Below are 47,649 nucleotides of genomic sequence, written 5' to 3' on the forward strand. Positions count from 1 at the left end.
CTTTTATCCGTTGCATCGTTTCTAACCGGGTGATCTCTTCTTTACTCATCGCTAGTAGTTCGTCCATTCCCTTTCTCGTCCCTCCCATGGGGACATTTTAACTTTGCACAAAGGGGACTTTACTACTTTGCACTAACATTACCCGGGCCATTCCTTGACTTTTTTTCGCATTCCATGATACACTGCACTGGCAACCAATAATTTTCAGAGGTCGATTCGAAAATGACGTACTTCAGAGGAATTCAGATGCTGGTTCTCGCCGTAAGAGGCGGAGCGGTTTGCGATTCCTTCTCGGAGTGCGTCTGCTGACCTTACAGCTATACGAAGCTAAAGTCCTGGCCGCGGCGCACTTGCCCGCGGCCTTTTCTTTTTCTCTTTCACCCTTCCGCTGGCCGCGGACACGCCCGACATAGCCACCTGTTGGAACCTTTTTAACCGATTGGGAGCATAGTATGTCTATCCTTAATACCGAGAATCTGGGGCTTTCCTTTGGGGCGTTTGATCTCTTCCGCGGTATCAACGTCTCCATCGCCAACGACAGCAAAATTGGCCTCATTGGACCGAACGGCATTGGTAAAACCTCTTTATTACTCATCCTCGCGGGCATCAGCCAGCCTACGACCGGCAAAGTGCATATCGCCCGCGGAAAGCGTATTGGCTACCTGAGGCAAGAAGCCGTGGATGCTTTCGCCAATCGTTCCAATACGGTCTTTGCTGAAATGCTCACCGTTTTTACCGCTCTACAAAAGCTCCAGGCACAACTTCATACCTTCGAAGACCAGATGGCAGCCGGTGATCATTCCCCGGAGACACTTGAAAAATATGGTCACCTCCAGGCAGCCTTTGAGCAGGCAGGCGGTTATGAATATGAATTACACATCCAGCAGACCCTGGAGGGGCTGGGGCTGGGGAAAGATACCTGGAACCTGCCCCTCGATCACCTTTCGGGCGGGCAGAAAACCCGCGCCCTTCTGGCACGCCTGTTACTCGAAAAACCCGACCTGTTGATGCTCGACGAGCCCACCAATCACCTGGATATTGAAGCCATTGAATGGCTGGAACACACTCTCCACGATTGGGAGGGAGCCATCCTCATCGTCAGCCATGATCGCTTCTTCCTGGATAACACCGTGAATACAATCTGGGAAATGACCCGTTCAGGAATCGAGGTATACCGGGGAGATTACAGCGCCTATCTCCTGCAACGGCAGGAACGCTGGGAATATACCTGCCGCGTCTTTGAAGAAGAAAAGGCCCGATTGCTCAAAGAGATGGATTTCATTCAACGCAACTGGGTACGCGAAAGTACCCATGCCCGCGCCCTGGGGTTGCTCAGGCGTGTAACCCGTGACCTGGCCATTGTGGAAAATTTCGGCATCATGGCTCTGCGCAGTGGCCGGAAGTGGTCCGAACTGGATCTACACGCCGACCGCCCGCTGGACGTGATCGAGGCCATTCGGCGGGTCAATGCCCTCTCCCTCGAAAGCCAGCGCCCACCGGCCATTCGCCCTCGGTTGCCCAATGCCCAGGAAAGCGGGACCATCGTCCTGCGTGTCCATGGGGTGGTCATCGGCTACCCTCAAAAAACGTTGTTTTCTATCCACGGCTTAGAAATGCGCCGTGGACAATGTGCCGCGCTGATTGGCCCCAATGGGAGTGGGAAAACCACCTTCCTTAAAACCCTTCTGGGCCAGCTTCCCACCCTCCGTGGAGAAATTCACCTGGGGGGGAGCCTGAAAATTGGCTATTTCGCGCAGGCTCACGACGGACTGAACCCTGCCCATACTGTGCTGGAAGAATTATTAAAAGCCAGAGAGATGGATCAGGAACAGGCACGCACCCTTCTGGCCCGCTACCTCTTTCGCGGAGATGATGTCTTCAAGCAGGTAGGAAGCCTCAGCGGCGGAGAACGTGCCCGCCTTGCTCTGGCCATCCTGGCACTCGAAGGCGCCAACTTCCTCCTGCTCGATGAACCCACCAACCACCTTGACATCCCCGCCCGCGAGGCCCTCCAGGAAGTACTGGAAGCATTCAAAGGCTCGATCTTGCTCGTCTCTCACGACCGCTACCTGATCGACCGCCTGGCCACGCACATCTGGGAGATCAAAGAAGGCCAGTTGCAGACATTTGCCGGGTCTTATCGCGAATTTGTTCTGCGGCGCACCCCGGCTTCAGAATCCATGGCTGCCCCGGATCGGACTCTCCTGCTTAAACCCAGGCCACTCGTGCGTGATAACAGCAAAGAAACCCGCCTGCGGATGCAATCCCTGGCCATGCTTGAAGAGCGCATCCATGAAGCTGAGCGAAGTATTCAAAGCCTCTCCAGAGAAATGCAAAAAGCCGCTCAGGCCCAGCAGCACGAACGCGTCCATGCCCTCAGCTGGGAGATTGCCCGGGTGCAAAATACACTCGATGATCTGATGAGCGAATGGGAAAAACTCGCCGTTTCTTCGTAACCCCGGGGGCTGCCCTTCAAAAAATGACGGGCGGCCCCTGCTCAACCCGCTCGTACAATCGGCGCATCGATTTTTCTCTCGGCCAGGCTCCCAGATAAAAAACCATCCCACCCGGCCTGCTCAGCATGCCGGGCCAGATCTGCCCCCATGCGCGCATCTCCCCATGGCATAACGAATCCCCACATTATGGTTGAGCTCCTTTTCTCTCATTCCGCCAGATGATCAGATCCGGGATATGCTCCGCATAATGGTCATAGCTGTTCCAGGCGATGTAATGTGCAAAGGGCTGTCCGCCACACCAGGCAAACCGCAATGGGTCAAAAAGATCAACTTCAGGGGCCGTTTCAGCCTGCGTGCGCAGCGCTCTGAAAGCCTCCTCCTCCGCCAGGAGAACCTCGCGAAGAGGGCGATCATGGTTTTCAGCAAAGATCCTGGCATTGGTTTCATCCACATTCTCAATTTTTTCGGGTGTTTTCCCGTCAGCCAGGGTCGGGTAAAGCGCTTTTGCCCATACCTCCCAGCTTTCAAAGTGGGCAAGTAAATCCTTAACCGACCAGCCATTCGACAAAGCCGGTGCCAGGAATTCTTCTTCAGAGAGCCCCTCCAGAAGTTTTTTCAGGTCTGCCCGCCCGCCATCCATCTTTTCCAGCAATTGTGCGCGATTCATAGCTCATCCTTATTTTTGGCCAAAGATATAGTTTCACACTCATCTATTGTAACCAATCCTCCCATATCGGGTCTTTGATCATGGGTAAAAAACAGGAGACACGCATCTGCTCTTCAGGGGGCGCTTCCTCTCCACGCTCCTTATCAAATGGCACTCTTCTCCAGGATAAATGCAGGAACGGGTTTATGGGGGAGACAGCAAAAAGGACGGGTGCACTCCCCGCCCTGACATGAAAAGAGGAATACAACGTATAAAGCGAAAACGTTCAACCGAGTTCCACTTCCACATGGTGGATTCCATCGGTGAATACCGGCAACAGGTTACCCTCAAGCGGCATTCCGTCCACCGTAACCGAAGCCACTCCCCTGCAAACATGTCGTGGATTCCGCACCGTAATCCGATACTCCCCTCCGCGGAAGCGCCGCACTGCGGTGAAACCCTCCCAGTCCGCCGGGATACAGGGATCAATTCGCAGACCATCCAGCTCCGGGCGAATCCCCAGGATCCACTGGCTCACGGCCACATAGTTCCATGCCGCAGTGCCCGTCAGCCACGAATTTTTAGCCTCGCCATGGGTAGGGGCGTCGCGTCCGGCAATCATTTGAGCGTAGACATACGGCTCACAACGATGCACCTCGCTGATCTCCTCACGCCGGGAAGGATTGATGCGCTGATAATAATCAAAAGCCCGGTCTCCCTGCCCGAGCAGAGTCTCAGCAATCATAATCCAGGGATTGGTGTGGCAGAAAATGCCTGCGTTTTCCTTATAACCGGGCGGGTAGGAAGAAATTTCACCCAGGTGGAGGTAATAGCGAGAATACGCCGGTTGTTGCAGGATGATCCCGTGAGGGGTGGCCAGCCGCTCGGCTACCGAATCCAGCGCTTTCCTGGCGCGCCCATCCTGCAATCCCAGCCCGGCCATAACACAAATCCCCTGCGGCTCAATGAAAATCTGCCCTTCTTCGCATTCCTTCGAGCCAACCGGCCTGCCAAAGTCATCATAGGCACGCCGAAACCACTCTCCATCCCAACCATGCGCCCAAATCACCTCTTCCATCTTCTTCGCTTCGCGCCGGTAGAGCTGAGCTTCTACAGCCAGCCCACGCCGCTCGGCAATGGCCGCCAGCTCATTGGCCGAAAGGACGAACAAACCGGCAATGAAAACACTCTCGGCGACTTTACCATCCTTGTTGGTGGTGGTCTGAAAGGACTGCCCGGGGGTATCACTGAAACAGTTGAGGTTGAGGCAGTCATTCCAGTCTGCCCGACCAATCAACGGCAGGCCATGCGGCCCCAGGCGCTCGAGCGTATACCGGACACAGCGTTGCAGGTGCTCGTAAAGGGGTGTTTCACTCCCCGGCTGGTTATCATAAGGCACCGGTTCATCGAGGATGGACCAGTCGCCCGTCTCTTTAAGGTACGCCGCTACCCCCAGAATCAACCAGTGCGGGTCATCATTGAAATTGGATCCCACATCGTTGTTACCCCGTTTGGTCAATGGCTGATATTGGTGATACGCTCCACCGCTGGGTAACTGGGTAGACGCCAGGTCCAGGATGCGCTGGCGGGCGCGTTCCGGCACCATGTGTACGAACCCGAGTAAATCCTGGTTGGAATCGCGGAACCCCATGCCGCGTCCGATGCCGGATTCGTAGAATGAGGCCGAGCGTGACATATTAAAAGTGACCATACACTGGTAGGCATTCCAGGTATTCAGCATCCGGTTGGTGTGAACATCGGGTGTCTGGGCCTGATAATTGGATAACAGGCGCTCCCAGTATTTGCGGAGACTTTCAAAGGCCGCTCGCGATTGTTCGGGGTGCAGGTACTTCTCAAGAATGGGAAGCACCGTGCGTTTATTGATGCGTTGAGAGGTGGGGGGGTCAAACTTTTCATCCGGCGGGTTTTCGTGATAACCCAGCAAGAAAATGATCTCACGGGTCTCCCCTGGCTTTAAAGTACAGCGCACATGGTGCACCCCGCAGGGCGCCCAGCCGTAAGCGATGGAATTGGCGCAAATTCCCCGTTCCACCGCCAGAGGCCGATCCCAGCCGCGGTACGCCCCCAGGAAGACGTCACGCTGGGTTTCAAAGCCGGCGTGTTTTTCGGAGCAGGCAAAATAAGCAAAGTGGTTGCGCCGCTCACGATATTCCGTTTTATGGTAAATCACCCCGTCTTCCACCTCTACCTGGCCGGTAGAGAAATTGCGCTGAAAGTTCGTAGCATCATCCCAGGCATCCCACAGGCAAAATTCGATGCTCCCGAACACCGAAAGCTCAACCAGAGCGTCACGGCGATTCTCCAGCCGAAGATGCCAGATCTCCAGATTCTCATCCGGGGGTACAAAATAACACGTCTCAGCATGAACCCCGCGATACGTGGAGCCAATGATGGTATACCCCAGGCCATGGCGGCACTGATAATCCTCAATCTCCCGCTGGACCGGTTGCCAGGAAGGCGACCAGTACACACCATCGGCGTCATCACGCAGGTAAATATACCGCCCGCCCAGGTCAAACGGGGCGTTGTTATAGCGGTAACGTGTCAGGCGTCTCAGCCGGGCGTCCCGGTAAAACGAATAACCACCGGCCGTCTGGCTGATGATGCCAAAGTAATCCTGGCTACCCAGGTAGTTGATCCAGGGCAGCGGAGTATCGGGGCGCGTGATCACATACTCGCGCCGATCATCATCGAAAAATCCGTAGCGCATGGGGTTACCTCCTCCAGGGCATCAACAAACAAGGGGTTCTTTTTATCAATATATCACATTTAAAGCCAAATTGTGAACGGTATCATGCCGTTTTTACCCCATTTTTTCACCCGGATTTATGGTTTAATATAGAAAGAGCATCAGGGAAGTAAAACTTTCTTTCGAATCAGCAGGCTCAGTTTTTCCACAGGTGGAGGAAAATCCAATGGATAACAACCATCTCTGGTGGCGCGATGGAATCATCTACCAGATCTATCCGCGCTCCTTTGCCGACAGCAACGGCGATGGCATCGGCGACCTGGAAGGGATCATTTCTCGATTAGATTACCTGAAGGATCTGGGGATCGATGCCATCTGGCTTTCTCCAATTTACCCCTCGCCGGATGTTGATTTCGGCTACGACGTAAGCAACTATCTGGATATCGACCCCAAATTTGGAAACCTTGAAACCTTCGACCGCCTGGTAAAGCTGGCCCACGAACGCGGAATCCGCATCATCCTGGACCTGGTACTCAACCACACCTCCGACCAGCATCCCTGGTTCATCGAATCGCGGAAATCGCGTGACAATCCCTTCCGCGATTATTACCTCTGGCGCGACCCCAAACCCAACGGCGATCCACCTAACAACTGGCTTTCCTGCTTTGGCGGTAGCGGCTGGGAGCTCGACCCCACCACCGGTCAGATGTACTTCCACATGTTTTACAAAGAACAGCCCGACGTCAACTGGCGCAACCCTGCCGTGCGCCAGTACATGCTGGATGTATTCAAATTCTGGCTCGACCGGGGAGTAGATGGCTTTCGGCTGGACGTCTTCAATGCGTATTACAAAAGCCCCAACTTTGAAGACAACCCCATGGGGCCCATCCGCCCCAGCCTGATGGGACTGCGGGCTTTCGACCGCATGAAGCACATCTACGACATTGACCAGCCCGAGATGATCCCTCTGTTGCAGGACATTCGAAAAATCCTGAATTCCTATGGTGAAACCTACAGCGTAGGCGAAACCTTCATCGGAGGCGCCGATAAAGCCGCGCTCTATTGCGGTGATGACCGGCTCCACGCTACCTTCAATTTTGAGTTCCTGCATTGCCCGTGGTGGGCTCACGCCTTCTACCAGTCTATCACCCGCTGGGAGGGCATCCTATCGGATGAAGCCTGGCCAAATTACGTGCTGAACAACCATGATAATCCTCGCTCGGCTACCCGCTACGCCCGCGGGGAAGAGGATGACCGGCTCAAAGTGGCCGCAGCCCTGTTGCTTACCCTGCGGGGCACACCCTTCATGTACTACGGCGAAGAGATCGGCATGAGAGACATTCCCATCAGCCGCGACCAGATTAAAGATCCATGGGGTCGCCGCTACTGGCCTTTCTTTAAGGGGCGCGATGGCTGCCGTTCTCCCATGCAATGGAACGCCATGCCCAACGCTGGCTTTTCTCCAGAAGGAGTCGAAACCTGGCTGCCTGTTCATTCCAACTACCCCGTCCGCAACGTCATGACCCAGGAAGCCGACCCCGAATCGCTCCTTAACTGGTATAAACGCCTCATTGCGGCGCGTAAAGCCCATCCTTCTTTGCGAACGGGCGCCTTCATCCCGCTCACCGATGGGAAGCGCTTCATTCTGGCCTACCTGCGTCAGGGAAAAGACGAGACGACCATGGTGGTGCTGAACTTCAGTAGCCGACGCCAGCCCTTGACTCTCCCCGGCGATCAGACCGGTCGAAAATGGGAGTATCTCCTCTCCAATAAACGGAGCTCGATGATTCCCGTCGAAGGGCGCGTGATCCCCCTGGAGCCAAACGAAGCTTTGATCCTTCGCGAAGTGGTCTGAAAGTGCTCCGCGCTCACTCTTTGGACCCTTTACCAGGGGCTTCCTGAACTTTCCAGGAAGCCCCAGCACCTGATCAGGCAACAATTTCACCCCGGATTTTTAAACGGCAGATTCCATCATCGGCACTGGGGCCTCACAAACGCCTGCACCCTTTCATTGGCTGGGTTGTGAAAAACCTCTTCCACCGTTCCCACCTGTTGAAGCTCTCCAGATAAAATGACCGCCATCCGATCCGCCAGTATAGCAGCTTCATTCAGATCATGAGTTATAAAAAGAGTGGTGCGATGGTCCTGCTTCAGCAAATCTGCCACATCGTGGATCAGATGATAGCGCGTGGGCTGGTCGAGGGTTGAAAACGGCTCATCGAGTAGAAACAACCGGGGCTCCAACGCCAGTGCTCTGGCCAGGCTCACCCGTTGAGCTTCTCCTCCCGAAAGCTCCCCCGCCCGCCTTCCTGCCAGGGCCTCGATTCCCAGCGCCTTCAACCACCGCTCCACGCGTGCGTGAACCTCTCCGCCGGGCAATCGCCTGAATTTCAAACCCAGAGCTACATTTTCAGCCACCGACATATCCAGTAACAGGGCTTCCTGAAAAACAAAACCCAGCGAACGGCGATATTCCAGTTCATCCCATTCCCTGAACGGCTTCCCTTTGAAATAGATTTCGCCAGATGTTATTTTGAGCAAGCGAGCCAGTACAAGCAGGAGAGTACTCTTCCCCGCCCCATTCGGACCGACCACAGCCAGAGTTTCACCCTCATGAATTTCCAGTCTGCTCACCCACAGCGCCACTCCGTGCTGGCGCCGAACGAGCACATTCTCCATCTTGACTAGCGGCCCTGGTGCTGAATATTCTCCCATCCTCAACCCTTTACCGCCGGGTATTCCTTTGCTGGATCATGGTCAGAGCAAGGTTAATCAGGTACGTAATCATCAGAAGCAAAGCGCTGAGCGCGAAGGCCTTGCCGAATTCCCCTTTGGAGGTTTCAAGCACAATCGCCGTAGTGAGCACCCGAGTTTGTCCACGGATGTTCCCTCCCACCATCATAGAAGCACCTACCTCAGAAATCACCGATCCAAATCCTGCCATCAAAGCCGCCAGAAGCGGTAGACGCGCCTCGCGCCATAAAAGCCAGATCATTTGCCACCTGGAAGCTCCCAACCCTAGAATCTGCCATTGTAACCTGGAGTCCAAAGCACCCAGTGCAGCAGCCGTCAAACCTGTGACTACAGGAAAAGCAATGAGAAACTGCGCCAGAATAATTGCCACTGGCGTATAAATCAGTTGAAACTTTCCCAAGGGTCCATTTCGCCACAACAAAACCGCAATCAACAATCCCACCACCACCGGTGGAAGCGCCATTCCCGTGTTAATCAGACTTAGCAAAAAAGACCGTCCACGAAAACGGCCCAATCCCAACCAGGTGCCCAGAGGCAGGCCAGCCAGCAGGCTGAGAAGGGTTGCACAAACTGAAATCTGTAAGGAAAGCGCTGTAATCTGAAATATCTCTGACATCGTCACCCAGTTCTATTGCTAAGGTAACCCAAACTCTGCCTCATTCTTCCCGGCATCGGGTATAAACAGCGGCTCGCCGAATTGCTCTACCCCAAAAGAACCAATGATAGCCTGTGTGGATGGACGAGTAAGATAGTTAAGAAAAGCCAGCGCCCCAGTGTAATTAACCATCGGCCATCTCTGGGGATTCACAGTAATGACATGATACACATTAAGCAGCGTTGGGTCATTCTCGAACAAGATCTTCAGAGAAAGATTCCCACGATATGCCAGATAAGTCCCCCGGTCACAGAGGGTATAAGCCAGCTTTTGTTCCGCAATCATCAGGGTGGCACCCATGCCTTGCCCACTTTCTAAATACCAGGGCTGGTTCCTGGGGTCAATTCCAGCCTGCTTCCAAAGCTGAAGCTCCCTGGCATATGTGCCCGATCCATCCCCTCGAGAGAGAAAGACGGCCCCCGCATGGGCAATAGCCTGAAATGCCCCTGCGGCATCCTGAGCGTATTGTATCCCTGCGGGATCGTTCTCCGGCCCAAGCAGGACAAAGTCGTTATGCATCACAAACGCCCGATCCTTACCATAACCTTCTCGCATAAAATCCAGTTCCGAATCTGGCGCGTGAACGAGTAAAACATCGGCGTTCCCTTCCATTCCCATTCTTAAAGCCTGACCCGTGCCAACAGCCACTGTCTTTACCAGATAACCGGTTTCTTCTTGAAAAATGGGAAGGAGTACATCCAGCAAGCCAGAATCCTGAGTACTGGTGGTAGTCGCCAGAATCAAAACCGAACCACTGTGAACTGTCGAAGTCGGTACAGAAAGAGAAAAAGGCTTCAGATTTTTCTCTGCATGGGGCAAAGGGTCACAGGCAATAAGAAACAGACCGAATAAACCCAGCAACAGGCAACGCCTCATGGATTCTTTGATCATATAACCGGCCTTGGGACTCATCCAGAGTTAGTTTATAATCGCTCAACAGGGTTGTCAACCTGGAATCAACGGGAACTCACCCCATTTTTAGTTGACTTTTTCATATCCTTGGTGTAAGATAATTTCAGCGGGCTGGTGAACCTTAACAAGGTGGGTAAACAGGCTTCATCCAGGATTACTCTGGTCAGAATTTCGAGAAATCTAACCGGAGCGATGGACAAAGCGTATCCACCAGAGTCTTTCTTCGGTTAGTTCGCCAGCCAGACTTTTTTCAGGGTTTTCCATTTTCAGCATGAGCCATGGTGTATGATCCGCACCACTCATCAACCGCCTGGAGAGGATCAATACAGAAAGCCAACGAGCCCATCTGGAAAACAACAGGATGTACCAAAACCTCTGGCATGCCCAAAACAGAGTGAGAGCAAACCGGCTCCGCCTCATTTCGGCCCGGGGTGCTCTTATTTTTCTGTGGGGTCTGATATAAGTTGTGAAAGGAGGTGGTCAACCGGTTCTATTCCCCCTGTCGTTTTAACCTGTCTTTCTGTCGAAATTCGAAAAGGAGAAAGAAGAAATGAAACGTTTGAGTCTGATTTTTTCAGCCTTGCTCGTGTTAAGCATGGTGCTTTCAGCATGCGCTCCGGCAACGCCCACACCGGCGGCAGAAGTGCCCACGGAAGCACCCACCAAAGCGGCACCCACGGAAGCCCCCACCGAGGCTCCAACAGCCGCTCCCACCGAAGCTCCCGCTGAAGCGGCTCCGGCTACAGCCGCATCCCTACCGCGCAAAGAAACCCTGTACTTCAACGGGCAGCAATGGGGCCCGGTCGTTTGCTGGAACCCTTATTCCTCAAACTGCAACAACGCTATGGCGATTGCCCAGCAAGACAACGCGCGCGTCACCATGTTTGAAACACCATACCTGTACAACATGCTTGACGGCAAGCAGTATCCTTTGCTGGCCGATGGCCCCTGGACGTGGAATGAAGACCGCACCGCGATCACCTTCAAGATTAAGAAGGCCGCTCATTGGAGTGACGGAACACCGGTGACCGCTGAGGATGTAGCCTACACCTGGGCCGCGCACGTTAAATACAATACGGCAACAGGCGCCGCCAATAAAGATTACATCGATACCATCGAAGCGGTTGATCCGCAGACCGTGGTCATCAAGGCCAAACTGGGCCCCGATGGCAAAGCCATCAACCCTCTGATCGTGGCCGCCTATGTGAGCAGCAACTACGTCCTCCAGAAAGCCTGGACGCAGAAGCTGGAAGAGCGCTCCGGTGGTGACCCGGCCAAATTCATGGCCGATACCGCGGAAGACGTGGTTTACTCCGGCCCCTATCATAAATATTTTGCCGATGACACCAAGGTTGTCCTCGTCCGCGACGATAACTACTGGGGCCAGGATCCTTCCATGTGGGGCAAGCTCCCCGTCCCGAAGTACCTCGCGCACGTCATCTATAAAGACAACGCCGCTGGTACTACCGCTCTGAAGGCTGGTGAGGTGGATGTTAGCCAGCAGTTCAACGCCAACGTTCAGGATCTGTGGCTCAAAGACGGATTACCCATTTCCACCTATCTCCCCGATCCTCCGTACAACATTGGCGCAAGCCTCCCGACGGCTTTCTTCAACCTTGCCTCCTACGGCCTGGATCAGCTCGCTGTTCGTAAAGCGATTGCCATCGCGGTGGATTATGACACCATCATCGCCAACGCCATGACCAACCAGTCGGCTACTTTCACCCAGGTCCCGCGGTCTCTCATGAACCCGACCCCCGGTGAACAGGCCCTCTACGACCATGACGCCGTCAAAGACCTGCAGTGGACGGGCAACGATGTCGAAGGCGCCAAGAAACTGCTGGATGAGGCCGGAATCGTCGACAAAGATGGCGATGGGTGGCGCGAATACAACGGCAAGAACCTGCACTATGTCGCCACCTGCCCCAATGGCTGGTCCGACTGGCAGGCCGCCATCGAAGTAGTTGCCGCGGCTGGCAAGAAGATCGGCATCGACATCACCACCAACTACCCCGAATGGTCCGTTTACCAGACGGTGGTCACCAACTGGCCTCTCCCCGAAACCGGCTATGACATCTTCATGATGTGGAGTGACGGCGCTGGCCCCACTCAGCCCTGGGGACGCATCCGCCATCTGATGAGCTCTGAATTTGCTCAGACCACCAACAACTGGAATGGTAACTGGGGCGGCTACAAGAACCCCGCAGCCGATGCTCTGATCCAGAAGATCCCCACGCTGACCGATCCGAATGAGATTAAGGCAGCTTACACTGAACTGGTCAAGATCTACCTGACCGACATTCCATCCTTCACGCTCATGTATCGGCCTCAATCGTTCCATACCGTGAACGAGAGCGTCTGGACGAACTTCCCGCACCAGGGTGACGGCACCAACCCGCCCGTTCCTCCGCTGGACCTGACCGATGGTTGGAGCATTGCCGGGCTTTACAACCTGAAGCTGGTCAACCCATAACCATGAAGTAGTCTCTGTAATAAACAGCCATGTTCTGCCAAAAGCAGAACATGGCTGTTACCTTATAATATAATAAGGTAAAAAGGAGGCGCTGTGTCAAAAGGATATTTTAGGTACTTCCTGAATAAGCTTGTATGGTTGTTCATCACGGCTGTTTTTGCCTTCGTGTTGAATTTTATCCTGCCGCGCCTGATGCCAGGAGACCCTGTGGCGGCCATCACGGCAAGAATTGCTCAGGGCATGTCCAATTCGACCGGGATGAAAGAAGTTTACGAACAATACGCCACACTTTTTGGAACCAACAGACCCCTTCTTGAGCAGTTTTTCCTCTACGTCCGTAATGTGTTACAGGGCAACTTCGGCAGTTCTTTCAGCCAGTATCCCAGACCCGTTGCAGATATCCTCAAATCTTCCATCCTCTGGACAATTGGCCTCCAATTCCCGGCCATCATCGTCGGCTGGCTGATCGGTAACACCCTTGGGGCGCTGGCGGCCTACCTGAAAAAAGGTTTTGACAAAGTCCTGATGCCGATAAGCATTTTCATCAGCAATTTCCCGGCCTTTGGCATGGCGATCATTTTAATGGTGATCTTCGCAGTCGACCTTAAATGGTTCCCCACCTCTGGCGGATACGGCTTCGACATGATTCCCAACTTTAGCTGGGATTTCATCGTATCCGTCATCCATCATTACCAGCTTCCGTTCTGGTCTATTGTGCTCATCGCCATTGGCGGTCAGGCTATTGGGATGCGCTCTATGTCCATCTACGAATTAAACGCCGATTATGTGAAATACAGCCGCTTCCTGGGAATCAAGGACAGCACCATCGTCAGGTACGTTTTCCGCAATGCCATGCTCCCCCAGATCACCGGCCTGGCGCTCTCCATCGGGACAATGGTCGGCGGCGCGCTGGTGGCTGAAATTGTGTTCAGTTATCCGGGTCTCGGGTATACGCTCTTGAATGGTGTCATGGGGCAGGATTATCCGTTGATTTCAGCCGTCACGCTGATTATCACCATCATGGTATTGCTTGCCAATTTCCTGATCGAAATTGCCTATGGTCTCATCGACCCGCGTATTAAAGCGGCCCAGTCAGAGTAAGGAAAGATCTAGCCATGAAACATACTCTTCAACAGATTTTCCGCTCCGGCAAATTCGTCACGGGTTTTTCCATTTTTACGGCCCTGCTGCTCATCGTGATCTTCTACCCCCTCATCGTCAGAGATGATCCACTGGCCAACATCGGCCAGGGAACGTTCTTCCCCCCTGGCGTGTACGTCAATGTGTATGACAGTATCAATGCACCACCTTATATTCTCAACCTGAGCGATGCTGCCGCTAAACGGGTCGCCAGCAAACTGGGCAACCAGGAACGCAAAGATCTTAAAGAATGGCTCGTCGCCGCCGGGATTCCAGAAGATGAGATCGACATCACCGACACAGCAAAGCTCCTCGATTTGTGGGAAAAGAATTACGACCCCACCAAAAACATCCCTGGAATGACCCTCGCCCGGCAGAGGTATTTTCAAAGGCTTAACGCCTCACTCCAGGGCATTTTATCCGTCGAAGGAATTACCATTGCCAACCCGAATCCCCAAACCGGCGCCCTCGAAGCGGTGAAAACTGTTCAACAGGCCGATTATGTCAATATCAGTCAGGTACCCAATGTGCGGGTTCTGGCACTTGGAACCGATAACTTCGGAAGAGACGTACTGACAGAGCTGGTAAAAGCCACCGGCGTATCTTTACAGATCGGCATCGTCGCTGGCATCATCGCCACCCTCATCGGCCTGATCCTTGGGTTACTGGGAGGATACGTAGGGGGGACGGTAGATGACATTATCATGTTCATCACCAATCTCTTTATCGTGATCCCCTCTTTTGTGTTACTGATCTTAATTTCCTTCAGTATCGGCCAGGAAAAACGCGGAGCCTTTACCATCGCAGTGGTTATTGGGTTCACCTCGTGGGTCTGGACGGCCAGAGCCGTACGCTCACAGGTGATCTCCCTGCGCGTCCGCGACCATGTCAACCTGTCCAAACTTTCAGGGCACTCCATTCCCCACATCATCATCAATGATATCCTCCCTTACATTGCTTCCTACGTGGTGATGGCCTTAATCCTGCAAATTTCTTCGGGCATCCTGGCAGAAGCGGGCCTGTCCATCCTTGGGTTGGGTCCCCGAACCACCGAAGTACCAACCCTGGGTCTGATGATGAACTGGGCAATGATCTATCAGGCGCAGATTCTGGGTAAATGGTGGGCATACCTTCCGGTCCTGGTGACCATCGCACTCATCACATTCTCCATGAACCTGATGAATACCGGTCTGGATCAGGTGTTCAATCCTGCACTGAGAGAGTAGGTGACCGACATGGGAAAAATCATGCTTGAAGTGAACGAACTCACCACCAAATATATCACCCGGTTCGGGGAGAATGTGTATGCGGTGGATCATGTATCCTTAAAAGTTGAAGAGGGAAAGTCGCTGGGCATTGCTGGAGAATCGGGCTGCGGCAAGTCAACCCTGGCCCTCAGCCTGATGGGGTATTATTTTGCTCCTCTGCACTACACCAGCGGCGAGATCATTATCGACGGGCAAAAAATTACTGGAATGGACCCCGACGATATTCGGAGAAAAATCCTGGGGAAAGAGATTGCTTACATACCCCAGGCCGCAATGAATGCGCTCAACCCCACCCTGAAGATCATTCACTTCATCGAGGATGTCATCCACGCTCACGATCCGAAGGCCACTAAAAAGGAAATTTACGAACTCGCCCGGGAACGCTTTGCGATCCTTGGCCTCCCTGAAGAAGTACTGCAGAAATACCCGGTTGAACTTTCGGGAGGGATGAAACAACGTACAGTCATTGCCACCTCGGTGATCCTGTCACCCAAAGTCCTTATCGCCGATGAGCCTTCCTCCGCATTGGATGTAACCTCGCAGAAGATGGTGATTAAAATGCTGAAGGACCTGATGGAAAAGGGCTTTGTGAAAGCCATGATTTTCATCACCCATGAACTTCCCCTGCTTTATAACGTCACGGATGACATCATGGTGATGTACGCGGGGCAAATTGTCGAGAAGGGCACTGCGAGAGAAGTGGTCTTTGATCCACTTCATCCTTACTCCAAAGGCCTCATGGGTGCCATCATTGTCCCCGAAAGCGGCGTCAGAAACGTAAAATTGACCGCGATCCCGGGAACTCCCCCGAACCTGAAAAATCCACCCTCCGGTTGCCGGTTTGCCGATCGATGCAAATATGTTCAGCCAGAATGCAAAGTGCGCTCGATTGACTTCCGGGACGTTGGAAACGGGCGTGCTTACCGCTGTATCTTTTCAGAAGAACAACTGAGAAAGGCGTATCAAAATGGTTGAAGAAAATCAAGCCATTCTGAAAGGGGTGGGCCTCACCAAGGTTTTTGGCCTTGGCCACCGTAAAACGATAGCCGTAGATCACGTGGATGTGGAATTTCGGGAAGGCGAAGTCAGCTCCATTGTAGGTGAATCGGGCAGCGGAAAGACCACTTTAGCCAAAATGCTTCTGGGCCTGATCAATCCTACCGAAGGTGAGATCTATTTTCAGGGGAAAAGGCTGGACCTCCGCACTTATAAAAAGAAAAAGGAATACTGGACGAACATCCAGGCGATTTTCCAGGATCCTTATTCCTCGTATAACATTTTTAACAAGATCGACACCCTGCTTTTAGATTGTATCCGCATGCGCGGGGGGCACCGGTTACCTCACGCCAGAAAAGTGGAAATGATGACCGAGGCGTGTAGCTTTGTAAACCTGAAATACGAGGAACTGACCAATAAATATCCCTTTGAGCTTTCCGGCGGGCAAATGCAGCGGTTAATGATCGCCCGTATTTTCCTGTTAAAGCCCAAAATCCTCGTCGCAGACGAACCTACTTCCATGATTGATGCCTGTTCACGGGCCACCATCCTCGATATGCTCATGAAACTGCGGGATGAGGTTGGTATGACAATCATCTTCATCACCCATGATATTGGGCTGGCCTATTACGTTTCGGACAGTGTCTACATCATGGCGCATGGAAAAATTGTGGAGAGCGGTTCGGCCGACGACGTGATTCTACACCCCAAAGCAGAGTATACGCGCCGCCTGATCAATGACGTTCCAAAAATCCATGAGGCTTGGGATCTTTCCACGGTCGATTATTCCGAAATTTAAGGCCGCAGACAGGCCACACTCCTTCTGCAACTTTAACGTCAAACGCTCCCCTTTGGTTTTTTTTCGACCCAAAGGGGAGCATCTTTACCTTTAGCCCTTCAAGGGGTTACTCCTCGTCGGGCAACAAGCCAAGCTTGCGAGCTTCTTCAAAACTGAGCACGTCTGAAGCCTGAGGGGGTGGAGGTTCAGGAATCTCCTGTTTCCAGAAGGCCTCCACATCTTCCGCCTGGAAGGAAGTAGCGCCTTCCAGAAGTGCCTTGAGCTTCTCTACATCCTCGGAAGAGGGAATATCTCCGGCTGTCGAAGGCGGGCTTTCCTCTTCCTCCACACGGGCCGGGAGGTCGCTTACCAGAGGATTCAGGTTCAACCCCATCTCGGTCAGAATACGCGCCGCTTCCTTCTGGGCCAGGCGAACCTCTTCAAACGCCAGCGCCAGTCGCACCGACCCCGGTCCTGAAGGAAGGTACAGCGCCAGCGCAAACCGCCCCACCGGCGCTACCACCAGGTCGCCTTCCGCTCCCCGCAATGCCTGCACAGCCTCTGGCAAAGTGCTCCCAAGCTGGCGAGACAGCTTATGAACAATGCTCAGCCCGGCCATCAAATCTCCTGCCAGACCTTCGATGCGCGCGGCGGCTTCACCGTTCCCAGCCTGCGCCGTGACATGCCCGACATCATCCAGCAGGAGCACCGCCATCGCTCCCAGCGATGCCCTTAACTGCGCCAGCATCTCACTGAGGGTTAAAGCCGCTGGCGGAGAAGGTATTTCCGTTGGAGCCGGAGGAATGGGAGAAGGTAATGGCGAGGCCTTCCCTTCCTCATCCCCATGTTCTCCCACCGGTGAAGATGCTTCAACGAGGGTGAAAGACTCGACCTCAAGAGCCTGCTGTACAGCGTCGAGGAATGCGGCGACGCTGAGGGGCTTTCCAAGGATGGCATACGCGCCCACTTCCCGGCTCTGTGCCTCAAGCGCCGCATCAATTTCCAGGCCGGTGATCATTAAAAACTTTATTCCCGGTTGCCGCGCGTGCACCCGTTTCACCAGTTCAAATCCCGACATACCCGGCAGGCGAATATCCACCACCATCAGATCCACGCGATAGGCCGAAACTTCCACCATGGCTTCCTCTGCCGAGGGTACGTAGGTGACAGCCACCTGAGGGTAAGCGGTACGCAGGGCCTGTTGATACATCCGCCCGACATCCCGGGCGTCATCCACAATCAAGATGCGCTTCCCAGTCATACGCCCATTATACGCAAAAAAAGAGAAACCGGGCCTCTCAACCTGGCCCGGCTTCCCGGTAAATATTTAACGGCGTGTTTCTGAGGATTGCTTCCGTTCAACCCGTTTCATCTATCGCGGCGGCGGCCTACCGCATAAAGCGCGGCACCAAGCGTTCCGACCACCATACCCACCAGAGAAGACCCATAACTGATGAAATTCAACAGAAAGGTCGACTCCAGCACTTTAATCACCATCAACAATGGCAGGATAACTCCCGCCAGCATCAGGAAGAACCCCACCAGCATCAAAACCCCGGGACGAACCCTCGATAACATTGAAACCGCCTACTTGTACAGCCAGCACCTCACTGTATGGTCCGGCTCCACCTGGAAGTCAGGGGGCACTTCCACATCACAGACTCCCGAGATCATCCGCGCACAGCGCGGGTGGAAACGGCATCCCGCTGGCGGCCTGATCAGGTTCGGTGGTTCACCGGGCGGCACTTCCTTGAAGGTGTACGCGTTGTTGGCGTCTGGCTCTGAAGTTCCCGTCAACAACGCCTGAGTGTACGGATGGGATGGGTTGCGCAACAGATCTTCGGTTTTCGCCTTTTCAACCAGGTTCCCTGCATACATGACGAAGATGCGCCGGGAGAAATAGCGCACGGTTGAAAGATCATGCGTGATGTAAATCACAGCGAGATTGTGCTTTTCCTGTAAACTCCGCAACAGCTTCAGAATTTCCACGCGAACCGAGGCATCCAGCATGGACACCGGTTCATCCGCCACCACCAGCTGCGGCTCCAGGATCATAGCCCGCGCGATCACCACCCGTTGTTGCTGACCGCCACTCAGCATGTGCGGGAATTTGGGCAGGAAGTCCTGCACAGGGGTCACCTTAACCTCGGTCAGTGCCTGCTCAATGCGCTGTAAGCGCTCGGGGCGGCTCAGATTGGTGTTGATCAGCAAAGGCTCTTCCAGGATCTTCTCAACCGACATAAAAGGCGCCATCGCCCCGTACGGGTCCTGTTGCACGTATCCCACCTGCGCGCGGTACTTGCGAAGCTCGGCGTGTTTCATCCCGGCAATGCTCTGCCCTTTATAATAAATGGCCCCTCCGGTGATGCGGTTAAGCCCGAGAATGGTCTTCATCAGGCTCGATTTTCCACAGCCACTTTCACCAACAATGGCGATCGCCTCACCGTGATGCAGATCAAAACTTACATGGTCTACGGCGTGCACATAGCCTGCATGTCCAAAGCCAAACCGGCGCAATTCAAACCAGACCTGTAAATCTTGCACCGAGAGGAGAACTTCATCCTTGCTTTCAGGGTTCAAAGCCACGGAGGAGGTAGACTGAACACTCTCAAGAATAGTATGATCGGCCATTCAAGCTCTCCTTACGCATACAACCAGCATTTAACCAGATGCCCATCCTTGTGGAACACCGGTGGATCTTCCTCACATCTGCCAAACCGCGCCGGGCAACGATCCTTAAAACGGCACCCGGTAGGCAGGTTCAACAGGCTGGGTGGTTGGCCGACGATAAAATCGGGCTCTTTATCTCCATGAAGCCGGGGGACACTCGCCATCAATTTCTGAGAATAGGGATGAAACGGTTCCTGGAAGAACTGCGCGGCTTTCCCTACTTCCACGATCTGCCCGGCATACATCACCGCCACTTTATTGGCCAGCTCGCTGGAGGTGGCAATATCGTGGGTGATTAAGATATAGCTGGTTTCCATTTCCTTTTTAATGCGCTTGAGCACATTGAAGATATTCGCCTGGGTAAGCACATCCAGCGCCGATGTGGGTTCGTCTAAAACAATGAGATCAGGCGTGGTCACCAGCGACATGGCAATCGCCACCCGCTGGCGCATTCCACCTGAAAGCTCAAAGGCATACCGGCCAAGGAATTCTTCAGGAACCCCTACCAGGTTGAACATCTTGCGGGCCTGCTCCATCGCGCCTTCTTTAGGCGCTCCATAATGGATCATCATGGGTTCGGCCACCTGGTCTCCAACCTTGAGCACCGGATTGAGCGAATTCATCGCCGCCTGTGGCACCAGCGACATCTGACGCCAGCGCACGTTCCGGCGATATTCCTCATCGTTCAACGTCATCACATCTTTATTGTTTAAAAACACCCTGCCGGAATACCGCTGCACATTTCGCGGGAGCAGGCGTAAGATGGCCTTGGCCAGCGAGGTCTTTCCACACCCCGATTCCCCCAGAATCACGATGGCTTCATTATAGTCCAGCTCCAGGTTTACCCCATCGACCGCCTGTACCGTTCCGCGTTCGGTGCGGAAATGGAGCACCAAATCTTCAATACGGAGTAACTTTGTGTCTGCCATGATTACAGGCCCCTCAACTTCGGATTGAAAATTCGATCCAGCGCAAAGCCCAGCATGGCAAAGCCCAGACCGGTCACCATCAACAACACCGCCGGTTCAATGATCCAGTAATACCAGCCCTTATACAGTGCACCGTTCATTTCCGCATCATTGATGATCTTCCCCCAGGTGGGCAGTACTGGATCTCCCAGGCCAAGGACTGCCAGCGAGGCTTCCAGAAATACATACGACGGTACCGAGGAAACCAGAGTGGGGATCAACAGAGGAATGATGCGAGGTATCAAATAGGTAAAGATAATGCGAATGTTACTCGCACCGTAAGCCCGCGCCGCTTCGATATAGGTAGATTCCTTAACCTGCATGAAGATGGCGCGATAAGACTTAATCGACCCGGTAAAGATACTCAAAAGAACCGTAACCCCCAGGATCGTCCAGATACTGCGGTTGTAAAAAGTACCCACCATGATCAGGATCGCCAGGAAAGGCAACACCAGGTTAATCTCGGTGATGCGCTGGATCAGGTCATCCACCCAGCCCCCATACCACGCGCCAATAGCCGCAATGATCATGGTGAGCACGGCTGTACCGAGAGCAGCCAGCAGACCGAAGGCCAGGGCAATCGGGGCTCCCCAGAGCAACGGCACCATCAGGTCACGCCGCGAAATGTCGGTGCCTGCCAGCCCGAACACCTTGCCATGGAAAACAAACTCCGCGTTAATATCGGACCCTTTTTCAAAGGTCACACCGTTGATCACCAGTTGATAGGTGCCCTTCAGCGGCACAGGAGGGTCCGATTTTGGCACCGAGAAGAGCGCCACCATGACATTTTCGGTCTTCAGGCGCTTGATCAACTTCTCATCCTGAGAAAAACGGAAGTTTTGTTTGGCGTTCAAGCCAAAATCCGAGATGCGAATTTTCCGCTCGTCGGGAGTGATGAGGTAGATCGAGACAAACGGCTGCTTCGACTGAAACGTCGAAGTAAAGTAAACCATCATCTCCTGCGGAAATTCATCATAATTGAAGTCGAAAGAATAGGTGAAGTCAATCGAAGCGGTATCTTCTTTCCCGGGGGTCACTTTCTTCAAAAGCGACCCTTCCGTATCGCCCGATTTCACCGCGAAAGAAACCGGCTGCTTTTTGGCGAGGAACAGGTTATACCAGGAGGGCGGAGCCGTCTTGGGGTTTTGATACCACACCTCTTCCCCCCCGCGCCACAATCGGATGGCCTCAGAATACGGGATTTTGATCATCGCATAGATCGCCAGCGCGATTAACAGCAGGATAATGATTGCCCCGGCGATTGCAGATGGATAATACAGGATATCGCGAATGGTATCTTTGAGCTTATTCATAATTACTGCCCACTGCCCCCTACTTTCACGCGTGGATCAACCAGAGCATAGACAAAGTCGAGGATAAACACCGTGACAGCCAGCAAATAAGCATAAATGATGGTCGAGCCAACGATCACCGGCGTGTCGTACAGACCGATCGCCTGGTAGAGAGTGCGCCCCAGTCCGGGCCACAGGAATACCGTCTCTGTAATCGTCGCCCCCGTCCACAGGCTGATGACCAGCAGGGCAAAATTGGTGATGATGGTGGGCAATGTGGGCCGTAAAATGTAACGACGTTCAATATCACGTGAGGCCAGCCCTTTTGCTTTGGCCATCTCAACATAATCTTCGCTGGAATAAATCAGGAAGAACGTACGCCAGTTGTAGATACTTAGAAAGAGCGAACTGAAGATCAGGGAAGCGCCCGGCAGAATGAGATGTTTAAGCAAGCTGAGAGTATACTCGACCGGATTGGTGGGAGGTGGTGCATCCACCATCCCGCCAAAAGGCAAGATCTTTAACAAAGCTGCAAAAATCAGGATGAAGAAAATACCGTAAAACCACGGAGGGGCAGCAGAAGTGGGTGAAAGGGCAATAACTATCTTATCCCAGATACTGCCGTAATTCCTCGACAAAGAAAGTGCGATGAACACACTGCTAAAAAAGAGAATCAGCTCAGAAGTGCCCATTAAAAGCAGGGTAGCCGGTAAGCGCTCTAAAATGATCGCCCGCACCGAGCGTGATCCGCTATCGCTGATCATATTGACCGCCCGACCCAGGTTCAACTGCAGGGCATTGCCTAGGTAGCGAAACGCCCGCACCATAAAGGGTGTATCCAGTCCCAGGCGTTTTTCTTCCAGTTTGATCATGTCCTCGGTCAACTTCTTGCGCATTTCGGGCGTCACTTCCTGGTTGGCCGTCATCGCCGCCACACGCATGATCGTGCGCTCTCTGATCTCAGAGCGCATGATCTCATCCACATAACCACCCATGTTGGCGATCATGATGGTTAAAAATACGCCAATAACTACCGTGATGAACAGGGTAACCAGCCGAATGACAGCAAAACGGGCCACCCGGCTTAATGTGGAAGTGCCTGCTTTGCTTTTTGTACCCTCTGAGAGCGTCTGAGGTACTGCTGTCATTGATTTGTTCCTCACTAATCAGGATAAATAGGGGCAAGGTTGCCCTTGCCCCTATCGTTCTCCACAATCGTGCAGCCTTACGGGGCGGTCACGAAGTCAATCGAGGAGAAGGTCGGCACACTGACTACCAGCGGCACCACCGCGACCTCGAGCTTGTTCGAGCCCGCTTCGAGCTTGGCAGTATCCTCAGCACTGAGCGTAATGGTGTACTTACCGTCTTCGACGAACTGAGCATCCGCCACCGAAACGATCTCATTCTTGGCGTTGTAGAGCAAGTATTTCACCTGCTTGATCTCCGCCTGCGGATAGGGCTCATCCTTGAAGGTAACCGCAACTTCGAAGGTAGCCTCTTCACCAATCTTCACCTGTCCGGGTCCATCCAGCGTCACATCGGCCAGCTTGGGCTCACCGAAGTTCGACCAGCGGTCAGCCAGGTCAGGATAGTCGGCGAAGTGCTTGAGCGTCAGGCTCTTCTCAGTCAGGAAAGCCTTATCCAGGTAGTAGGGGCCGGTGCCAACCCAGAAGTGGTTGTGCTCGCCGTACCAGGCCTTCAGGGCCTCGTAGCGCGCCTTGGCCTCTTCGGGGGTCACATACTGGCTCATCGTCGGAGCGTAGGGGATGTAGGATTCAGACAGAGCCTTGTCGAGGTATTTCGCCAGGATCTCCAGGCTGGGGCCGCCCACGAAGCTCGTCCACTCGATCTGCTTCTGGCCAGCCTTGTCGGTCGAGTACGCCAGTTCGCCATTGGCTTCCGCCAGGTTGGCGATCGCCAGCACATCCCAGGCGCCTTCACCGAAGCTGTAGGTCGGCCACAGGACCGGGATATTCAACTCGGCGTCCAGCTGATAGGTATCGCTGTAGTATTCGATCACCAGCGGATCGGTCGAGACGATCTTGTAACCCTTGAAGTCCTGGATGAAGAGTTCAAAGGTCGGCACAGCCTGTTCATCGTAGATCGGGCTCTCCTGCTTGGCGCGATCGAAGGTCATGATCAGCGTCATGATGAAGTCACCCAGCGAAACAGGCGAACCATCGTGCCATTTGACCGTCTTGAAGAGATCAGCCGGGTAATAAACAGTGGTCTTGCGTTTGGCGGTCAGTCCATCGGGGAATTTCTCGCCCACGGTAATGAACTTCTGGTCCTTGGCGTTCCAGTCCACCCACGCGTCAGCCGGCACTTTGATCTCTTTTTCGAACTTCAGATCAACCCAGTCGTGGGTCTTGCCGATGGGCAGACCTTCCTGAGCCACCACTTCGGCCTTCTCGATGCGCAGCGGCCACACCAGGCCGGTGAAGGGGTCGTACATCACATCGCCGCTCTGCGTGGCGCGGATGGCGCCCTGGTCATACGCCCAGTTCGAGCCGCCAATCGGGTTCCATGGATCACCGAACAGACCCTGGGTCGCCCACTTCAGCTGGCCACCTTCTTTGTCCATCCAGCGGGTGGTGTAAGGCCAGACCTGAGCTCCTTCAACACCAGCCGCCAGGTCAGCCGTGGTTTGCAGACCCTTGACGTAGGGGATGTAGTTCTTGCCATCGATGAGGAAGACCTGCAGCGAGTCCTGCAGCGAGAGCTCCAGAGCGCGTTTCATCAATTCATGGCGCTCTTCCAGCGTGTTGTACTTGGCATTCGCCAGGTCATCGCCCACTTTCTGGAATTCAGGATCGGGCTTGTTGGCCAGGAAAACCGGAATACCCTGAGCGCTGGTGGGCAGGTACATTTCCTGGAAGATATTGCTCTGGTCACGATCGAGGATCGTGGCGCTCCACGCGGCGGTATACAGATGCCATTTACCTTCATCAGGCTGCGAACCGATCCAGATCGGGCTGGCCTCAGAAGATTTCTTGTACTGGCGGTCTACCGTGAAGCCGATGGATTCAAGCTGATTGGCCACGTAATCACCGATGGGCTTGCGGGTACCATCGCTATCGGGGCGGATGAGGAAGATCAGGGTCACGGGCTTGCCGTTGTAGGTCCATTTGCCATCCACCAGCTTGGCCCCCATGGCTTCCATCTCAGCAGTGATCACTTCTTTAGCTTTGTCGGGGTTGTAAGCGTATTTGGCTTCCAGGGCGCGAGCGGTATCTGCCAAATCAGCATAATCGGGGAATTGGGTGGTAATTGCAAACCACTTCGGCAGAGCACCACCGGCGTACACTTCCTGGTTGATGTAGTTGCGGTCAACCAGCCAGTTCATCGCCTCGCGGATCTTGCGATTGCTGAAGGGGTTCAACTCGCCGTTCTTGAATTCGGCAGGGTTGAAGAGCAGGTCATAATACAGACCATTGGCGGTTGCATATTCCAAACCGGCTTCCTTGATGGAAGGCAGGTCTGCCGAAGAGAGACCGTTGGCATAGATGTCGATGGCGCCCGCTTTGAGCTGGGTAACCGCAGAAGCGGCATCGACCACCGTGAAGACGATCTCATCCAACCAGCCGCCCTTGCGCGTGGTGCGCGGGGCCTCGGTCGGGGTAGCCGTCGGGGCTTCGGTCGGAGCTTCCGTCGGCGCTACAGTCGGTGCTTCGGTCGCAGCCGGCTGAGTAGGTTGGGCCTGGGTGGGTGCCTGAGTTGCTGCACCGCCACCACATGCCGAAAGCACCATGCTGGCGATCACAATCAGACCCAAGACCAACATTAGCTTGTTTTGCTTCATTTTTTCTCCTCCTGTGAGAATGAGAAACTGATTGAGGTTTTTGAGAGCCAGATCACTACAACATAAACTGCAGTGCCCCCGATTGCACTGCGGTTAATGTGTAAGTGGTTGCTCCCTTCACCTGTAAAAGACTGCCCTGGAAGACAGACTAGAAAAATGGTAGCATAAGGCTTGCATAGTGTCAAGAGATTTAACGAGGTGGTAAGCCTCCCCCGGATGAAAGCCTCCCTTTCCTCTATAGTGGAGCCAGCCAGAATCTCTTCCTGATTACTTCTGGCAACCTTCTCCCACATCCACGGTCTCGATCCCAGAAAGCAGGCTACGTGCAGTGGGATCAAGCTCTACTCCGCACAAATCGGGCCGTGAAATGGCAATCCTCAGGCCGTAATAAAGCGGGATGGACGGCAGTTGTTCGGCAAACAGGCGTTCCGCCGCCTGGAACTGGGCCGCGTAATCGGATTGATCGGGCAAAGCCCAGTAGGCCGCCTGGCAAGCGGCATCGAAGCGCTCATCCGTGAAGCCGGTAATATTCGCACCAATCCAGCGATTGCCGCTGGCAGGAATCTGATCGCTGGTATAAAGCTGGCATGGCACGCGTGCCGCTCCGTCCCAGGTAAATAATGCCAGGTCGAAATTCCGCCCAAAGAGCGGGCCATCGGGGCCGGGAGCAAACAATTCTCCAGGGTCGAGCAAGCTGATGCTCGTTTCCACCCCGCATTCCTTCAACCCCGCCTGCACCAGCAAAGCCGCCTGCCGGCGCAGTTCGGCCTGCGTGGTGAACAAACGTACGCTTAGCAGGGTTCCATCGGGCACATTGGGCACACCCACGGCCACACGAGGGGTAGATGGGTCACCATCGAGGTCTTTCCATCCCACTTCGTCGAGCAAACGCGCCCCCGCCGCCGGGTCGTAGGTATAGGCGGGTAAATCGGTCTGGTACAGTGGATGGGTAGGAGAAAGGTAACCCGCCGGAACGGCTGACCGGTTTTTGAACACCTCCTGAATCAATCGGTTGCGGTCAATGCACCGGGCAAATGCCTGCCGGGTGCGCACATCTCCAAACAGATCCGCGCGGTCACCGGCAGCCGGGTTATACCCATCATCATAACTGGCAGGGCGGATGCCAAAATCGAGGTGCTCCCACTCTGGCCCCTGTTGCAGGTAAAGTTTCAACCGCCCGTTGTTCTGGGTGTTGATCAACTCCTCCAGCAGGGGGAGAAATCCGGCATTTTGATCCACCACATCGCACTTCCCCCCTACCAGCGCCATCAGGGCGCTATCGGCGGGGTTTCCATTAAAAGTAAAGTCGAGGTAATCAAATTTGGGCAGGCCTTCGCCAGCACGGAAATACAGAGGGTTCTTGCGGAGGTGAATCCGTTCCCCCGGCACCCACGAGTCGATCACATACGGCCCCCAGCCCAGGGGCTGGCGGCGAACAGTCTCATCCGTGAGCAGTTGAGCCGCCGTCAGCCCGCCCCAGGCATGTTTGGGCAACGGGAGGAAGAAAAAGGTGGGGTAGCGCTGTTCTACGAACCCCGGCACCCCCACCCACTGAACCGTCAGCGAGTCAATCGCCGTATACGAAGCCGTGCGGTCAATCACCCCTTTGCTGGTCGGCGAAGCCGGGTCAGCCGCCACCTGATAAGAAAAGACCGAATCTTCCGCCGTGAGCGGTGCCCCATCCGACCATTGAATGCCGTCCTTAAGCCGGAAGGTGACTTCAAGCTGATCCATCTGCAGAGGAGAACTGCCATCCCAGACAACCGCACAGTCGCCAGAGCGGCACCCGCTCGGGAAGACCGTCACCCCTTTCGCCAGGGCAACCACCTGCCCGGCAGTATCTACCACCACATCTCCGGCAGACACATTCACCGGGCGTAAACGGGCGTCGCCATCCGTCAGAGAGGGCATCTTCTCCAGAATCACGGGCTGGGCCGAGAAGCCGCGGGTATCGTACGGTCCGTCGTAGATGGCTTCAAGAACATTCCACATACTGCGCGATGAACCGCCGTAAAGATAGAGCGTCTGCGGTTCTTCTGAAAGGCACACGGTTAACGTGCGAGGAGGAACAGCGGTAGGCGAGGGCTCCACCGTTGGAACCACCGGAGCACCGGGCGTGAGCGTGGATGAATTCAATGTGGAAATCTGTCCTGCCTGCTGGCAGGCCGCCAGCCAGCCAGCTATCAGCAGAAGCATGATCAGGAAAGGGATGCGCTTAAACATGATCCGAATTCTACCATCATCAAGCGCCGGGGGGCTAATCTCTTCTGCCGGGTGAGTCCTGTTTCATTCTTCCTCGCCAAACCGCATACGCAGGTAAGACTCATACCGTTGAGGATGAACCCGTCCTGTCTGGACTGCTTCGCGTACGGCGCACCCGGGTTCGTGAAGGTGAGTGCAATCACTGAACTGACAATTGGCCACCAGCTCGCGTAACTCCGGGAAATACCCATCCAGCTCTTCGGGCTGAGTATCCCAGAGGGCCAGTGCCTTCAGGCCCGGCAAATCGGCAACATACCCGCCTATATGCAAAGGAAACATCTGCCGGACAACCGTGGTATGCCGTCCCTTACTCGTCTGTTCGCTTACCTCCCGCACAGCCAGCCCCAGCTCAGGCTGAATGGCGTTCAACAGGCTCGACTTCCCCACCCCAGAGGGACCGGCCAGCCCCGAAATCTTTCCACGCAGCTGCTCTCTCAGAGCTTCTATCCCAAGGCATGTTTTCACCGAGGTATAAAGCACAGGATACCCGATCTGACGGTAAAGGCCAAACAAAGCCTCTGCCTGCTCCATCCCTACCAGATCCACTTTGTTGGCCACAATCATCGGAGGAATGGATTGCTTTTCCGCAATGACCAGAAACCGATCCAGCATTCGCAGGCGGGGAGCGGGTTCGGCACAGGCAAATACCAGCACAATCTGATCAATATTGGCCAGCAGAATCTGGCGGTATATCCCGCGGGGGCGCGGGTCAAGCCGGACGAGAGCACTGTGGCGCGGCTCAATCGCCTCAATCACCCCGCTGCCATCTGGCAGGCGGCGAATTTGCACCAGGTCGCCCACAGCAATAACATCTCCCTCGGCGCGCAGTCGTTTGAGCCGACCGCGGAGCTGACAAACCACCTGCCCCTGCGGGGTCTGCACCGTGTAAAACCCCGACGAAAGGTGAACGACCCGGCCTGGAACAAGGTCAGCGGAACTCATGGAGAAGGCGTTTCAGTCACTTCAGGGGTGGGTGTGCGGGTTACGTTGAGTTTGGCTTCCCAGGGGTAAATGCGCTGCGGCTGACCGAGGAAATACACCTCAATGATCCGCCGGGCGATGGGAGCGGCAATCTCCGATCCCTCACCTGAGAACTCGGCGATCACGGCCACCGCGATATCCGGTTTATCCTCGCGCCCGGCATTGGTGTAGGCGGCAAACCAGGCGTGTTCTTTGTCTGTGCCATTTTGGGCAGTACCTGTCTTCCCGTACACCGGAATGGCCAGCCCTGAGAAAGCGCGTACAGCCGTGCCGCGGCTGTTCACCACCACCTGACGCAGGGTGTCCTGGATGAGCTGGAGGTGCTCCGGGCTGATGGGCAGCTTCCCGCGCACTTCGGGTTTGAACTCATAAACGGGGTTGCCGTCAGGATCTACTATTTTTTCCACCACCTGCGGGCGGTAGAGGGTCCCGCCGTTTCCTACCGCGGCGATCATATCAGCCACCTGCAAGGGGGTCACCAGCATCTGCCCCTGGCCAATCGCCATCTGCACAGCCACTTCGTCGCTCTCAGGATCGGGCATGTTGCCGGTGCTTTCAGCTACCTGCTCAATACCGGTAGGCACCCCCAGCCCGAAGGCGCGCGCCATCTTTGAAAGCTCTCCGGCCATCCCGTTCTGAGAAAGCGTCAGACCGATGTGGTAGAACCACGGGTTACAGGAAGTGATCAGCCCCTGGGGCAGGGTGAGCACCCCGCTCGGCGGAAGACCGCGGCTGTACCTCCAGTCGTACAGCACATAACCGGGTAACTCGGTGAAGGTGAGCTGGCAGTTATAGGTATCTTCGGCAGTAAAGAGCCCCGTCTCCAATGCAGTCGCCATGGTGACGATCTTGAAAACCGACCCCAATGGATACCCCGCTCCCTGTGCAGCCCGGTTGACCAGCGGCTGGCGATAATCGTTGAGCACATCCTTCAGGGCACTCGAATTGAGGTTCTGCGGCTCGAACAGGTTGGGGTCAAACCCCGGAGATGAGGCCATGGCCAGCACCCGGCCGGTGTCTCGTTCCAGCACCACCACCGCACCGGTGAAGCCATTAATCGCCCGTTGCGCCTGGAATTGCAGGGCGGCATCAATCGTGGTGTAGAGCGATTGAGAGGGCACAGGGTCTTTCGCCCCGAGCCGGGTAATAACATTTCCCTGCGGGTCGGTGACATAGAGGGCCACTCCGGGCTGCCCGGCCAGATACGACTCGCCCCATTTCTCCAGTCCTGCCTGACCCACCTTGGCGTCCATGGGGTAACCACGGCGCTGGTATTCCTCCAGCTGTTCAGGCTGAATGAAAGACACATACCCCGTCACATGAGGGGCGATCCCACCGTCATAATAATAACGTGACCGGAAGGGCTTATAAGCAAAACCCGCCAGGTTTCGCACCACATCCAACCGCTGGTTAAGCTCATCCATGGTGGCCTCACCCACGGGAATGTACCAGGCGGGGTAGTTATCCCCGTAGAGGGCTTTGATCCACTCGGGGGGCTTCTGAGTCAGCCGCGACAGCTCACTGAGCACCGTCCCTTCCGTGCCTTCGGCAATGTCTCCCGGCACAATACCCAGCGCCACGGCATCCGTGGTGGCCGCAATGGGATACCCCTTGCGATCGTAGATATTGCCGCGTGAGGGGGTACGGTAATCAAGCTCAAGGCGGTTGCCGCCGCGCAATTCAGGCATGATCATGCCATCTTCCCACATCACACGCCAGGAACCATTGACCAGGGTAAGGTTCATGGTCATCTCACGGGTCAGGTCTCCGAGCAGAGCAGTTTTAAACGTCACCCGGTAAGCCGCCTGCCCGCTCGAAAGCCCGGTCATGGTCGAAAGCACCTCAAAATCTAAGGACTGGAGAGTAAGATTGATGGCCACTTCTTTATACCGGGTGGTGAATTGATCTTGAGGGGTGGCGTCCTGGCTGGTGGGGGCGAGCATGGCGTACATGGCCCCGTAGTCTTCTGCCTTCCAGGCCTCTAAAAATGCCCTGGCAGCATCGGCCACTTTAGGCACACTGGTGGTGTACACCTTGGGTGTATGCAATACCGATGGTGTGGGAACTTGCCCGGTGGGCACTGGCCCGGCAACCACCCCCGAACAGGCCACCAGAAAAACCACCATCAACCACGAAAACCTGAACCACTTCATGAAAGGTGCTGCACTCCTTTGCTCACGCTTACCCGATCTGTTCACCCCGGTAAACTGCCTCAAAGATAGGACACTGATAGGCCAGTACCTGCTGACAGCGAGCCGCCAAATCCTCCGGGGCTTCCACCCCAAAACGACGCATCACCCGGGCCAGATGGCACAACGGCAGCCCCATCACGCTGGCGTAACACCCCCCTAAATACTCCACCGGATGAAATTCTCTGTGTTGAATGGCATACGCCCCGGCTTTATCCAGCGGGTCGCCTGTGGCCACGTACGCTTCTATTTCCTCATCAGTATAAGCACGCATGGGCACCCGCGTTGCGCAGGTCTCTCCGCGTACCTTACCACTGGATGGTTCGACCACCACAATCGCCGTATATACCCGGTGCTCTTTTCCACGCAGGCGCTTCAGCATGGCCACGGCCTCGGCCTCATCCTGTGGTTTTCCCAGGATAGCCTCTCCATCCGCCACGGTGGTGTCGGCGCCGATGACCAGTGCGCCAATCGGGGCTGAGCGGCCCACAACCTGCGCCTTCTGCTCTGCCAGTCTGTATACATATTCCGCCGGGGGTTCACCCGGCAACGGCGTTTCATCAATCGATGCCGGTTGAATCGAAACCCTCCAGCCTGTCAGTTCAATTAATTCCCGACGGCGGGGTGAATTAGAAGCCAGTATAATCGGTCGATTGGTCATCTCAGGGGTGATTCTAACACGGAATGAGACCGCCCCCGCCAGAGGGTGTAGTAAAATAGAAACTCCTCCAAATGCTCATCATTTCTGGCACGTATTTTTTGTAGATGACGAGGTACGGAATGGAACTTCTGAAACAGCGTATTTTACGCGACGGCAAGTACCTGGGCAACGGCATTCTTAAGGTAGATAACTTCATTAACCACCAGGTAGATCCGGCTTTAATGGAAGCCTGCGGTATGGAATTTGCCCGCATTTTTGCCAACCTCGGCGCTACCCGCATCCTCACCGCCGAAATTTCTGGCATCGCCCCCGCCCTGATGACCGGGAAACACATGAATCTACCGGTAGTTTATGCGCGCAAGTCCAAACCGGTCACCATGCCCGACACTGTCTATCTCACTGTCGCCCCTTCCCACACCAAAGGGCGCATGACCGAGTTAATCGTCTCTCCAGAATACCTCTCACGGGGAGAGCGTGTGCTCATCATTGATGACTTCCTCGCTTCTGGCGCCACTATTCTCGGACTGGTGCGGCTGGCGCAGGCCGCCGGCTCAGAAGTAGTGGGCATTGGTGCACTCATCGAAAAGACCTTCGAGGGCGGGCGTGAAGCGCTGGCCCACCTCAACGTCCCCATTCACAGCCTGGCGGTCATCACCCGCATGGATGAGACCGGTATCTACTTCGCCGAATAATGGCATCTATGCCCGACACCATCGTTATCCTGGATTTTGGTTCGCAATACACCCAGCTGATCGCCCGCCGGGTACGCGAGCTTCACGTCTACAGTGAACTGCTTCCCTGGGACGCCCCCGCAGAACGCGCCCTTGCCCTTCACCCCAAAGGGTGGATTCTTTCCGGTGGGCCTGCCTCGGTCTACGAGCCGGGAGCGCCCACCCTGCCAGCCTATGTACTCGAATCAGGTCTGCCAGTGCTGGGCATCTGTTATGGAATGCAGCTCATTACCCAGGCCATGGGCGGGAGAGTTGTTCCTGCTGGCCAACGAGAGTACGGCCCGGCGACCATTCACACACTTTCCGAAAACCCCCTCTTACCCCATGGAGACCACTCCGTGTGGATGTCTCACGGTGACCGCATCGAAGCCCTCCCACCCGGATTTGTGGCCCTGGCTTCCACCAGCAACAGCCCCTTTGCCGCCATGAGCAGTGCCGATGGCCGGTATTATGGCCTGCAATTCCACCCCGAGGTGCATCACACCCCCGGCGGAAAGGAAATCCTCCGGCGCTTCGTGGTCGAGATCTGCGGCGCCCACCCCGATTGGACCCCCGAATCGATTATCGCTGAAAGTGTGGCCCGCATTCGCCAGCAGGTGGGTGGAGAGCGTGTACTGGCGGCGGTCAGCGGCGGGGTTGATTCCAGCGTAGCCACAGCCCTGGTGCACCGAGCAGTGGGCGACCAGCTCTCCGCGGTCTTCGTGGATACGGGAATGCTCCGCCTTCACGAACGTGAGCAGGTAGAACGCGCCTTCCGCCAGAACCTGGGGCTGGAGCTGGTTACGGTCAATGCGGTAGAAGAATTTCTCGATCGCCTGGAAGGCGTCACCGACCCGGAACAGAAACGGCGCGTCATCGGAGAAACCTTCATCCGTATTTTTGAGGCAGAAGCCCGCCGTCTCGGCCAGCCACCGTTCCTCGTTCAGGGTACCATTTACCCCGATGTCGTCGAGTCCTCTGGCCCCGACCGGAATAAAGCCCAGAAGATCAAGAGCCATCATAATGTGGGCGGCCTGCCCCCCGACATGCAATTTCAACTGGTAGAACCCCTGCGTTACCTTTTTAAAGATGAGGTGCGCGCGGTGGGCGAGGCGCTGGGGCTGCCCGCCGAACTGGTCTGGCGGCAACCCTTCCCCGGGCCGGGGCTGGCAGTCCGGTGCCTGGGTGAAATCACCTGGGATCGGCTTGAACGCCTGCGGGCCGCAGATGCCATTTTCACGGGTGAACTGGAAGCTGCCGGCCTGCTCAATCAGCGTCTGGCCGACGAGCCGGGCCAGATTGCCCAGGCTTTTGCCGTGCTATTGCCGGTGCGCTCGGTGGGCGTCATGGGCGATTCGCGCACCTATCAGGAAGCAGTCGTTTTACGTGCGGTGACAACCGAGGACTTCATGACCGCTGACTGGGCCCGCCTGCCAGCCGACCTGCTCGCGCGGGTGGCCAACCGCATCGTCAACGAGGTTCAGGGGGTTAATCGCGTCACCTACGATATCACCAGTAAACCCCCTGCAACCATTGAGTGGGAATAAACGTATATTCAGTGAAGTAAGAACCGCGCAGGGTTTCTGAGCCTGCTCAGGCACCCCGTGCAGACCATTCAATGGAGGTCCTCAATGAATTACGGTGAAGTTTTATCACGCGCCTGGCAGATTATCTGGAAGTATAAAGTCCTCTGGATCTTCGGTATCCTCGCCGGGCTGGGTTCAGGTGGTGGCGGCAGCAGTGGCGGTGGCGGCGGCTCTGGTGTGAATTATCGCTTCGACGGGAGCCAGTTTCGCCCTCCCTTTGACACCAGCCAGTATTTTCTCCAGCGCCTTGAAATCTGGATTGAAAACAACTGGTGGGTTTTCATTGTGCTGGCCGTGTTGGCTCTGGTTTTCCTCGCCGTGGTTATCGTGTTAAGCACCTTCGGGCGCATTGGGCTGGCACGCGGCACCTGGCAGGCTGATGAAGGAAAAGAAAAACTGACCTTTGGCGGCCTTTTTGCCGAGAGCAGTGCCTATTTCTGGCGCGTCCTCGGCCTGAATATCCTGATCTTCCTGGCGTGGATTGTGCTCGTGCTGGCGCTGGTGGTTCCTTCCACCATGATCGCCGCCCTGACTGCCGGAATCGCCCTGATCTGTCTTGGGCCGCTCCTCATCCTGCTCTGCTGTCTGCTCATTCCGGTGGGCTGGGCTGTTTCGGTGATCGTGGAGCAGGCCATTGTGGCCATCACCTGTGAGAACCGCTCGCTGATCGATGGTCTGAAGCGCGGCTGGGAAATCTTCCGCGCCAACCTGGGGCCGGCGGCTATTATGTTCCTCATCCTTGGCATTGGTGGCGGCATCGCTCGCTTCATCATCGCGCTCCCCTTCTTCTTCACCCTCATGCCCCTCATCGGTGCAGCTTTGATTGACGGAGAACGCGCCTGGATGACCGGCGGAATTATCACACTGGTGCTCTTCTGCCTCTACCTGCCGGTTGAAATTGTGCTCAACGGCATCGTCACCACCTACACAGGGGCCTCGTGGACGCTGACCTTCCGCCGGCTGACCGGGCGGCAAGCCGCCACCACGGCAGTAGAAGTCATCCCCGCGGCAGAGTAACCCCTCACCCAAGTTCTAAAACAACCTTCTTCTGGAATTCATCCAGAAGAAGGTTATTTTTAACCTGCTTACAAAACCCTTAATGGCAACCCGGTCAGGTGTTCCGGGTATAATCTTTTCTATGGCTGAAAGTAGCTTCATCTGGGTGCTGGCCGGAGTTGCCCTCTATGGCACAATCCATTCTCTCCTTGCCTCGCATACGGCCAAGCGCCTGGCCGAAAGGGCCTTTGGCTGTGCGGCCCAACGTTTTTATCGGCTGGGGTATGTGATCCTGGCCCTGCTCACCGCACCTCCGCTGTTGCTCTTACCTTTCCTTCTGCCCGATCGTCCACTGTATTCCATTCCTTCCCCCTGGGTGTACCTCACCCTTACCCTGCAGGGATTGGCCCTGCTGGGTTTACTCGCCGCCATCCGGCAGACGGGCACCGCCGCATTCCTCGGCCTGCGGCAAATCACCCGGCCCCAGCCCCTCATCAGCCGCGCCGGGCCCGACCAGCTCGTAACCGTCGGCCTCTACCGTTTTGTCCGCCATCCCATTTATACTTTTTCTTTTATTCTGATCTGGTTAATGCCCGTCGTCACCTGGAACACTCTGGCACTGATGCTTGGGCTCACACTGTATACCTTCATCGGGGTGTTATTCGAAGAGCGTAAGCTCTCGGCCGAGTTCGGCCCCGCTTATGAAGCCTACCGGCGCCGTACCCCCATGGTGTTCCCGCGCCTTTTCCCGCACAGGTAGCTCTTCTTTCAAAGAATCAGCCCTAACAACGGAACGAGCATTTCGGCCCGGGTCAACCCGCCGTGCCTGCCCAGCAGTGGATTCTCACGGTTGGCAAAATACCAGAAGGCCCCTTCGTCTGGGAGCACCACAAAATCTCCCACACGTTCCGCCAGGCGCGGATGTTGCTTCCCCATGCCGAAAAGGCCCGCCGCCAGAAAACGCTCTGCCGGAACAACCCTGAACCTTTCTCCCCAGGCCTGATCCACATAACCCAGAAAATCTTCCTGGCGCCCGTTACGAACGAACACGTAAGGCAGGCGCGCTTCACCGGAGGGAAGCATGGTGAGCATTTCCAGCAACGCAGGATGATGGCGCAGCTCAAAATGCGGATTTTTGGGAGTAAAAATGTGCCCGTGATCAGCCGTGAGCAGAATCAACGTATCACCCCGCCGCTTGCGCAACCGGTCGGCAAGGAAATACCCCCACTGAAGGCTGAACGCGGCCAGCTCCCGTTGAACACGCTCATCACCGGGGCCGAATTGATGCATGGTGTCATCCAGTCCGGGCCAGTACGCATAGATGTAGCGCTTTTCACGCGCGGGAGTATCCAGCAATGCGTCCAGACTGACGAACAGATCAGCCAGGTTGAGAAAAGGAGAGGTGCGTGCTTCACGGTGAAGCTGAAGCGACAGGCTGGAACGCGCCAGTGCTCGCTGGATGAACGCATACGTCTGCACCCCCGCTCGCCCCAGGTGGTATGCCAGCGGCTCCACCGGCAGGAAAGTGGCCGGGTCGAAGCCTGCCAGGCGCAGGTTGCCCGGCCCCTCGCTAAAGCTTGCCGGGTTGTGGAAAATCATATTGGCGATCAGGCTGTATTCCTTAAGAAAAAGCTCATATCCGATCACCCCATGCTCTGCGGGTAAGACTCCCGTCCAGAGCGTGGTCAGGGCCGTGGCTGTGGTCGAAGGCACCACACTGGTCAAAGGCGCCAGCAGGGCATCGGGGGGTAAATTTCGCCACCCACCGGCTGAAGGAGCATCGATCGCCTGCAAGAACAGATCCAGCCCAAAACCATCCACGAGCAGAAGAATGACCGTGCGAAACCGCTGGCCCAGGGCATTCCTTAAATCTTCCTGTAATGGAGGCGCGGCCCCCCCGGGAGGATCCGCCCCCAGCCAGGTACATATACTGGCGGGCAGGTTGGCAATCGATAACCCCGAATAGAAAGGCCGAAAGACTGGTAAAAGAGGGTCAGGTACCTGATTGGAATCAAGAATCGGGAGAAAGCGGGACGTGAGATCGTTCATGATTGAATTCTAACCCATTTTGACGCATCCCCTCTTCTACGCTATACTTAGGTTAGAAGGGGAATGCACGGCCATTAGAACAGGATGTGGCGACCGTTCATTTTCCCTCAGCCAACCCTTTCTTTCTCACTCGATCAGGAGGTTCGTGGACTATGGCAGCCGACACAGGCTTCAAGCTGACGTACGCGACGATGTTCAACCCACCCGAAGAGTTCCACACCCATTTTGAAGAGGCCCTTGCCAGGGTTAAAGCCAACCTGGGTAAAGAACACGGGATGATCATCGGCGGGCGGGAACGTTACTCTGCCGAGAAGTTCGAAGACCGTAACCCCGCCAATACCGAAATGGTACTGGGAATCTTCCAGAAAGGGAGCGTGCAGGATGCCCACGATGCCATTGCCGCAGCCAAAAAGGCCTTTCGAGACTGGAGCCGCACTCCCTGGCAGGAACGCGTTGCGCTCATCCGCAAAGCCGCCGATCTAATCGATCAGCGCATTTACGAAATGGGCGCGGTGGTTTCCCTCGAGGTTGGGAAAAACCGCACTGAAGCTCTCGGCGATGTCGCCGAAACCGCCGATCTCTTCCGATATGCCTGCCAGTCGATGGAAGACCACCACGGCTTCATCGTCGAAATGGGACGTGACCCATTGCCGGGCTTTCTGGCGACCAATACTTCGGTGCTCCGCCCGTATGGAGTTTGGCTGGTCATCAGCCCCTTCAACTTCCCCTGCGCGCTCACCGGCGGCCCCGCGGCCGCGGCCCTCGTCACCGGCAACACACTGGTGATGAAACCCGCCTCCGATACCCCCTGGACGGCCCGCCTGATTGCAGAGTGCCTCCGCGATGCTGGCCTGCCCGATGGGGTGTTCAATTACGTTACCGGCGGCGGAAGCACCCTCGGCCAGGCGCTCATTGAACATCCTGACGTGGCCGGGGTAACCTTCACTGGCTCTTACGATGTAGGTATGAAGATCTACCGCGATTTCGCCCGTTCAGCATGGGTGCGTCCCACCATTCTTGAACTGGGTGGTAAAAACCCGGCCATCGTTTCCCGGCATGCCAACCTCGATGACGCCGCCATTGGCATCACCCGCTCGGCCTTCGGGTTGCAGGGGCAGAAGTGCTCGGCCTGCTCCAGGGTATACATCGAAGCACCGGTCTACGACGAGCTGGTAGAAAAGCTGGTGACCCTCACCCAGAAGATGAAAATAGGCGACCCCACCGATCGCAGTGTGTACCTGGGGCCGGTGATCAACCAGAGTTCGTACCGCGATTATCAGAACTTTGCCGAAGAGCTCCATCAGGCCGGTACCATCCTCACCGGAGGTAAAGTGCTCACAGAAGGTGAGTTTGCCAGAGGATACTTTGTAGCTCCCACGCTGGTAGCCGACCTGCCGCTCAATCACCGTTTATGGAAGCACGAAATGTTCGTGCCCATCACCACCCTGGCCAGGGTACAGAGCCTCGATGAAGCCATGCAGCTTGCCAACGACGTGAACTACGGCCTTACTGCGGGCTTTTATGGCACACCGGAAGAAGCCCAATGGTTCTTCGAGAATATCGAAGCGGGAGTTACCTACGCCAACCGCCCTCAGGGTGCCACAACCGGAGCCTGGCCGGGCTTCCAGCCCTTCGGCGGGTGGAAAGGCTCCGGGGCAACCGGAAAGAACGCCGGCGGGGTATATTACCTGCCGCTGTATATGCGTGAGCAGATTCACACTCTGATCCAGCGGCTCTAAATGCCTGTTCACACCAGGGCGGGATTCTCCCGCCCTGGCAATTTTCCACCCATGACCCTGACGAATCGCATCGGCACGTTCCTTTTCTGGCTCGGCTTTATCCTGCTTTTCCTGTTTATCTTCTCCGATGTTGCCGACCAGCCAGCCTTTGGTTACTTTTGCAGTGGTGCTTTATGCCTCGTCATCGGCGCTGTGTTATGGTGGCGCTCCCCGGCTCCACCATCTGAGCCACCGGCGCGCTTCCGTACCCTCAAGAAAATGATGAAGAAGAAAAAAGACCAGTAAATATGTCCAAACTTTGTTCCCTTGCTGAAGCCATCTCCCGTTATGTTCACGATGGTGATCTGGTCTACCTGGCTGGATTCACCCACCTGATTCCCTTCGCCGCCGGGCATGAGATCATTCGCCAGGGCCGGAAAGACCTGGTGCTGGCACGTGCTACCCCGGACCTGATCTACGACCAGATGGCCGCCGCTGGCTGTGCCCGGAAAATTATTTTTTCCTACATGGGCAACCCCGGCGTGGGTTCACTCAAGGTCTTACGCCGCCTGCTGGAAGCGGGCCGATTGGAATGGGAGGAATACTCTCATTTTGGAATGATCACCCGGTTGCAGGCGGGTGCCTCCGGGTTGCCCTTCCTGCCCATGAACCCCACCGCCGCAACCGACCTGGAACAGGCGAACCCCCTTTACCGCCGTGTGACCGATCCCTATTCAGGCCGTGAAGTGATCGTGGTGCCGCCGCTTCAGCCCGATGTAGCCGTGATTCACGTCCAGCGCGCCGATGCCCGCGGGAATGCCCACATCTGGGGAATCATCGGCGAGCAGAAAGAAGCCGCCTTCGCCGCCAGACGGGTGATCATCACTGCTGAAGAAATCGTCTCCGAAGAGGTGATCCGCTCTGACCCCAACCGCACACTCATCCCCGAATTTATCGTAGATGCAGTGTGCCATGTGCCCTACTGTGCCCACCCTTCCTATACTCAGGGATATTATGACCGCGACAACGCCTTTTACCTGCAATGGGATGAGATCAGCGAAACCGAATCCGCTGTACAGGCTTACCTGAACGAATGGATATTCGGGGTGCCCGATCGAAATGCCTACTGGGAAAAACTGGGGGCCGAAACCCATGCCCGGCTGCATGTTGCTCCCCGCCTGAGCCATCCGGTTAATTACGGAGCGTATTGAACCATGCCAGATAAAATTCTCCATTTTCCTCGTCAAATCCTCCGGGGGGGTGTATTATGACCGAACTCTGGACGGCTTCCGAATTGATGACCATCAATGCAGCGCGATTGCTCCGCGATGGAGACGTGGTTTTCGTGGGAGTAGGATTACCCAACCTGGCCTGCAATCTCGCAAGGCGCACCCATGCCCCCAACCTCTACATGATCTACGAAGCCGGAGTGATCGGCGCCCGCCCAAACCGCCTGCCTCTTTCCATTGGCGATCCAACCCTGGTAAGCGGTGCGGCGGCTGTGTGCAGCATGTACGATATCTTCACCCTCTACCTCCAGCGCGGCAACGTGGATGTGGGTTTTCTCGGTGGGGCGCAAATTGACCGCTACGGGAACATCAATGCCACCGTGATTGGAGAATACACCCACCCCCGGGTGCGCCTGCCTGGCTCGGGAGGTTCTATGGAAATTGCCGCCTGGGCCAACCGCTGTTACATCATCACCCCTCATCAGAAACGCCGTTTCCCCGAACGGGTAGATTTTTGCACTTCAGCAGGCTTCCTCAGCGGGAAGGGAGAGCGCCAGGCCGCCGGGGTACGCGGAAGCGGCCCTCAGGCGGTAGTGACCAACCTGGGCATTCTGGAACCCGATGAAAACGGTGAACTGATCCTCACCGCTCTTCATCCAGGTGCAACCCTCGCAGACGCCCGTGAAAACACCGGATGGCCGCTTCGCACTGCCGCCGAGCTGAAAGAAACCGTGCCACCTTCGGCTGAAGAATTACGTATTTTGCGCGAAGAACTCGACCCGCAGGGAATTTACCTGAAATAGAAGGGCAACGAGTCTTCCTCCGGTTCGTTTCAGGAGCTGCATGGCCCGAACAGAATCAAACTCCCGTGATGCAGGCCTGCACTGGATAGATCAGGAGTTGTAACGTTGGAAAATGTGATTGAAGTTTTAATTACCTTACCCCTTTCGGAAGAGGAACTCGCCCCTTTGCGCGAACTGGCTCCACGGGTGAACATCAATGTCCACGTGGCTCGCCGCCCCGAAGATGTACCCGATGACCTCTGGAAACGAGTTGAGGTGCTCTACACCGATCGCGTTCTACCCCCTCCAGAGCGCGTTCCAAACCTGCGCTGGTTGCAATTCCATTCCGCTGGCATCGACTTTGCCCTCGACTCTCCCCTCCTGCGCAAAGAGGGTTTGCGGGTGACCACGCTTTCCGGGGCGGCGGCTCCGCAGGCGGCTGAATACTGCCTCACCGTGATGCTGGCTATTGCCCATCATCTGCCCGACCTTTTCACGGCTCAATCCAGAGCTGAATGGCCACGTGAGCGCGCGGAACGCCTGATGCCCCAGGAATTGCGCGGCAGTACGGTGGGGATCATCGGGTACGGCTCAATTGGCCGTGAACTGGCACGCCTGCTTCAACCCTTTGGGGTGACCATCCTGGCTGCCAAGCGAGACGCCATGCACCCCGAAGATACGGGGTATTTTGTCGAGGGTCTGGGTGACCCCCATGGAACGCTCTTCACCCGCCTTTATCCCTATCAGGCGATCAAGGGAATGATGAAACTGTGTGACTTTGTGGTGGTCACCACCCCGCTTACCCCCGAAACCCGGGGGATGATCGGTGCCGATGAGCTGGCAGTCATGAAGCCAACCGCGTTTCTGATTGTGGTCGGCAGGGGGAGCGTGGTGGATGAACAGGCTCTGCTCAATGCCCTGCATGAGAAGCGTCTGAGAGGCGCCGTGCTGGATGTGTTTGCTGAAGAACCCCTGGCACCCACCAGCCCGCTTTGGAAAGCCCCTAACCTGCTGATCACCCCTCACATCGCAGGAATGAGCACCCATTATAATGAACGGGCCGTGGCCCTTTTCCTGGCCAACCTGCGGCGCTATCTCACCGGAGCGCCCCTCTATAACCTTTATCAGCCACCCCTCGGTTATTGATCGCCGGGATGAACATGATCTACTCATTCGATGGATTGAGTTAACTTTATGAAACGCTTTGATCTGGTACTTTTCGATCTGGGGGCCACCCTCATCTGGTTCAATGGCGACTGGGAAACTGCCGTCCGTGAAGGCATTCAGTCCATGCAGCAAACCCTGGTGAAGCTCGGATACCCCCTGGGTGATTCGTTTGCCCAATATTACCGGGAGACCGCGCGTGAATATTACCGCTGGCGCGACGATAACCTCACGGAAACCCCCGCCCCCGAGGTTTTCCGGCGCATTCTTGCCGAATATGGTTACAACACCATTCCCCGGGAACACGTGGACGCTGCTCTGACGGCCCTCTACCGCGCAACCCAGTCTCACTGGCAGGCCGAAGAAGATGCCCTCCCCACACTTGAGGAGCTCCGCCGCCGGGGTTATCCCATCGGGTTGATCTCCAATGCCGGGTACGATGAGGATGTGCAGGTGCTCATCGACCGGGCCGGGCTTCGCCCTTATCTGGAGTTCATCCTCACCTCAGCCGCCTTCGGCATTCGAAAACCTCACCCCGACATTTTCGAGGCGGCATTGAACCACTTTGGTGTGCCACCAGAGCGGGCGGTGATGGTAGGTGATTTCCTGCAGGCCGATATTCTCGGCGCCAACCGGCTGGGAATGGGCAGTGTGTGGATCACTCGCCGGGTCGATCTTCTATCTTCTCAGCCCTGGCTGGAACGTATTCAACCCAATCACACCATCTCGACGCTGGGTGAACTCCCCACGCTGCTGGAAAACTGGGGTTGAATCCCTTCAGGGGCGCGCCTCTACCAGCGCCTCTACCTTTTCAATGGCCTCCCCCAGGCTGTAGATCATGGCGCTGAACGCCATCCTCTGGCCTGACGGCAGGGGTTGGGGGCTTTCCCAGCGGCGCACTCCCACAGGCCGGCCCTGAACATTCAGAGCCACCAGCCCCACCCACACCGTCTGAGCAGAGGCACCGGCAGGGGGCATCACTACTTCTCCCTTTACAGACGCCGAAAGCCCGTCAGGAGCGACACCAATCTCCAGCCCTTCGATATGTGCATCCAGGTAGCGCGTGTTGGGTTCTGGCACCGGAAGCGCTGAAGTCAACTCAAAGCCAAGCTCAAAGTGTTGGGGGGCTGGCGGGAGGATAACCACTGTCAGCGGCAGGCCATTCCCCGGAGAGAGCAAGTTGAGCAGCGGCACGGCGGGTGCATCCAGCATGTTGCCGTCGTTCATCCGCAGGCGAAAGACGCCGCTCAGGTTCTCCACCGCAGTGGTGGTGGCATTCGAAATCACCACCAGGCACATCAGGCTGGAATCCAGCCTGGGGTAGCAGACGGGTGCACCCGCCCGCACCGGCAAAGGTGTGGGAGTTGGGTTGGCCACCGTCGGGGTGGGCCGTTCCCCCGCCGGGACGAGCAGGCGCATCCCCACGCTCATCGCTCGCGGATTCACGGTGGGATTCGCGGTCATGAGTGCATCCAGGGGCAGACCATACTGTAAGGCGATCCCGAACATATCTTCTCCCTCCCGGACAATATGCGTGAGAGGGGTAGGGGTGAGCGATGGCAGGGGGGTGGGGGTGGATGGACTGGCCGCCGAAGGCGTGATTCTGGCCGGTGGCGTAAAGGGAGTAAGCTCTCCACTGCGCAGAGTTGGACTGGTTACAGGCGCCAGTGTTTTCACCGGTGCACAGGCAGCAAGCAAAAAAACAAGCAGGAAGCAGGCATTCCGTAAAAGAGTCATGGGGCCATTATACAGCCTGGAGTTTCATCGATTAAGCCCATTCCAGATATTTCAGCCTTTCCCCCTCACTCCAGAATCAGCTTATCCACTTAAGCTAAATTTAATCCGATTGACACCCGTCTTCACGGTACCTATAATATTTTATGCACGCTACTTTGGTCGGGACACAAGGGTGGGTTCCATCCAGGGAGGTGCTTATCGAGAGAAATTTTCCCCTCTATCCTCAGTCATTGGAACAGCGCTAACCCATAGGTCAGCCCGGGGTGGAATATTCCAGGGCTAATGGTGCGCGTGTGTGGTCTTTCTGACATTCATGGATCGTTCGCATTAAACATCTTTGAACCCAGATAATGCGAAAGGAATTCCTCATGAAAAACACCTCGCGAATCTTGATCATCGCACTGGTCATGATTTTGATCGGCAGCCTCACAGCCTGGCTCATCCAGACTAACGGAGGAAGCGTCAAGATCAAAAATGTGCGCTTTGTGGGCTCCAATGGCATCGTTCAAAATGCCACGTTGTATATCCCCAAGGGGGTTACCAAAGACAACCCGGCCCCGGGGATCGTTGCGATTCATGGATACATCAACACCAACGAGACTCAGGACGGGTTCGCCATTGAATTTGCCCGCCGGGGTTATGTCGTTCTGGCAGTAGACCAAACCGGGCACGGGTACTCTGATCCGCCCGCCTTCGCCAACGGCTTCGGAGGCCCCCCGGCATTGGCTTTCATACGCACCCTCGATATCGTCGATCCCAACAACATTGGACTCGAAGGTCATTCCATGGGTGGCTGGGCTTCAGTCATTGCGGCTTCGGTCTTCCCGGATGGCTACAAATCCATCGTCCTGGAGGGTTCATCCACCGGAACTTATGGCGCGCCAGATGGCACCCCCACCTTCCCACGGAACATGGCGCTGGTTTTCTCAAAATTCGATGAATTTTCAGCGCTGATGTGGGGATCACCCATTCCGGTAAATATCGTGTCGACCGACAAACTTAAAACGGTTTTTGGAACCACTGAGGATGTCATCCCCGGCAAACTCTATGGCTCGATTGAGGACGGTACAGCGCGTATCCTGTACCAGCCGGCTGTAATTCATCCCGGAGATCATCTTTCTACCGAAGCCATTGGTTACGCCATCGATTGGTTCCAGAAAACGCTCCAGGGAGGCACCCCTCTGCCACCCTCAAATCAGATCTGGTACTGGAAAGAAATCGGCAATCTGGTCGCCCTGATCGGCATGGTGCTCCTTTTCTTCCCCATCGGTGAGCTCTTGCTGGCCACTCATTACTTCTCTGAATTGATCGAACAACCTGCCTCAGCCAGAGCTATCACCGGGCCGGGTTGGTGGATTGCGGCGCTGATCTTCATCATCTTGCCCCCACTGACCCTGTTCCCATTCAAACAATTCTTCGTCACATGGAAGTGGAATCCCACGGCGCTCTTTCCTCAGAATATCACCACCCAGGTCATCCTCTGGACCACTCTGCTCGGCCTGATTTCTCTGGTGCTATTCCTGCTCTGGCATTTCCTTTTGAACCGGAAAACAGGCGCCAGCGGCGATCATTATGGTCTTACCTGGGGAGGTAAAGTTTCCTGGAGCAAAGTGGGCAAATCCTTCCTGCTGGCCTTCCTGATCACCCTGGCCGGATATGCTTCATTGCTACTGGTGGCCTTTTTCTTCAAGACCGATTACCGCTTCTGGGTCTTCGCCGTCAAGCCAATGAATGCATTACAGTTCCGGATTGCCCTTTCTTACCTCATCCCCTTCATCTTCTTCTTCCTCATCGTCAGCATCGTCCTTCATGGCCAGCTCCGTAAAGAAAAACTGAATCTCTGGCAGGAGATGCTGGTGAACTGGGTGTTAATGGTCATCGGTTTCATTGGCCTGTTGTTGTACCAGTACATTCCGTTCCTTGCTGGAGGGACGCTGGCTAACCCCGCCGAACCATTATGGACAATCATCGCTTTCCAGTTCGTCGCCCTGTTAACCATCGCTTCTCTGGTTAAAACCTATTTCTTCCGCAGAACGGGGCATGTCTATGTCGGTGCATTCCTGACTGCCATGGTCATCACCTGGGTTGTGGTTGCCAGCCAGGCCATCCACTTCGCCTTCTAATTCCTCAGAAAGAACGAACACCGGCAGGGGCCACGGCGAATAAAGCCTGCCCCTGCCTTCTTTTCCGCTTGCTACTTACCGGTTGCCATGCCTTCCAGCCAATCCCTTTAGCGGATTCGCCCGACTTCTCCCCTTACAAAAATAAAAACCTCCCATCCTTGCCCGGAATTTCCGCCTGTGCTAAACTGAAGGCATGACCCCCGAAGAGGCCATGGTTCAGGAAGCAATGGCCGCCCTTCACGCAGGCGATCGCGTTCGGGCGCGTGACCTCTTTACCCGACTGCTCAAACTCAACCAGAATAACCCGGAATACTGGCTGTGGATGAGCGCTGTGGTAGATACCCCCAAAGAGCGAGCTTACTGCCTGAATGAAGTGCTCCGCCGTGATCCTTCTAATCTCGCTGCCAGGCGTGGTCTCCAGCTTCTCGGTCTGGCCCCTCCCGATTCATCTCAGGTGATCCCGTTGCGCCTGCAGAAACGCAACTGGCAGGTGAGCGATCTTCCGGAAAAGGAAGCCCTTCCCCCGTCCCCGCTGGGCAACTGGCGGCAGTGGGCATTGATTCTGGGGGCAGCCTTGATTGTGGTGGTACTGGTTGGTTTTGCCCTCCAGAGTGTCCGTCAGGTGCGTCAGGCCCGCATCATCATCCCTACCGACTTCCCGCTTGCTCCCACCTTCACCCCGCTTCCCTCCACCACTCCCATTCGAAGATCACCCACTCCAACCTTTCTCGGCCCAACCCCTCTCTGGATGATGCTCGAAGCCACGTACACCCCTACCCCCATGTATGTAGACACCCCCCATCCCGTCAGCGAGGCCTATCGCATCGGGATGCGTGCCTACCAACGCGGAGACTGGTCTCAGGTGGAAGAATACATGTTGCAGGTAGCCACCCTTGAGCCGGGGGCCGCCGACCTGCTTTACTATGCTGGTGAGGCCAGCCGCTTTGCAGGAAAGTACAACCTGGCCTTCAGCTATTATGACCGGGCCATTCAGGTCAACCCCGGGTTCGCTCCAGCCTATCTGGGACGTGCCCGCGCCCGCCTTGCCAGTGATCCACGAGACCTCCTGAAAGCTCGCAGTGACCTTGAAACAGCCCTCCAGCGAGACCCTGATCTGGCCGAAGCCTACCTTGAGCTGGCCGCCCTTGACCAGACTGAAAAACAATACCAGCAGGCGCTGGACCTCCTCACCCGGGCCGAAAGTCTGCTCCAGAACTCGCCCCTCTTTTACCTGCAACGCGGTCAGGTATTCCTGGCTCTTGGAGAAACCACCCGCGCCCTCGCCGATGCGCAGACCGCTCATCAGCTCGATTTCACCCTCCTTCCGGCCTATCGCCTCCTGGCAGAAGCCTACCAGGCCGCCGGTCAACCGGCCGACTCGCTTGAACCATTACAAACCTACCTCCGCTATATGCAGGATGACCCCGGCGCTTACCTTCTGGCGGCCAACGCCTGGATCGCTCGGGGAGATTATCCTCAGGCCATGGAAGCATTGGACGCCGCCCTGCGTCTGGATCGCCGTAACCCGGAGATTTACCTCCAGCGGGGGCGGCTTAGCCTGGAACAAAAGGAATACTCCAGCGCCATTGACGACTTCAAACAGGCCTACGAACTCGATAAAAAGTCTTTTGCCGCCAGTGTGGGTTATGGTCAGGCTCTGTTCCTGGGCGGTTATCCTGGAGATGCCTATATGCAGTTAGAGCGTTCTATCAGCCTGGCGACCGACGATGCTCAAAAAGCCGAACTGCTCTACTGGGAAGCTCAGGCATTGGAGAAACTGGACAAACCCGATGTAGCCTTCACCCGCTGGCAACAATTGCTCGCCATGCCCGCTGAAGCTCTTCTCCCCGAGTGGCAAACGCTGGCCCGCCAGCGGGTGGCCGCGCTCTCAACTCCCACGCGTACCCCCACCCCTACGCAAACCTTCACCCTCACCGCTTGT

38 protein-coding genes are annotated in these 47,649 nt (G+C 55.7%); 19 read left to right on the forward strand and 19 right to left on the reverse strand.

Translation table 11 applies throughout. From position 1 onward, the window contains the following. Positions 1-452 precede the first annotated feature (452 nt). Positions 453-2,456: a ribosomal protection-like ABC-F family protein gene (gene abc-f / locus ATHL_RS12620; protein ID WP_062194349.1), complete on the forward strand. Its 2,004-nt coding sequence runs from the start codon at positions 453-455 to the stop codon at positions 2,454-2,456. A 41-nt stretch (positions 2,457-2,497) separates the two neighbouring features. Here the strand turns inward: abc-f and ATHL_RS18940 are convergent, their stop codons facing one another. The 3 genes from ATHL_RS18940 to ATHL_RS12630 form a co-directional block, all read right to left on the reverse strand. Next, on the reverse strand, positions 2,498-2,641 hold the full coding sequence (locus tag ATHL_RS18940) for a hypothetical protein (RefSeq protein WP_162787703.1): 144 nt from the start codon (positions 2,639-2,641) through the stop codon (positions 2,498-2,500). Continuing rightward, complete coding sequence (locus tag ATHL_RS12625) at positions 2,641-3,123, reverse strand: ClbS/DfsB family four-helix bundle protein (protein WP_062194351.1); 483 nt, start codon at positions 3,121-3,123, stop codon at positions 2,641-2,643. The genes ATHL_RS18940 and ATHL_RS12625 overlap by 1 nt, the downstream gene beginning before the upstream one ends. A 265-nt stretch (positions 3,124-3,388) precedes the next feature. Next, entirely contained in the window at positions 3,389-5,833 is a 2,445-nt protein-coding gene (locus ATHL_RS12630) for a glycoside hydrolase family 94 protein (protein ID WP_062194354.1), read from the reverse strand. A gap of 205 nt (positions 5,834-6,038) precedes the next feature. On the opposite strand from ATHL_RS12630, the gene ATHL_RS12635 reads away from it, so the two are divergent. Next, positions 6,039-7,667, forward strand: a complete 1,629-nt coding sequence (locus tag ATHL_RS12635; RefSeq protein WP_062194357.1) for a glycoside hydrolase family 13 protein — start codon at positions 6,039-6,041, stop codon at positions 7,665-7,667. A gap of 116 nt (positions 7,668-7,783) precedes the next feature. Here ATHL_RS12635 and ATHL_RS12640 read toward each other — a convergent pair whose 3' ends face one another. From ATHL_RS12640 to ATHL_RS12650, 3 genes are read right to left on the reverse strand one after another with little or no spacing between them, the layout of a single operon-like run. After that, entirely contained in the window at positions 7,784-8,482 is a 699-nt protein-coding gene (locus ATHL_RS12640) for an ABC transporter ATP-binding protein (protein ID WP_162787704.1), read from the reverse strand. A 55-nt stretch (positions 8,483-8,537) separates the two neighbouring features. Beyond that, positions 8,538-9,182: an ABC transporter permease gene (locus ATHL_RS12645; protein WP_062194364.1), complete on the reverse strand. Its 645-nt coding sequence runs from the start codon at positions 9,180-9,182 to the stop codon at positions 8,538-8,540. Positions 9,183-9,200: 18 nt separating this feature from the next. After that, the gene (locus ATHL_RS12650; protein WP_201797977.1) at positions 9,201-10,133 is read right to left on the reverse strand and encodes an ABC transporter substrate-binding protein; all 933 of its coding nucleotides are present in this window, start codon (positions 10,131-10,133) and stop codon (positions 9,201-9,203) included. 550 nt (positions 10,134-10,683) lie between these two features. Here ATHL_RS12650 and ATHL_RS12655 point away from each other — a divergent pair. From ATHL_RS12655 to ATHL_RS12675, 5 genes are all read left to right on the forward strand, one after another. Then, positions 10,684-12,606: an ABC transporter substrate-binding protein gene (locus tag ATHL_RS12655; RefSeq protein WP_062194367.1), complete on the forward strand. Its 1,923-nt coding sequence runs from the start codon at positions 10,684-10,686 to the stop codon at positions 12,604-12,606. Positions 12,607-12,699: 93 nt separating this feature from the next. After that, on the forward strand, positions 12,700-13,707 hold the full coding sequence (locus ATHL_RS12660; RefSeq protein ID WP_062194371.1) for an ABC transporter permease: 1,008 nt from the start codon (positions 12,700-12,702) through the stop codon (positions 13,705-13,707). Positions 13,708-13,721: 14 nt separating this feature from the next. Beyond that, complete coding sequence (locus ATHL_RS12665) at positions 13,722-14,972, forward strand: ABC transporter permease (protein ID WP_062194373.1); 1,251 nt, start codon at positions 13,722-13,724, stop codon at positions 14,970-14,972. 9 nt (positions 14,973-14,981) lie between these two features. After that, positions 14,982-15,989 (forward strand): ABC transporter ATP-binding protein, encoded by a 1,008-nt coding sequence (locus ATHL_RS12670; protein WP_062194376.1) that lies wholly within the window; start codon positions 14,982-14,984, stop codon positions 15,987-15,989. Continuing rightward, entirely contained in the window at positions 15,982-16,809 is an 828-nt protein-coding gene (locus ATHL_RS12675; RefSeq protein ID WP_062194380.1) for an ABC transporter ATP-binding protein, read from the forward strand. Before ATHL_RS12670 ends, ATHL_RS12675 begins: the two co-directional genes overlap by 8 nt. Positions 16,810-16,915: 106 nt before the next feature. On the opposite strand, the gene ATHL_RS12680 is transcribed toward ATHL_RS12675, so the two are convergent. The 11 genes from ATHL_RS12680 to ATHL_RS12735 all read right to left on the reverse strand — a co-directional run bounded on the left by ATHL_RS12680 (position 16,916) and on the right by ATHL_RS12735 (position 31,613). Further along, positions 16,916-18,049 carry a response regulator gene (locus tag ATHL_RS12680; protein WP_062194382.1) on the reverse strand — a complete coding sequence of 378 codons (1,134 nt, stop codon included), beginning with the start codon at positions 18,047-18,049 and terminating at the stop codon, positions 16,916-16,918. Between the two features lie 107 nt (positions 18,050-18,156). Continuing rightward, the gene (locus ATHL_RS12685) at positions 18,157-18,366 is read right to left on the reverse strand and encodes a hypothetical protein (RefSeq protein WP_062194385.1); all 210 of its coding nucleotides are present in this window, start codon (positions 18,364-18,366) and stop codon (positions 18,157-18,159) included. A gap of 9 nt (positions 18,367-18,375) precedes the next feature. Then, positions 18,376-19,368 carry an ABC transporter ATP-binding protein gene (locus tag ATHL_RS12690; protein WP_062194451.1) on the reverse strand — a complete coding sequence of 331 codons (993 nt, stop codon included), beginning with the start codon at positions 19,366-19,368 and terminating at the stop codon, positions 18,376-18,378. 62 nt (positions 19,369-19,430) lie between these two features. Next, positions 19,431-20,387 (reverse strand): ABC transporter ATP-binding protein, encoded by a 957-nt coding sequence (locus ATHL_RS12695; RefSeq protein ID WP_062194388.1) that lies wholly within the window; start codon positions 20,385-20,387, stop codon positions 19,431-19,433. Between the two features lie 2 nt (positions 20,388-20,389). Next, positions 20,390-21,739: an ABC transporter permease gene (locus ATHL_RS12700; RefSeq protein WP_062194391.1), complete on the reverse strand. Its 1,350-nt coding sequence runs from the start codon at positions 21,737-21,739 to the stop codon at positions 20,390-20,392. Between the two features lie 2 nt (positions 21,740-21,741). Further along, positions 21,742-22,866 (reverse strand): ABC transporter permease, encoded by a 1,125-nt coding sequence (locus ATHL_RS12705; protein ID WP_062194394.1) that lies wholly within the window; start codon positions 22,864-22,866, stop codon positions 21,742-21,744. Positions 22,867-22,943: 77 nt separating this feature from the next. Continuing rightward, positions 22,944-25,520 (reverse strand): ABC transporter substrate-binding protein, encoded by a 2,577-nt coding sequence (locus tag ATHL_RS12710; RefSeq protein ID WP_062194397.1) that lies wholly within the window; start codon positions 25,518-25,520, stop codon positions 22,944-22,946. A gap of 267 nt (positions 25,521-25,787) precedes the next feature. Continuing rightward, a complete protein-coding gene (locus ATHL_RS12720) occupies positions 25,788-27,743 on the reverse strand; it encodes an ABC transporter substrate-binding protein (RefSeq protein WP_062194402.1) in 1,956 nt (651 codons plus the stop codon). A 63-nt stretch (positions 27,744-27,806) separates the two neighbouring features. Then, on the reverse strand, positions 27,807-28,724 hold the full coding sequence (rsgA, locus tag ATHL_RS12725; protein ID WP_062194405.1) for a ribosome small subunit-dependent GTPase A: 918 nt from the start codon (positions 28,722-28,724) through the stop codon (positions 27,807-27,809). After that, entirely contained in the window at positions 28,721-30,916 is a 2,196-nt protein-coding gene (locus tag ATHL_RS12730; protein ID WP_062194407.1) for a penicillin-binding transpeptidase domain-containing protein, read from the reverse strand. Before ATHL_RS12730 ends, rsgA begins: the two co-directional genes overlap by 4 nt. Positions 30,917-30,944: 28 nt before the next feature. Next, positions 30,945-31,613: a Maf family protein gene (locus tag ATHL_RS12735; RefSeq protein WP_084001421.1), complete on the reverse strand. Its 669-nt coding sequence runs from the start codon at positions 31,611-31,613 to the stop codon at positions 30,945-30,947. Positions 31,614-31,732: 119 nt separating this feature from the next. Between ATHL_RS12735 and xpt the strand changes: the two genes are divergently transcribed. From xpt to ATHL_RS12755, 4 genes are all read left to right on the forward strand, one after another. Next, positions 31,733-32,305, forward strand: coding sequence for a xanthine phosphoribosyltransferase (gene xpt / locus ATHL_RS12740; RefSeq protein WP_062194410.1), 573 nt, complete (start codon positions 31,733-31,735; stop codon positions 32,303-32,305). Between the two features lie 8 nt (positions 32,306-32,313). Further along, positions 32,314-33,870 (forward strand): glutamine-hydrolyzing GMP synthase, encoded by a 1,557-nt coding sequence (gene guaA / locus ATHL_RS12745; RefSeq protein WP_062194454.1) that lies wholly within the window; start codon positions 32,314-32,316, stop codon positions 33,868-33,870. An 84-nt stretch (positions 33,871-33,954) separates the two neighbouring features. Then, positions 33,955-34,926 (forward strand): hypothetical protein, encoded by a 972-nt coding sequence (locus ATHL_RS12750; protein ID WP_062194412.1) that lies wholly within the window; start codon positions 33,955-33,957, stop codon positions 34,924-34,926. A 121-nt stretch (positions 34,927-35,047) separates the two neighbouring features. Further along, positions 35,048-35,665 carry a methyltransferase family protein gene (locus ATHL_RS12755; RefSeq protein WP_162787705.1) on the forward strand — a complete coding sequence of 206 codons (618 nt, stop codon included), beginning with the start codon at positions 35,048-35,050 and terminating at the stop codon, positions 35,663-35,665. Positions 35,666-35,673: 8 nt separating this feature from the next. On the opposite strand, the gene ATHL_RS12760 is transcribed toward ATHL_RS12755, so the two are convergent. After that, positions 35,674-36,954 (reverse strand): alkaline phosphatase family protein, encoded by a 1,281-nt coding sequence (locus tag ATHL_RS12760; RefSeq protein ID WP_062194418.1) that lies wholly within the window; start codon positions 36,952-36,954, stop codon positions 35,674-35,676. Positions 36,955-37,106: 152 nt separating this feature from the next. Between ATHL_RS12760 and ATHL_RS12765 the strand changes: the two genes are divergently transcribed. The 6 genes from ATHL_RS12765 (at position 37,107) to ATHL_RS12790 (ending at position 42,618) form a co-directional block, all read left to right on the forward strand. After that, on the forward strand, positions 37,107-38,693 hold the full coding sequence (locus tag ATHL_RS12765) for an L-glutamate gamma-semialdehyde dehydrogenase (RefSeq protein WP_062194420.1): 1,587 nt from the start codon (positions 37,107-37,109) through the stop codon (positions 38,691-38,693). A gap of 51 nt (positions 38,694-38,744) precedes the next feature. Then, positions 38,745-38,978: a hypothetical protein gene (locus tag ATHL_RS12770; protein ID WP_162787706.1), complete on the forward strand. Its 234-nt coding sequence runs from the start codon at positions 38,745-38,747 to the stop codon at positions 38,976-38,978. A 2-nt stretch (positions 38,979-38,980) separates the two neighbouring features. After that, positions 38,981-39,883, forward strand: coding sequence for a CoA transferase subunit A (locus tag ATHL_RS12775; protein ID WP_062194426.1), 903 nt, complete (start codon positions 38,981-38,983; stop codon positions 39,881-39,883). Positions 39,884-39,939: 56 nt separating this feature from the next. After that, entirely contained in the window at positions 39,940-40,704 is a 765-nt protein-coding gene (locus ATHL_RS12780) for a CoA-transferase subunit beta (RefSeq protein ID WP_062194429.1), read from the forward strand. Between the two features lie 114 nt (positions 40,705-40,818). Next, complete coding sequence (locus tag ATHL_RS12785; RefSeq protein WP_236822404.1) at positions 40,819-41,829, forward strand: D-2-hydroxyacid dehydrogenase; 1,011 nt, start codon at positions 40,819-40,821, stop codon at positions 41,827-41,829. A 48-nt stretch (positions 41,830-41,877) separates the two neighbouring features. Continuing rightward, positions 41,878-42,618 carry an HAD family hydrolase gene (locus tag ATHL_RS12790; RefSeq protein ID WP_062194435.1) on the forward strand — a complete coding sequence of 247 codons (741 nt, stop codon included), beginning with the start codon at positions 41,878-41,880 and terminating at the stop codon, positions 42,616-42,618. Between the two features lie 6 nt (positions 42,619-42,624). Here ATHL_RS12790 and ATHL_RS12795 read toward each other — a convergent pair whose 3' ends face one another. Then, positions 42,625-43,584 (reverse strand): LysM peptidoglycan-binding domain-containing protein, encoded by a 960-nt coding sequence (locus ATHL_RS12795; protein ID WP_062194437.1) that lies wholly within the window; start codon positions 43,582-43,584, stop codon positions 42,625-42,627. A 368-nt stretch (positions 43,585-43,952) separates the two neighbouring features. Here ATHL_RS12795 and ATHL_RS12800 point away from each other — a divergent pair, with 368 nt between their 5' ends. Both ATHL_RS12800 and ATHL_RS12805 read left to right on the forward strand, forming a co-directional pair. Then, on the forward strand, positions 43,953-45,707 hold the full coding sequence (locus tag ATHL_RS12800) for an alpha/beta hydrolase family protein (RefSeq protein WP_062194441.1): 1,755 nt from the start codon (positions 43,953-43,955) through the stop codon (positions 45,705-45,707). A gap of 193 nt (positions 45,708-45,900) precedes the next feature. After that, the coding region (locus ATHL_RS12805) for a tetratricopeptide repeat protein (RefSeq protein WP_062194445.1) at positions 45,901-47,649 on the forward strand (1,749 nt) is incomplete at its 3' end.

This window comes from Anaerolinea thermolimosa, from assembly GCF_001050195.2.
Lineage (GTDB): Bacteria > Chloroflexota > Anaerolineae > Anaerolineales > Anaerolineaceae > Anaerolinea > Anaerolinea thermolimosa.

Bases quoted from the DNA above. Each gene is read 5' to 3' on its own strand.
- abc-f (WP_062194349.1), top strand. From the start codon at position 453: ATGTCTATCCTTAATACCGAGAATCTGGGGCTTTCCTTTGGGGCGTTT.
- ATHL_RS18940 (WP_162787703.1), bottom strand. From the start codon at position 2,641: ATGTGGGGATTCGTTATGCCATGGGGAGATGCGCGCATGGGGGCAGAT.
- ATHL_RS12625 (WP_062194351.1), bottom strand. From the start codon at position 3,123: ATGAATCGCGCACAATTGCTGGAAAAGATGGATGGCGGGCGGGCAGAC.
- ATHL_RS12630 (WP_062194354.1), bottom strand. From the start codon at position 5,833: ATGCGCTACGGATTTTTCGATGATGATCGGCGCGAGTATGTGATCACG.
- ATHL_RS12635 (WP_062194357.1), top strand. From the start codon at position 6,039: ATGGATAACAACCATCTCTGGTGGCGCGATGGAATCATCTACCAGATC.
- ATHL_RS12645 (WP_062194364.1), bottom strand. From the start codon at position 9,182: ATGTCAGAGATATTTCAGATTACAGCGCTTTCCTTACAGATTTCAGTT.
- ATHL_RS12650 (WP_201797977.1), bottom strand. From the start codon at position 10,133: ATGAGTCCCAAGGCCGGTTATATGATCAAAGAATCCATGAGGCGTTGC.
- ATHL_RS12655 (WP_062194367.1), top strand. From the start codon at position 10,684: ATGAAACGTTTGAGTCTGATTTTTTCAGCCTTGCTCGTGTTAAGCATG.
- ATHL_RS12665 (WP_062194373.1), top strand. From the start codon at position 13,722: ATGAAACATACTCTTCAACAGATTTTCCGCTCCGGCAAATTCGTCACG.
- ATHL_RS12670 (WP_062194376.1), top strand. From the start codon at position 14,982: ATGGGAAAAATCATGCTTGAAGTGAACGAACTCACCACCAAATATATC.
- ATHL_RS12675 (WP_062194380.1), top strand. From the start codon at position 15,982: ATGGTTGAAGAAAATCAAGCCATTCTGAAAGGGGTGGGCCTCACCAAG.
- ATHL_RS12680 (WP_062194382.1), bottom strand. From the start codon at position 18,049: ATGACTGGGAAGCGCATCTTGATTGTGGATGACGCCCGGGATGTCGGG.
- ATHL_RS12685 (WP_062194385.1), bottom strand. From the start codon at position 18,366: ATGTTATCGAGGGTTCGTCCCGGGGTTTTGATGCTGGTGGGGTTCTTC.
- ATHL_RS12695 (WP_062194388.1), bottom strand. From the start codon at position 20,387: ATGGCAGACACAAAGTTACTCCGTATTGAAGATTTGGTGCTCCATTTC.
- ATHL_RS12700 (WP_062194391.1), bottom strand. From the start codon at position 21,739: ATGAATAAGCTCAAAGATACCATTCGCGATATCCTGTATTATCCATCT.
- ATHL_RS12705 (WP_062194394.1), bottom strand. From the start codon at position 22,866: ATGACAGCAGTACCTCAGACGCTCTCAGAGGGTACAAAAAGCAAAGCA.
- ATHL_RS12710 (WP_062194397.1), bottom strand. From the start codon at position 25,520: ATGAAGCAAAACAAGCTAATGTTGGTCTTGGGTCTGATTGTGATCGCC.
- ATHL_RS12720 (WP_062194402.1), bottom strand. From the start codon at position 27,743: ATGTTTAAGCGCATCCCTTTCCTGATCATGCTTCTGCTGATAGCTGGC.
- rsgA (WP_062194405.1), bottom strand. From the start codon at position 28,724: ATGAGTTCCGCTGACCTTGTTCCAGGCCGGGTCGTTCACCTTTCGTCG.
- ATHL_RS12730 (WP_062194407.1), bottom strand. From the start codon at position 30,916: ATGAAGTGGTTCAGGTTTTCGTGGTTGATGGTGGTTTTTCTGGTGGCC.
- ATHL_RS12735 (WP_084001421.1), bottom strand. From the start codon at position 31,613: ATGACCAATCGACCGATTATACTGGCTTCTAATTCACCCCGCCGTCGG.
- xpt (WP_062194410.1), top strand. From the start codon at position 31,733: ATGGAACTTCTGAAACAGCGTATTTTACGCGACGGCAAGTACCTGGGC.
- guaA (WP_062194454.1), top strand. From the start codon at position 32,314: ATGCCCGACACCATCGTTATCCTGGATTTTGGTTCGCAATACACCCAG.
- ATHL_RS12750 (WP_062194412.1), top strand. From the start codon at position 33,955: ATGAATTACGGTGAAGTTTTATCACGCGCCTGGCAGATTATCTGGAAG.
- ATHL_RS12755 (WP_162787705.1), top strand. From the start codon at position 35,048: ATGGCTGAAAGTAGCTTCATCTGGGTGCTGGCCGGAGTTGCCCTCTAT.
- ATHL_RS12760 (WP_062194418.1), bottom strand. From the start codon at position 36,954: ATGAACGATCTCACGTCCCGCTTTCTCCCGATTCTTGATTCCAATCAG.
- ATHL_RS12765 (WP_062194420.1), top strand. From the start codon at position 37,107: ATGGCAGCCGACACAGGCTTCAAGCTGACGTACGCGACGATGTTCAAC.
- ATHL_RS12770 (WP_162787706.1), top strand. From the start codon at position 38,745: ATGACCCTGACGAATCGCATCGGCACGTTCCTTTTCTGGCTCGGCTTT.
- ATHL_RS12775 (WP_062194426.1), top strand. From the start codon at position 38,981: ATGTCCAAACTTTGTTCCCTTGCTGAAGCCATCTCCCGTTATGTTCAC.
- ATHL_RS12780 (WP_062194429.1), top strand. From the start codon at position 39,940: ATGACCGAACTCTGGACGGCTTCCGAATTGATGACCATCAATGCAGCG.
- ATHL_RS12790 (WP_062194435.1), top strand. From the start codon at position 41,878: ATGAAACGCTTTGATCTGGTACTTTTCGATCTGGGGGCCACCCTCATC.
- ATHL_RS12795 (WP_062194437.1), bottom strand. From the start codon at position 43,584: ATGACTCTTTTACGGAATGCCTGCTTCCTGCTTGTTTTTTTGCTTGCT.
- ATHL_RS12800 (WP_062194441.1), top strand. From the start codon at position 43,953: ATGAAAAACACCTCGCGAATCTTGATCATCGCACTGGTCATGATTTTG.